Raw genomic sequence first — 57,671 nt, 5'->3', positions numbered from 1 at the left:
AGGTGGTTCGCCTGTTTGAACGCACGGTTCCGACGGGAATTCAACATGGCACGGTGACGGTGCTGATGGAAGGTCAGGCGTTCGAGGTGACGACGTTCCGCAAGGAGTCGGATTACGCGGATCACCGTCGTCCGGCTTCGGTGGAGTTTGTGGATGCGGTTGCCGAGGATTTGCGGCGGCGCGATTTTACGATGAACGCCATCGCCCGTGGGCTGGATGGGGAGCTGGTTGATCCGTTTGACGGCCGATCTGATATTGAGCGTGGGCTGATCCGCTGTGTTGGCGTTGCCGAAGAACGGTTTGAGGAGGATGCTCTGCGGATGATGCGAGCCGTCCGGTTTGCTTCGACGTTTGGCTTCCGCCCAGTCAAGAGCTTGTGGAAGGCGCTCCTTGATGGCAGGGACAAGCTTGGTTATATCGCGACGGAACGCGTGCGTATGGAGCTGGAGAAGATCGTGCTGGGCCCGGACCCGCTCCGCGGGCTGGCCCTGCTTGAACGCAGCGGGCTGCTGCGGCATGCGAAAGCGGCGCAGGGACCGGCCGCGCCGGAGGCGGTGGCGGACGCGGGCGGCGAGGCCCTCGGCGCAGAAGCGGCGCTGGCGCAGCGCCTGCTGCATCGCGAGCCGCCACGCCGCGCGTTGCTGGGCGCGCTGCCGCTGTTGGAGCCCGCGCCGCCGGCGCTGCGCTGGTCGCTGCTGCTGCAAGCCCTAGGCGCCCCGGGCGAGGCGGCTTCCCCGCTGCTCAAAAGCTGGACGTTCCCGAACCAGACCGCCCAGGAGGCGGCTGGGATCGTCCGCTTTGACGAGGCATGGGAAGCCATCCAGACCGGGGCGCCGGGCGAGCACGAGCAGCGGCGCGGCTGGATCGGCCTGCAGGTCGCGTTCGGCCGCGAGACCGCCGGGCTGTGGCTGCGCCGCCAGCAGGCGGTGCTGCAAGCGGCCTCGGGCGACGACGCATGGCGGCAGGCCGGCCAGGCCATGTTGACCAACGCGGCCCGTTGGCACCGCGAGGTGCGCGTGCACACTCTGAAGGAGCTCGCCGTCAGCGGCGGCGAAGTGCTGCAAGCCGCCGGCCGCAAAGGCGGCCCTTGGCTTAGCGAGCTGTTGCGGGAACTGCTGCTTGCGGTTGCCGCAGGTGAGCTGCCCAATGATCGGCAGACCCTTCTTCAACATGTCGAAACGGGGGGGAAGGAAAATGGAAGCAAATCGTTTGATTGACATGCTCCTGGAGCATCCGGGGCAATATATATCCGGCGAGGAGCTCAGTCGCCGACTATCGATCAGCCGGACGGCAGTGTGGAAACAAATTGCCAAGCTGCGCGAGGAAGGTTATGAATTCGAGTCGGCGCCGCGGCGAGGATATCGGCTGATTCGCCAGCCGGACAAGTTGAGCCAAACCGGCTTGCTGCATGCGCTGCAAGGAAACCGCATGTTCGGGCGGAGACTGAAGCTGCTGGAATCAACTCCCTCCACGCAGGAGGAGGTTCGTAAGCTGGCGGAAGAAGGGGCACCGCATGGCACGCTGGTACTTGCCGAAGAGCAGACAGCCGGGCGCGGGCGTCAAGGCCGGCGTTGGTATTCGCCTCCCGGCAAGGGAATTTGGATGAGCCTGCTGCTGCGACCGGAACGGCAGCCTTTATCGATCGCACCGCAATTGACCTTACTTGCGGCGGTGGCGGTGTGCCGCGCCGTGCGCAAAGTTGGCGGCGTAGATGCCGGAATCAAATGGCCCAACGATATCTTGGTGGGCGGACGAAAGCTGTGCGGCATCATCGTTGAATCGGTCGCCGAAGACGAGTTGATCCGTTTTGCTGTTGCCGGCATCGGTATTGACGTAAATTTGGAGGCGAAGGATATTCCACAGGAGCTGACGCCAATCGCCACCTCCTTGTCGCTGGAGAGCGGACGCCGAATCGATCGGACCGCACTTATTGGCGCAGTCCTGACTGAAATGGAGCAGCTTTACGAGCTGTATACGCAGGAAGGGTTTGCGCCAGTGGGGCATTTGTGGGAGGCGCTGTCGGTAACACTCGGCCGCGAGATTGCCGTTCATACCCCGAATGGGGTGCTAAAAGGTACGGCAACCGGCTTGGATCCTAGCGGTGCCTTATTGCTGTTGGATCAAGATGGCAAACATTTCACGATTTTCTCTGGAGAAGTACAACTTGGCGGATGAAAAATAGAACGTAATTTGTTATACTGAGCACAGGAGGCGGTATCGGTAAAGATCCGAACTGCACTCCGGGCGCTCGTCGGAGGTATGTAAAGTGAATGTTCAACTGTCGGATGACGACATGAACAGCCACGATCAAGTTGCGTTGGATTCTGCTCTGAGCCGTAAGAAGGACCGAGACAGAAGAACGAGGAATGAACTCTTCTTTGGACTTCGGACCTTTTTAGTGCCAAACTAAAAGGTTTTTTTGTTGTGCGCGTTTTTTCAAGGTTCGCACACCCCCTAAACCGAAGGAGATGGATCAAATGGCAGGTAAACAGGCTTTAAATATCGTAAAAATGAAAAAGATGAAGCAGGACGGCATCCCGCTGGCCATGATCACCGCATACGACTATCCGTCGGCCCAGTTGGCCGAGGAGGCGGGGGCGGATCTGCTGCTAGTTGGGGACTCGTTGGGCAACGTGGTTTTCGGGTATGACTCGACGATTCCCGTAACGCTGGACGACATGGTTTACCATTCCCGTTCGGTTGCACGCGGAGCGCAGCATACGTTCATTGTCACCGACATGCCGTTTATGACCTATCACGGAAGCATCGACGAAACGCTGCGGAACGTCCGCCGATTGATGCAGGAGGGCCATGCTCACGCCGTCAAAATGGAAGGCGGCGCAGAGATTGCCGGGGCCGTTCAGGCTATCGTGCAAGCAGGTGTTCCGGTACTGGGGCACATCGGTTTGACGCCGCAATCGGTCAATCAGATCGGTGGTTACCGGGTGCAGGGCAAGGACGCTGCGGATGCCAAGCGGCTAATGGACGATGCCAAAGCGCTGGAACGCGCCGGCGCCTTTGGCGTTGTGCTGGAACTGGTTACTGAAGAGGTGGCAACGGCGATTTCCCGGGAGCTATCCATTCCGACGATCGGTATTGGGGCAGGGCGCGGCTGTGACGGCCAAGTGTTGGTCTACCATGACGTCTTGAAATATACCGCGGATTACCGGGACAAACGGTTCGTCAAAACATATGCCGACCTCGGAGCACAGGTGCGTCGCGGCATATCGGAATACGTGGCCGATGTCAAAAATCGTTCGTTCCCGGCGGAAGAGCATGTCTTCCGTGCGGATCAAAGCGTGCAGGAATCCCTGGGTACGTTGTACGGTAAAGGAAAGGTGGAAGTCCGGTCATGATGACCTTTACAAATATACGACCGCTTCGTGAACAGTTGAAGGAAGCGCGGTTCACAGCGGCAAGGAATGGAAAACCAATCAAGATCGCGCTCGTGCCGACGATGGGTTTTTTGCACGAGGGGCATGCCAGCTTGCTGCGCAAAGCGCGGGCGGAGAACGACTTGGTGGTTCTAAGCATTTTCGTTAACCCGATCCAGTTCGGCCCTAATGAGGATTTTGAGCGGTATCCCCGAGATCCCGAGAAAGATCTGGCCTTGGCCGAGCGGGAGGGCGTAGATTTTGTCTTTCTACCCAGCGTTGAAGAGATGTATCCCCAACCGACGCGAACGAATATTAAGGTTGCCGATTTAACGCACGTCTTGTGCGGGGCGTCGCGTCCGGGTCATTTTGACGGCGTTACGACCGTCGTTGGCAAGCTGCTGCATATCGTGCAGCCAGACCGGGCTTATTTCGGGCAAAAAGATGCCCAACAGGTGGCGGTCATCGCGCAGATGGTGTTGGACTTGAATTTTGATGTTGAGATCGTTCCTTGTCCGATTGTGCGTGAGTCCGATGGCCTTGCCCTTAGCTCCCGAAACGTATACCTGAGTGCGGAAGAGCGGCAGGCCGCACTTGTCCTGTCTCGCAGCCTGCTGGCCGTTCAGGCTAAGGCAAATGCGGAAGCCAACGTGACCGCAGGAGAGGTGCTCGCCGAACTGCGCGATTCGATTGGAGCTGAACCGCTGGCCGTGATCGATTATGTGGAGATTGCCGATTTTCCGGGACTGTCCCCGCTGGCGGGCGGAGACCGGCTTGATGTAGCCGGACGACAGAGCGACGTGTTGATCGCGGTTGCCGTGAAATTTGGCAAGACTCGGCTGATCGATAACGTTATCTTAACGAAGAAGGTGAACGACTGATGTATAGAACGATGATGAAATCGAAAATTCACCGCGCGACGGTGACGGAAGCAAATCTGAATTACGTCGGCAGTATCACGATTGATGAGGAATTGATGGAGGCTTCTGATCTGCTAGAGAATGAGAAAGTGCAAATCGTAAACAATAACAATGGTGCCCGCCTGGAGACTTATGTGATTCCGGGGCCTCGCGGAAGCGGCGTCATTTGTTTGAACGGCGCGGCAGCACGTCTTGTGCAGCCGGGCGATAGTGTCATCATCATTTCTTACGCCCAATTGTCGGCGGAAGAGGTACGCAGCCATAAACCAACGGTTGTGTTCGTTGACGAGAACAATAAGCCGGTGGAGAAGGCGCACCAAGAACTTCACGCCATGATCCGCTAAAATAAGGTAGTTCATAAAGTCATCTTCGGACACGAAGTGGACTCAGGGGGAGGGCTCGGCGTCGAATCTTGAATTCAGCCGGGCCCTCCGTGTGCTCACGTAGCCTCCAGCTACGCTACGCACCTGGTCAACGTTGCTCGCTGATTGTATTCGATTTTTCATATACAAATTGCCGCGAATGACCCAAAAACCGTGATGTATTCGGTTTTTCATATAGATTGCGGGTCATTGCCTTCCCAACACGCAATTATGTATGATATTTCGAATACATTCCGTCAGAATCATCGAAAACGCCAAATTGTATTCGATTTTTCATATACAAATTGCCGCGAATGACCCAAAAACCGTGATGTATTCGGCTTTTCATACAGATTGCGGGTCATTGCCTTCCCAACACGCAATTATGTATGAAATTTCGAATACATTCTGTCAGAATCACCGAAGACGCCGAAATGTATTCGATTTTTCATATACAAATTGTCGCGAATGACCCAAAAACCGTGATGTATTCGGTTTTTCATACAGATTGCGGGTCATTGCCTTCCCAACACGCAATTATGTATGATATTTCGAATACATTCCGTCAGAATCATCGAAAACGCCGAAATGTATTCGATTTTTCATATACAAATCATCGCGAATGAACCAAAAACCGTAATGTATTCGGTTTTTCATACAGATTGCGGGTCATTGCCTTCCCAACACGCAATTATGTATGAAATTTCGATACATTCCGTCAGAATCACTGTTAAACGCCAAATTGTATTCGATTTTTCGCATACAATTCGCGTCTTAGTTCTTGCGGAATCGGCCACCTTGGGGAACACTGGAACATACGCCTCCAACCCCCGACCCGCTGAGGACCCCAAGCTTGCGGCATCCGCCACAGTTACCAAAGCCAGAATAAAGCCTTCAAAAAAGTGTAATTCCTCCCTGCGGGAATGAAAACGGTCCTCGAAACAAAAAATGAACGTAAGGCTCGGACTGATTTCATTTTCGTTTGGGGGGATGCGAATGATGTTTCAGCATGTGTTTGCGGAAATGAATGAGATGTTGGACGAAATCACACGGAAATATCCCTTGGCCGGTAACGCTCAAAAGCTGGAGTTGGCTAAGAAATGGAGCCTGCTTCAGCATATGAGCGACGGGATCATCGAGGAGTGGTTATGCTTCGAGGAGAAAATGGGATATTTGCGCCATGCGTTTGGGAGCCTGGCATCCAGGGAGACGCCCGATCTTCCTGAATTGGATGACCCCGTTTTTATCAAAGGGCAAGGGTATTACAAACTGCTGATGTTTCCTCAGGCATTGTCCCAATTTGAGCAGGTCATGCAGCAGTTTCCTGACAGTGTGCTCGCCCAGACCTACATGGGAATGTGCCATCTGCACCTGGAGCAAATCGACAAAGCCGCGAAGCATTTCTGGCTGGTATTGGAGAAGGCGACGAACAAACGGCTTCGTTCCATCATTTACAACGCACTCGGATGCATTGAGGCGCAAAAAGGTGTGTTTACCAAAGCAAAAGAGTACTTCAAGTTGGCTCATCACAGCGATCCGTCCTTGCCCGAGCCACTGGCCAATTTGGAGGCCTGCACGCACAGCACGGGGAAATTGCATTACAGTCCGGAACTGACTTCCTTATTGTAGGTCTCATTCCGATTGAACGCACTTATTTACGGCTTGAATCATGAAGCGATGCGAAATTCCGCTTAAAGCGGCGCATCGCTTGTTTTGTTTTTGTGATTTTTATTACAGATCCCGTTTGTATTAATTTTCAAATCGGTTATCTTCTGTTATGCTGTAAAGAGACTGGAATGAAGGGACAATTAATAGCAATGAAATACGCAGTGCTTGATTTTGAAACGACGGGTAACCAGTCCTCCGATGAAATTATTCAAGTGGGACTTGCCATTATAGAACCGGATAAGACGATATCGCAGGTGTATCGTTCCTTCGTGAAACCAGGTGTTCCGATCCCTCCTTTTATTACGGGATTGACGGGAATTGCAGAGGAAGATGTCAAGGATGCGCCGGAGCTAGACGAAGTGATGGTGGAGATGGTTCCGCTTCTAAACGACGTCGTCTTGGTCGGGCACAATGTTGCATTCGATTTTAATTTCTTGCAGAGCGCTTTGGACAAAACAGGCTATTTGCCGTTTACCGGCCGCATTCTGGATACGATGGATTTCTTGAAAATCCTGTTTCCTTCGCTTACTTCCTATCAGCTCGGGCTGGTGGCGGCGGAGTTTGAAGTGGAGCATGATCGGCCGCATCAGGCGGACAGCGATGCGCTGGCGACGGCGCTCATTTTCCTGAAATGTCTGGAGGAATGCGCGCAGTTGCCGCTGTTGACTTTGCAGCGTCTGGCCGATCTGTTTGCAGGCGAGGACAGCGATTTGGGCTGGTTTTTCGATGCGATGACGCAGGAGAAGGAACGCGAGGCGGTGCCAAGCGAAGATGGTTTCGTGTACTATCGTCAATTCGCCCTGCAGGTGGAGGATTGGCTGGACATCCAAGCGCCAAGGGACAGTTCGGATCGAAATCCGCTGGCGGATGTGACGTTCGAGCAGTTCATGGAACAGGTTCGGGAACGGCTGCGAGAGCGTTTGCCGCAGTATGAGGAGCGAGAAGCCCAGAACATGATGCTGAATGAGGTCATGCGGGCTTTCGAGGAAGACAAGCATCTGCTGGTCGAAGCCGGAACGGGGACCGGTAAATCCTTGGGATATCTCCTGCCGGCCATTTACCACAGTGTAAAGAATGAAGAGAAGGTAATGGTCAGCACTCATACCATCAACCTGCAGGAGCAGCTGCGGGAGCGCGACGTGCCGCTATTGACGGAAGTCGTGCCTTTTCCTTTCCGCGCAGCCGTATTTAAAGGAAGGCAGCATTATTTGTGCTTGCGCAAATTTGAACATAAAATGAATAGAAAAGACTTCGCAACACCTAAAGAAGAGGTGATGACGGCCGCGCAAATGGTTGTGTGGCTGACACAAACGGAAAACGGCGACGATGAAGAGTTGAATCTCGGAAACCGCGGCGGCGACTTCTGGGAGACGGTAGCCAGTGAATCGGAATCCTGCTTAGGCCGATCCTGCCCCTGGTTCCGCAAATGCTTCTATCATCGTGCCAAACACGAAGCCGGAGTAGCTGACGTGGTCATCACGAACCACTCTAAATTGTTTACGGACATTCAGGCCGGGCACCAGCTGCTACCAGGCTATGAGCGGCTGGTCATCGATGAGGCGCATCATTTGGAAGATGTGGCCGGCAAGCATCTTGGCATTCATATGAAATACTTTACGGTGGTCCATACGCTGACCCGGTTGTTTAAAGACAGCAAGACAGGGCAGCTGGCTAATCTTCGGAGCTCGATAGATGCGTCGTCCGCGGAGAAAGCTGCGGAATGGTGCGCAGTGATCGATGGCATCTACCCAGTGTTGGTGGATGTGAAAGAGAGCTGGGACAAGCTCAGCGAGCTGCTGTTCAGCTTGATGCCGGATCGCAGCGATGCGGCCCCCGGCGATCCGGGGCAATTCGTATATCGGCTGCTGCCGACCCGAAAGCCGAAGGATTGGGAGACACTGACCGCGCTCGAAAACCAGATTTACGTGGGTCTGGGCGACGTGCTTCGAAAAGGGGATCGTCTCCTGTCCGAGATTCGGGAGGAGCAGGATGATTATGCTGCGGAAAGCCTGCTTACCGATATCAGCGGCTTGTTTAAGGATTTAGCTGGAGAACGGGAATCACTGCGGTTCTTCATGAAGCTGGAAAGCGAAGACACAGTTTATTGGATGGAAGCCAACGGGAATTACCGCAGCCGCTCGCTGCAAATGTACGCGGTGCCGATTGACGTTAGCGCCCAGTTGAAGGAATTTTTCTTCGATCGGAAAAAAAGCGTCGTTATGACTTCCGCGACATTGTCAGTCGATAAGTCGTTTCAATATATGATCGAGCAGTTGGGTCTGACGGAGGCGGCGGAAGAGGAACGGTTGATTACGTCGATGTTGCCATCTCCGTTTAATTACCGGGACCAGGCACTCTTAGTCATTCCGCGTGATTTTCCGAGCGTAAAGGGCAGCGTGGGAGATGATCACTTCATTAACACGTTGGTGCAGTCGTTGGCAGATTCCGCGGTGGCTACTCAAGGCCGCATGCTGGTGCTGTTTACGTCCTACCGGATGCTGAGACAGGTGTATGACCCGCTGAAAGAGTTGCTCTCGGCGCAGGGGATCACCGTCATCGGGCAAGGGATGGACAGCGGTAGCCGTACCAAGCTGACTCGGCGCTTCCAGGGTCAAAATGCATCGGTATTGCTGGGGACGAGCAGTTTCTGGGAAGGGGTAGATATCCCCGGCGAGGCGCTGACAAGTTTAGCGATCGTGCGGCTGCCTTTTCAACCGCCGAACCATCCGCTGGTGGAAGCCAAGAGTGAGCGACTGCAGCGGGAGAAGAAAAACCCATTTATGAAGTTATCCGTCCCGCAGGCGGTTATCCGCTTCAAGCAAGGATTCGGGCGACTCGTCCGTTCCTCGCAGGATCGTGGCATCGTAATCGTTTATGATACCCGTATCCTGGAGTCTTACTATGGGAAGTATTTTTTATACTCTTTGCCCGGACCGAAGATGGAGCATATGCCGATGAATCAAATGGTACCTCGCATCTCGGAATGGTTGAATCCCGAAGCCTAAACCGCTTTATTGATCGCATTGAAGAATAGGGGGAAACGAAGCATGAAGTCAGAAAAAATTTCGGACGCCGTCGTCCGCAGACTGCCGGTTTACCTGCGTTTCTTGAACGAACTCAGCCGCAGGGAGGTCCCCACGGTCTCCTCGCAGGAGCTGGGCCAGAAGTTGGATCTGAATCCCGCGCAAATCCGCAAGGATTTAGCGTATTTCGGCGATTTTGGTCGGAAGGGGATCGGCTATGACGTGGCTTACCTAATCGAGAAGATTCAACAGATTCTCAACTTGGACCAGCAAATTAACGTGGCGTTAGTCGGTGCCGGTAATCTAGGGCAAGCCCTTTCGAATTATAATGCTTATTTGAAGGATAATATGAAAATCGTCGCCGTGTTCGACGCATCGCCAGCAAAGATCGGTACCCAAATCAACAACATCACGATTCAACCGATTGAGGAGCTGGTAGCTACGGTACGAGCGAATAATATCCGTATTGGGATCATAACGGTACCTGACACAGAAGCCCAGCGCGTGGCAGACGAGCTGGTTGCGGCCGGGATCGGAGCCATCTTGAACTTCGCGCCAACGATTCTCAAGGTGCCGTCGGAAGTGCGGATTCATGCGGCCGATTTCACTACAGACCTGCTTAGCTTGGCATATTATCTGGAGGATGGAAAGGAACAAGCCAACGTATGAGTCGTAAATGGTTAATTAAGAACGGGACGTTTGCCGTACTGGAGACCAATCGCCCCGTGATTCATGGATATATGCTTGTTGAAGGCGATTCGATCACCTATATCGGAGAAGAGCGCCCGGAAGGCGTGGAAGGCGCCGAAACGTTTGACGGCAAAGGCTTGTTATTTTTGCCGGGACTGATTAATACCCATGGTCATGCGGCGATGTCGCTGTTGCGCGGTTATGGGGATGACATGGTACTGCAAACCTGGCTGCAGGAGAAAATGTGGCCGATGGAAGCCAAGTTTACCGCTGCTGACGTTTATGCCGGAACGGCGCTGTCCGTACTGGAAATGCTTAAAGGCGGTACGACCACGTTCTTGGATATGTACGATCAGATGGACGAAGTCGCCAAGGTTGTCGAGGAATCCGGCATTCGCGCCGTGCTGATGCGCGGAGCGATCGGGCTATGCTCGCCGGAAGAGCAGGATCAGAAGCTTAAAGAAGCGATCGCGTTTGCCCAGAATTGGCACGGTAAAGCGGAAGGACGCATCACGACGATGATGTCGCCTCATGCGCCATATACCTGTCCGCCGGCTTTCATCGAGAAGTTCGTACAAGCCGCCCACGATCTCGATCTACCGATGCATACGCATATGTCGGAGACACGCGCCGAGGTGGAGCAGAACGTGAACGATTACGGCGTTCGCCCGGTAGAGCACCTACGGAAGCTGGGCATGTTCTCCCGCCCGACGCTGCTCGCCCATGCCGTACATTTGACGGACGAGGAAATCGAGGTCTTGGCTTCTCATGGCGTTACCGTCTCTCATAATCCGGGTAGCAACTTAAAGTTGGCCAGCGGCGTTGCCAGAGTACCGGAGCTCCTGAAGAAGGGAGTCGTGGTATCGCTGGGTACTGACGGTGCAGCCAGCAACAATAACCTGGACATGCTGGAGGAGATTCGTTTGGCCGCGCTGATTCATAAAGGCGTATCCGGGGATCCGACGGCGATTCCGGCTCTAGAAGCACTCAAGATGGGGACGGAGTACGGCGCGAAGTCGGTCTTCTTGCCGAACACCGGGAAGCTTGCGGCTGGCATGAAGGCGGATTTCATCGCCTTGAACACGGAGCAGGCTCATTTTCTGCCGCGAACGGATTTCATCTCGCACACCGTGTATTCTGCTGGACCAAAAGACGTGGAGCACGTTTGGGTGAATGGCAAACAGGTCGTCAAACACGGGGCTTGCCTGACGCTTGATGAGGAGCGTATTCGGCACGACGCTCAAGCTGCGTTCGAGGGACTGCTGGCACGGTAATACGCTAGGATAGGAAAGGAAGAGAAGGTTGAGGAAGCGAACCCAATGGATTCTGCTGTCCATCGTGATCCTGTTGATCGTGCTCCTTGGTCTCCACCGGTTTTATCTATACATTCATGAGGATACGTGGAGAGCCGAAAGAGAGGCCGTTCAACAGGCGAAGCAGGAGACGGACCTGGTCCAGGGAGACGAGGTGTGGAAGTCGGTATGGGATGAAGTCACCTGGGTCGTGCAGGGGGAAGACGAATCCGGACGTAAAATGATGGTTTGGCTCCGAGAAGGACAGGACCCTGAGGTGCGATTGCTATCGGAAGGGAAGTCCGAGAATCAGGTTCGAGCCATCATCAAACAGACGTTGCCGGGTATCCAGGTAGTCCGTCTGCTGCCGGGCATTTACAATAACCAACTGGTCTGGCAGCTGTTCTACAAACAGAAGGACCACCACTATTATCGGTTCTTCAGTTTTACAACGGGCGAACCGCTACCGGAAGTGTTCACCCTGCCGAATCGCTGACGGGTCGTCGTAAATAGAAATATTCCTAATAAACGGTTTCGAGGTTTAGGCGAAAAGCCTGAATGGCGAGACCGTTTTTTTGTAAGGAGGGAAAGGCATGGAGTTGCTCGATCCTACAGGGCAAGAGAATAAGGTGTGGGAAGACTTGAAACAAGCGTTTAACCATCATTTTTCTAGTCCAATCCGGCAGGCTATTCCTATTAAAAGAGGTTGGTTAAATTATAAATGGAAAATTACCACGGATTTCGGTGAATTTGTGCTTAAGCAATATAATAGGGAGCGGTTTAAGTCCTATCGGCCCGAAACGTTGCAATTGGCCTTATCGCAACAAATGCGATTAAGTGAACTTGGTTTTCCGTGCCCTTCGCTTCTTACCTCGAACGGGAATAGGATGCTTGAGTCGGACAGTGGTGAAAAGTTCATTGTAATGGGGTATTGTCAGGGACTACTTGTTCCGCCGGGACAATCCAACATCCATCAAGTCTATGATTTAGGACGGGTCACAGGCCAAATGCATCGGTTTTTGAATGACGGGACGTTGGGACGGAAGGAATCCGCCTTGTTTTGCCCTCCCGCTCGCGAGGAGCGATTGGAGCATTGGATTACGCTTCAGGAGCAAGCTCTTCGCAGCGGCAACCTCTTATTGTCGAGTGAGATTGAAACGCAACGCATTGCAACGGAAAACGTTGACCTGGGACGATTTGAACAGATTGCATCGGGGTGGGCGCATCGGGATCTTTGGATGGACAATTTGCTGTTTAACGAGAGTTCTGTGGCTGCGGTCCTGGATTTCGATCGCTTCAATTATGATTATCCCCGGCTCGATGTTGCTCGAGCTGTTATGTCATGTGCGTTTAGCGATCACTTGGACCTGACTCTGGCTACTGCATTTATGGAAGGGTATCGACAGGAGGTAGAAGCCCCATTTGAGACGGGGTACTTAACGACATCCCTGCAAATGCTGTGGTACATGGAATGTGTCTGGTGGATTCATGGGCAGATGGATCCACATAGCGCGCCTCCCGCGCGCTTCGCCAGGGAGATGAAGTGGCTGGCGGAAAATATCAACCGCTTGCCAGTGATGCTTGAGAATTTGTAGCATTTCGGGGTAGAACTGCTAGCTTCAAATTTTAAATATCTTCACACTTTCCTTCGATATTTGATATACGATGTGATATACTCATATTTGTAGTTTTGATAGACGGGTTGATATACTACAGAGATGATTATTATAGATAAGGGGGACATCACGTGAAACTGCGTATTGGACCAATTGCTGCAAGCATCGCTATTTCCGTCCTTGTGTTGTTTGGTGGATGGTTCCTGTATCGGCAATGGGCGATTGAACGTCCGCTGGAGAATATCGTAAAAAGTGTGGATGGTGTAAATCAAGTCGAAATGGATATCAAACCTGATGAGTTGGCGCTGAAGCTGAGTTTAAAGCCGGGGACCGATCTTGGCGCGCTAGTTCGGCAGATTGAACAGAACGGGAAAGACCAAATCGGCAACCGTACGTTGAAGCTAGACGTGGAGGATCATTCTTCTCCGACATTGGACCAGTTGTGGGAGAACGCGTTGTTCACCGTCGCGCAAGCGATGGAAAACAAGCAATATACGCAAATTACCGCGGCTCTAAAGCAAATGGAACAGGAAAACGACAAACTGACGGCTACAGCGGAAATGGACGAGAAAAACGTCTATATTACTTTGACGGATGGTCAATACAGTAAATTTGTTATTTTGCCGCGTACACCGGAACGAATGGGGGCATGGCCGAATGCGTAAATGGATGATCGAAGCAGCCATCGGATTTATTCCGGTCCTTATCGTATTCTTGGCAGTGACCGGTGTTAATGTTGTTCCGCTTGTCGTAGCTATGGTGCTGTTTGGCGCGTTGTTTACGGCGATCAAAATGCGCAGCGGCGGGATTACGATCGGAGCAGCCGGGGAACGGAAGCGCAAAAAGCGCGGCCTGGCAAAGCTAACCTTCGAGCAGATCGGCGGACAGGAAAGTGCAAAGCAGGAGCTTCGGGAAGCGCTGGATTTTATGGTGCGACAAGATGAAATCAGCAAGTTCGGCATTCGCCCGATCAAAGGGATTTTGCTGACGGGACCTCCGGGAACCGGGAAAACTTTGCTCGCGAAAGCAGCGGCACAATACACTAATGCCGTGTTTGTCGCGGCTTCGGGCAGTGAATTCGTTGAAATGTATGTCGGCGTTGGGGCGAGTCGGATTCGTGATTTGTTTAAGGAAGCGAGAACCCGCGCGGCTAAGGAAAACAAGGAAAATGCGGTTATTTTCATTGACGAAATCGAAGTGATCGGCGGAAAAAGAGAAGGCGGGCAGCAACGCGAGTACGACCAAACGTTAAACCAGCTGTTGACGGAAATGGATGGCATTTATTCCTCCGATACGCCGCGGATTCTACTGATTGCCGCGACGAACCGTAAGGAAATGCTGGACAGCGCTTTGCTTCGTCCAGGGCGGTTTGACCGGCATATTCAAGTCGATCTGCCGGATAAGAAGGGCCGCCGTCATATCCTCGAACTGCACGCGGCCAACAAACCGCTGCAAGAGGGCGTCAATTTGGACAAAATCGCGGAGGAATCGTATGGCTTCTCCGGCGCGCAGTTGGAAAGCGTGATGAATGAAGCGGCAATTTACGCGATGCGGGATGAGGTCGATCAAATTACCCAAGGTCATTTATCGATGGCTATCGATAAAGTGCTGATGGGCGAGAAGACAGACCGACAGGCCGCCGAGGAAGAGAAACGTCGCGTCGCGATTCATGAGCTGGGCCATGCCATTGCCGCTGAGGTTGTTGCGCCGGGCAGCGTTAGTCAAGTCGCGTTAAGTCCGCGCGGGAGAGCGCTTGGATATGTTCGCCATAACCCGCAGGATGAGAAGTATTTGTATACGAAATCGTATTTGGAAGGCCAAATTATGATTGCCTTGGCTGGGGCGGCCGCGGAGGAAATCTATTACGGTGGCCGCAGTACGGGGTCGAGCAATGACTTCGAGCAGGCTTTGAAGATCGTGCACACGATGATGACGTCTGGCCTGACATCGTTAGGAATCGTCAACATGGACATGGTGACCACCGAGGTGTTGATGAACGAAAATACACGAATTTTGGACGATCTTGCAGCAAAAACAAAAGAAATGCTGCAGCAACATTCTGCAGTCTTCGACAAATCGCTTGATCTCTTATTCAAGGAAGAGCGCCTTTCCGGCGAGCAATTCCGTTGTCAATTTCGTGACAGCGTCGATTTACCGGCATAATTCATGATGCCGGTTATTTTTTTTTACTTTTTCTTCGTGCTAAGATATTATTATATGTTGGATGTTAGAAGATGTATGATTCGACATCTGGGGAACCATATTATGTACAGATAATGAAAGGATGGAGCGAGAGGACCATGAACTACAAACGAATTGGTGTCATCGGCGGCGGCACAATGGGTCAGGGCGTAAGCGAAATGCTAGCGGCTAAAGGACTTGACGTGCTGCTCGTGGAGGAGACAGCCGATAAATTGGAGCATGCCTACAGCATGATCGAAACGAGTCTGGATAAACAGCTCGAGAAATGGGCAATCACGAAAGCGGAGAAGAAACTGATCTTATCCCGTATCCATAAAGTTACGCATTTTGCCGAACTCGGAACCTGCGATATGGTGATCGAGACCATTTCGGAGGATTTGAATGCCAAAAAAGAGGTATTCACACAGCTGGATCAAGTTTGTCCAAGCAACATCATTTTGGCGAGCAACACATCAACGCTCAGTTTAACCGAGATCGCCGGCGGAACGAAATATCCGGAGCGCGTCATCGGCATGCACTTTATTTATCCTGTTGCCAAAATCAATCTGGTTGAAATTATCCGCGGTCTGAAAACATCGGATGCCACGTTTGAAGAAACGAAACGCTTCGTGGAAGAGGTCGTGGAGAAACGCGGCATCATGGTTTACGAATCCCCGGGCTTTGTTACTTCCCGGATTATTTGCGTTATGATCAATGAAGCGCTGCATGTACTAGGTGAAGGTGTCGCATCTGCAGAAGAGATCGACGAGGCGATGCGCATGGGCTACCAGTTCCAATACGGGCCGCTGGAAATGGCCGATCGCTTTGGCCTGGATTCAGTACTGGCCGCATTGGAACGCATGTTCCGCGAATTCGGCGAATTGAAATACCGTCCTTCCTTCGTGCTCAAGAAAATGGTACGCGCCGGCAGTTTGGGCGTAAAAACGGGCGAAGGTTTCTTTAAATACGATAAGGACGGTGACCGGCTGTGAAACTGTTAGTTATTAATGCGGGAAGCTCCTCCCTAAAATACCAGCTCTACGATATGACCGATGAATCGGTTTTGGCTAAAGGACTGGTTGAGCGGATCGGTATGGATTCCTCGATTTTGACACATAAACCGACTGGCAAAGAGGAAGTGACGGAAGTCAGCGAAATTCTGGAGCATACGACGGCGATTCGCAAAGTGCTTGAGAAATTAACGGACAAGGAACATGGCGTTCTAGCGTCGGTTAACGAGATTCAAGCGGTGGGCCACCGCGTCGTGCACGGTGGCGAGGCGTTTAAAGGCTCCGCCCTTGTCACACCGGAAGTCAAAGCCGAAATCCGCCGCCTGTTCGACTTGGCGCCGCTCCATAACCCTCCGGCAATCATGGGGATTAATGCTTCTGAAGCCAATATGCCGGGCGTTCCGAACGTGGTGGCCTTTGATACGGCTTTCCATCAAACCATGGATGAGAAAGTGTATTTATACCCGATTCCGAGAGTTCTGTACAAGAAACACCGCGTCCGTCGTTATGGCGCACACGGTACATCACATCAATATGTCAGCCGAGTGGCAGCGGAATATCTGAACCGTCCGATCGAAGAGTTGAAGATCATCACTTGCCATATCGGTAACGGCGCAAGCTTGACCGCGGTCAAAGGCGGTGTATCGGTGGATACTTCGATGGGTCTGACGCCTTTGGAAGGCTTGATGATGGGGACGCGCAGCGGCGACCTCGATCCGACGGTTGTCACCTTCGTCATGAATAAGGAAGAGCTGTCCATCAGTGAAGTGAACTCGATGTTGAACAAGCACAGCGGTCTGCTTGCCATCTCCGGAAGCAGCAGTGACATGCGGGATATTACCGACGGGTGGGAAGCGGGTAAACCGAATGAGACACTGGCCTTCGAGATGTACGAATACCGTCTGCGGAAATATATTGGATCGTATGCTGCAGCAATGAACGGCGTGGACGTGATCGTCTTTACGGCAGGTGTTGGCGAAAACTCGGCAATCGTCCGCGAGAAAACGTGTGAGAACTTGAGCTACTTGGGCGTCGAGCTGGACAAAGAGCTGAACAAAATCCGTTCCGGGGAACCGCGTCGGATTTCGACTCCGAATTCCAAGGTCGAAGTTCTGGTCATCCCTACGAATGAAGAACTGATGATTGCCCGCGATACGCTGCACATCGTGCAGGAATCGAAGTAAAGCACGGCGAATTTAAACCTTTGTGTTATTAATATCGTTATCGTTAGAGGAGAGATAAAGGCATGGCGGTCAAAACTGTGATTCGTCAAGTGAATGAGTATGTCGGGGAAACCGTAGTCATCGGCAGCTGGCTCAACAATAAACGTTCCAGCGGCAAAATTCAATTTTTGCAGCTTCGCGACGGGACCGGCTATATTCAAGCGGTAGTCGTCAAGAGCGAAGTGTCCGAGGAGACTTGGAACAACGCCAAGAGCTTAACTCAGGAAACGTCCATGTACGTTACGGGCGTGATTCGCGAAGAACCGCGAAGCCAATCCGGTTATGAGATGACGGTAACCGAAGTCGAAATCCTTCATTTGACCGAAAACTATCCGATTACGCCAAAAGAACACGGTGTCGATTTCCTGATGGACCATCGTCATCTGTGGCTTCGTTCCTCGAAGCAGCGGGCCATTATGGTCATCCGGGCCGAAATTATTCGGGCTATTCAGGATTTCTTCGACCAAAACGGGTTTACCTTGGTTGATCCGCCGATCTTGACGCCAACATCTGCGGAAGGGACCACGAACCTGTTCCATACGAAATATTTCGAGGAAGACGCTTATCTGACGCAAAGCGGGCAGCTTTACATGGAAGCGGCCGCGATGGCCTTGGGCAAGGTTTATTCCTTCGGTCCAACGTTCCGCGCCGAGAAATCCAAGACACGTCGCCATCTGATCGAGTTCTGGATGATCGAGCCGGAAATGGCGTTTACCGATCATGAGGAGAGCCTCAAGGTACAGGAGAACTTCATCGCGCATGTGGTGCAATCGGTGTTGAAGAACTGCCGGACCGAGCTTGAAACGGTGGGCCGCGATGTATCCAAGCTAGAAGGGATACAAGCCCCGTTCCCGCGCATCAGTTACGATGAAGCGATCGAATATCTGCATACGCAAGGGTTTGATATTCCTTGGGGCGAGGATTTCGGGGCGCCGCACGAAACGGCGATTGCGGAACGTTACGAGAAGCCGGTATTCATTACGAATTATCCAGCGGGGATCAAGGCGTTTTACATGAAGCCGGATCCGAACCGTCCTGAAGTCGTCCTGTGCGCCGATATGATTGCGCCGGAAGGCTACGGAGAAATTATCGGCGGTTCGCAGCGGATCGACGACCCGGCTTTGATGGAAGAACGTTTCAAGGAGCATAACCTGTCGGAGGAAACGTACCAATGGTACCTGGACCTCCGCAAATACGGCTCGGTGCCGCATTCCGGTTTTGGCCTTGGATTGGAACGAACGGTCGCCTGGATTTGCGGTCTAGATCACGTTCGCGAGACGATTCCGTTCCCACGGACCCTGTACCGGTTATATCCTTAATTGGCGCTGAAAGGTGAGCTTTAATTTATGGCCATGAATGAGGGCAACAATGCTTGGGCGAAGGGAATGGCTTTCGGAATGGAGACAGGGACGGTGAACGTGCCTTTCGCACTGTTGGCCCACTACCGTAAGCTCCGTTTAAGCGATACGGAAGCGATGCTTCTGATCCAGCTGCTTGCCTTCAAACAAGTCGAGCGTAACGATTTCCCATCGTTGGGGCAGCTGGAATCGCGGATGGACACGGCGCCCGGAACGCTGGCCCCGGTCATTCGCGGTTTATTGAAGGAAGGCTGGATCAGTATCGACGAAGCAGTCGACGAAACAACCGGTATCCGTTCAGAACAATATAATTTGAGCGGTATGTATGACCGGTTGGGGAGGTGGCTGGCAGCACAGCAACCGGCTGCCGCCAGCCGCAAAACGGCTGACGCGGCTCCGGAAGCGCGGGAAGAACAGGAACGGAACCTGTTCGTGATTTTTGAGAAGGAATTCGCCCGTCCGCTTTCACCGATGGAATGCGAGACAATATCCGGTTGGGTGGACCAGGACCGGTACCCGGAAGAGCTGATTCTACTGGCGCTGAAGGAAGCGGTATTCGCCGGTAAAGTACATTTCCGGTATATCGACCGTATTTTGCTGGAATGGAGCCGCAATCGCGTACGTACGGCGGAGGACGTCAAAGCCTATGCGCAGCGGTTCCGCGGAGGAATGCGATAAATACGTTCATGTAAATAATACCCAAAACAGTCTGTTTTCCTATGGGAGCAGACTGTTTTTTTATATTGTCACATTATGGTTTGAAAATTTATAGTAGTCTATAGAAGAGAGGGTAATGGTCAAATCATCTTTGTAAGGGCTTTCAATTGATGATTATATTGAATAAGCAGGTGAGAGGATTGGAAAATGGGAGTAGAGCTAAAATACTGGAAAATCTCCATTCCCAAATTAAAAGGGGGAGTCATATTATCGGTGTAGCTGCAGGCTCCGGAATGACGGCGAAGTTTGCCAAACAGGGCGGGGCCGATTTTATTTTAGTATTAAATTCAGGCCGGTTCCGGCAGATGGGGAGAAGCTCGCTAGCCGGTTATTTACCGTTTGAAAACAGCAATGATTTAGTGATGGATTTTGCTTCGAAAGAGATCATTCCTTTGGTTAAAGACATTCCTATTATTTTCGGTATCAATGCTACGGACCCAACCAAGGATTTGGATGTTTATATCGATAAAATTAAAGAGAAGGGCTTCTCGGGAATCAATAACTATCCCACGGTTGGATTAATCGACGGACAATTCAGAGATGCACTGGAAATGGAAGGAAGCACTTATCTTAATGAGTTGGCCGCGATCCGCACGGCTCACCGGAAAGATATGTTCACTATAGCTTTTGTGTTTAATGAAATACAGGCCGAGCAGATGCTTGAGGCGGGTGCGGATGTCATTTGTGTTCATTTAGGCTTAACAGGTGGAGGCCTATTGGGAGCAAAGAAGGTTTTTTCCCTGGAAGCGGCTAAAGTGATGGCAAACCAGATCTTTAATAAATGTAATGAAATAAGACCCGATGTCATTAAGTTGATCTACGGCGGTCCTGTAAAAACGCCTATCGATGTCCAATATATGTACGGTAACAATGCTAACTTAATGGGGTATATCGGAGGTTCTGCCTTTGAGAGAATACCTACTGAAAAATTCATTACGAATATTACCAAAGCGTTTAAAGTATCTGGTAAGCTCGATGAGGATGAGTTACTCACCAAAATGCTAGATGGCATTACAAAGCATTATGATTACGTTGAGTTTGTGAAAAAGTATGTCTCCCAACACTATATGAACGAAATATTGTTCATGGATCTGGCGAAGGTGGCGCATGTGTCCAGAAGTTACTTGAGCAGCCTCTTTAAAAGAGAGGTTGGCTGCAGCTTTCCCGAATATCTCGTCAAATTTCGAATGGACAAGGCCACAGAAATTCTTGACCGTGAAAGTATTCAGTTATCAGAGGTTAGCGCTTTGGTGGGTTATCAGGACTATGCACAGTTCAGTAAGATGTTTAAAAAATATAAGGGCTGCACACCAAAGCAATACAAGCAAAAAAAACAGAGAAAGTGAACATAAGCACAAAAACACAAGACGTGATAACGTTTTCATAATAAGGCGAGAGCAGTATGATTAGCTTGTAGTTAATCGTACTGCTTTCTTCATGAGGGCGCGCTCAGAAGAGTTATCCGGTATGTACAGACTGGATAAACAATGTAAGCTAAGGAGGAGAGTGAACAAGTGCCAACGATTGCGATTGCCGGAACATTTGATACAAAGGGCGCTGAATTTTTTTATGTAAAGGAATTGCTGGAAAGCTTGGGACTCAAAACATTCACGATCCATACTGGTGCATATGAGCCGACTTTTCAACCTGATGTATCCAATGAAGAGGTAGCTAAGGCAGCTGGAACAGACATTCAAACGGTCGCGAAAAGCGATCGGGCCTACGCCACAGAAGTGTTGTGTCAAGGGATGAAGAAGCTGGTGCCCGAGCTGTTCAAACAGGGTAAATTTGATGGAATTCTTTCATTTGGCGGTTCAGGCGGAACTTCATTGGTAACCCCGGCCATGCAGGCGTTGCCGATTGGTGTGCCGAAGGTGATGGTATCCACGGTTGCTTCAGGGAATACCGCTCCTTATGTGGGAACCAGCGATATTGTGATGATTCCGTCGATCGTCGATGTTTCAGGACTAAACAGCCTTTCGGTAAAAATATTCTCTAATGCTGCATTTGCGATTGCCGGGATGGTTAAGTTTGAAAACAAACAAGTGATGGAGAAAAAGCCGTTAGTAGCCGCAACCATGTTTGGTGTAACAACTCCTTGCGTAACGGCAGCAAGAGAGTACTTGGAGGATCGCGGGTACGAGGTATTAGTATTCCATGCCACGGGTACCGGCGGCAAAACGATGGAAGCACTTGTTGATGCCGGATTTATTGAAGGCGTTCTCGACCTTACCACCACAGAATGGGTGGATGAACTGGTTGGCGGCGTGTTGAATGCTGGCCCACACCGGCTCGAAGCGGCTTCGAAACACCGCATTCCGCAGGTCGTTTCCGTGGGCGCACTCGATATGTGTAACTTCGGTCCTTACGATACGGTACCCAAGCAATTTGCAAACCGCAATTTGTATAAACACAATCCGACGGTTACGCTGATGAGAACCTCTGTAGAAGAAAATGAAATCATCGGCAACAAGCTTGTGGAAAAACTCAAGTTGGCCAAGGAAAGAACCGCGCTCTATTTACCGCTGAAGGGCGTCTCTGCCATCGATGTGGAAGGCCAACCCTTCTATGGACCGGAGGAAGACAAAAAGTTGTTTGATGTTCTGAGAAATGGCGTGAATCGCGACGTAGTCGAAGTCGTAGAAATGGATTGCGACATCAATGATGTGAAATTTGCCGAAGCAGCAGCTCAAAAATTGATTGATCTGATGAACCAGGAATAGGCTTGTATAAGAACGGGAGGAGAAATATGAAACTCACTAAGTTGGATTTTTCCGTCGCTATTTTAGCAGGCTTAACTTGCTTGACAATGTATTTCGATTTACCGGTCTGGGCGTTGTTCATCGGTTGGGCGTGGTACTTTGCATTAGGCGCTAAGCCGGGTGCTTTCAAAGAGGCTATTCCCGCCATGCTGCTTGGCTACATATTAGCTGCGGTCGCAGTTGTCGTCTATGCGGCATCCGGACACCAAATGATCGCTTTGGTTTTGGTCGTAGCCGTGACGGTATTTCTGATTATGTTGTCGCTAAAAACTTCGGTGTTCAGCTGCTCACTCGCTTCATTTAATGCCTATTCCTGCATGTTTGCAGGGTATTATGCCGGGAACTTTCCGAAAGTGGAGTCCATCTCTCTTGACCTGAACAATGTTTTGATCTGTGTGTTATGGCTTGTGCTGGCTAACGTTATAGGTCTTCTGTGCGGCTACATTAGCGTAACCGTTGGAAACTTGGGGAACAAAAACAAGTAACAGAGATTTTACTAAAATTTATGAATGATATAGGAGGTTTTATCCATGCTTACGAAATCCAGAAAAGAAATTGTCGACGGTTTCCGGGAGCAAATCAAACAAGGCAAGATTCTGCTAGGGGTTGGTGCCGGTACAGGGATTACGGCAAAAAGCAGTGAAGCTGGCGGAGCCGATATGCTTATCATCTACAACTCTGGTCGGTACAGAATGGCAGGACGTGGATCTTTGGCTGGCCTGCTCTCTTATGGAGATGCGAACCAAATTGTCGTAGAAATGGGCTCAGAAGTTCTGCCGGTCGTGAAGCATACTCCAGTGCTCGCCGGGGTTTGTGGTACGGACCCCTTCAGAGTGATGGATGTCTATTTGAAACAATTGAAGGATCAAGGATTTAATGGGGTGCAAAACTTCCCGACAGTCGGTTTAATCGACGGTACGTTCAGACAAAATCTTGAAGAAACTGGCATGGGATACGGCCTAGAAGTCGAAATGGTCCGGAAAGCGCATGAATTAGATATGCTGACCACACCTTATGTATTTGATCCAGAGCAGGCTAAAGCGATGGCCGAAGCCGGTGCTGACCTTCTCGTAGCCCATATGGGCTTGACGACCAAGGGGACAATCGGTGCTAAAACAGCATTGACCCTTGATGATTGCGTGAAGAAAATATCCGACATTGTGAAGGCAGGGAAATCTGTCAATCCGGACATTTTGGTCATTTGCCATGGCGGCCCAATTGCCGAACCTGAAGATGCTGAATACATTATTCAAAGAACAGAAGGTATTGTTGGGTTCTTCGGGGCATCCAGTATTGAACGGCTTGCGGCTGAAAAGGGAATCAAAGCGCAAACGGAAGCGTTTAAATCGATTAAGAAATAGGTTTAGCTAATAAAAGGTTAAGCGTGAGTTGCGGAACTTGGGACTGACCCTTTACGTGAGACAAATGAAAACACCTTCAAGAGAATGCAACCATGTCGTAAGATATGGAGACAACCTTGGAGGTGTTTTTGCGTGGAGGGGGCCTTGTCTTTTTACTGGCCGGGGGCAGGCTGATGGACCGCTTCGGACGGAAGAAAGAAATGTTGGCGATGTTGGTGATGCTGAACGTCTGGATGCTGGTGTTGCTGCTGTCCGTGCTGTCGGACAACTTTTACGCCATATTAATCGGAATGTTTATGGCGGTGGGCGATTCCACCTTACCGAGCACGACGGTTAAATTTCTATTCGATTTTTCGCATACAATTCGTCACTAACGACAAAAAGCGCGAATTCTATTTGATTTTTCGTATAGATTCTTGGCTTCTGTCATCCTGAGGCCAGATTAAGTATGAAATTTCATATACATTCCGCCGAGTCCGGCTGGAAACAATGAATTGTATTCGATTTTTTGCATACATTTCCCTCGTCCCATAAAATCGGCTATACGATATGCTGCGAATTTTACAGTAATCTCGATTTGAAATCATACTCGAAACAAAATGGTTTCGTACACTGTGGGAAGAGTCACTTTGATCTTCTCCTGGGAGGACGATACCGATGCAAGGTTGGATTATTTATAAGAACTCCGCAACTGATGTAAAGCCGGAAACCTATGAAATCAAACGGTTGATGGAAGAAGCGAATAAGCAGGGGATCGATGTGAGGGTATTCGCCCCCGAGCAGTTTGAGCTGATCGTCACACGCGATGATCGAAAGAGCGTGATGGTCGGCGGCGAAGTGCTGCCGCTCCCCGATTTTGTGCTTCCGCGCATGGGTGCGGGGACGAATTACTTCGGTTTAGCCCTGATTCGCCATTTAGAGCGGTTAGGCGTACTTACTCTGAATACGGCGCAAAGCATTGACACGGTCAAGGACAAGTTATTCACGCTGCAGATTTTGGCTCAATACAATCTGCCTGTCCCCAAAACGATGTTGATTCGTTCCAAAGTGGATGTCGAACTGGTGGACAAGCATCTGGGGTTTCCGGTTGTCGTCAAAACGATCTCCGGTTCTCAGGGCAGTGGGGTCTTCTTGGCGGAAAATCGTTCGAATTTCATCGATATGCTGGAGATGATCAACGCCTATAAGGAGAATGCCACCATGATCCTGCAGGAATTCGTAGCCTCCAGTCGTGGCGTGGATTTACGGGTACTGACCATCGGCGGCCGCGCCATTGCAGCGATGAAGCGTAGCTCCGGTAATGACAGCTTTAAAGCGAACTATTCGCGTGGCGGCTACGTGGAACCGTACGAAATGACTCCGGAGATCGAATGGCTCGCACTGGAGGCTGCCCGATTGTTAAACTTAGATATTGCCGGTATCGACCTGCTATTCGACGGGGAGCATTTTAAAATTTGTGAAGCTAACTCCTCTCCTGGTTTTGAGGGGCTAGAGTCCTGCTGCCAGGCGAACATCGCGGAAGAAATCTATCATTTTTTGCGGGTGAGGTTGAACGCGTTTGAGTAGAGAGCGCTGTCGGGGTACGCGAATCCGTCCGCGGAAGCAATTTGTCCGTGATCCATGATCGAACGTGCCTCGATTCATTCCATCGTAAGAAAAATTTGCGGTAAAGGCGAGCCCTTCCTGCGCAACGAAGCGATCCCGGCAAATACCTGCAAAAGTGCAGGTATTTGCCCAGGAACGGCTAAATTCTCATGAATATCTGCAAAAATGCAGTTATTTAGGAGAGAAAGCGCGATTATCGCGAGTATTAAGAAAAATACCTGTATTTTTGCATCTATTTCGCCGAAATCATAAAAATCGACCGAAATAACTGCACTTTTGCAGGTATTTTTTACATTTGGCACGTCATGAAATGGGTTCGGAACTAGTTGCCTAGTTCTTTACCGCAGATAACCGGGCATTCAACGTTTCCGCCAGCTCCAGCAGCTCCAGCGGTTCGCTGATGATGTAGTCGGGCTCTTCTTCGGGGCTGGCTGGCGTATGCGGATAACGCGAGGTCCATTTCAGGAACACGCTCGTGATCCCCAAAGCATTTGCTCCTTTAATATCCCGGCCCAGGTTATTGCCAACCATAGCAATCCGCGGGATATCGGCTTCGCTTAAATCCAACGCACCGATCGCCGCTTTGAACATTCGGGGGCTGGGTTTTTCCGCTTTGATCGTTTCCGAATAGATCATGGTCGCAAAAATATCGTAGAGTCCGTGCTGACGGTATACATTTTTGAACGATTGAGCGTTTCCGTCAGCGACCAGTGCAACGGTGAAGCCCCGTTTAACCAGTTGCCGAAGCATGTCCTCCGCACCGGGGATCAGATCCGCCTTTAACACGATCCCTTCGTCATCGCGGACTTCCGTCGCTTCGTCAACGAGCGTATCGCCGCTATCCAAAAAGAGAATCAACCTTTTCTCCGCCATAGAGTTTCTTCCTCTCCCTCTCGTTGAATCCTTCGCTAATTCTTGGTCGATCATGAGCCTTGAACCGCTGCGATGACGAAGAGCACCCATCCTGTCAGAAAGCAAACGCCGCCAAGCGGTGTAATCGCCCCAAGCTTTCGGATTCCCGTTAAGCTTAAGGCATACAGACTACCGGAGAACAGGACGATCCCGGCAAACAGGAACCAGCCAGCGAGTACGACTAGCCCTTTGCTCGTTAGCTGCGTTGCGGCTAGACCCAGTAGAATCAACCCTAATCCGTGGGCGATATGGTACTGAACCCCGGTTTGATAGGTTTTTTGCCGGTCTTCGGTCAACCGGTTCTTGAGTGCATGCGCGCCGAAGGCGCCAAGAGCGACAGCGAGGAACATCAGGATCCCGCCTAAAGTAAGCAGTAACGTCATCGTTGGATAACACCTCCCCCCAAATCTTACCGATTCCCGCTAGGCACGTCAATCGGACAAACCACAAAGCAGCGCGTTCGCTATGAACGCGCTGCTTTGCATGTGGAGTCATGCTCCTTATTTGGCTGGAAGCTCGATTTGGCCGTAGCCAACCGTAGTGAACCAATTTTGAACCGTATCGAAGTCTTTAGAGAAGGACAAGCACAGCAGCAAGAGAATTCGGGCATGCGCCGCATTTAGGTTGTCGCCGGCGATAATACCGTCGCCGCTGGAGTAGTTGCTGCCCGAGCCGGTCCGAGTGGTCGTGACGAACACGACGCCTTTCTCGATTGCGGCTTTGCGCTCTTCACTCATCGCTTTGGAAATACCGCCCGCTCCAGTGCCGGCAGTAACGATCCCTTTGGCTCCATTTGCGACGAATCCGCTGATCGCTCCTGCGCCTGCCTCTTGATAGGAATAGGCGATTTCGACCTTAACCAAATCCTTCTTGGTGATTTTGTTCAAGTCGAACGGGGTAGCCCAGGTCGCGGCCGATTTCAAAGCGCGGAATGGGGCGCGGTATACGCGGATCGTTTTTTCGTCGATATAACCCAAAGCGCCGATTTCTGGAGTGATAAACGTATCGGTCCGGTAAGAGTTGGTTTTGGTGACTTCGCGTGCGGCATGGAATTCATCATTTAACATCAGCACGGTACCGAAATATTTCGTTTTCCCACTGGCCGCCAGTTTAATCGCGTTATACAGGTTAGCTGGAGCGTCCGTACCGATGACCGTCCAAGGCCGCATCGAACCTGTAATGACAACCGGTTTCGGACTGCGTACGGTCAGATCGAGGAAATACGCGATTTCCTCCATGGTATCCGTACCGGTGGTCACCACGACCCCATCCTGGGTTTTGAGCGCTTCATCTACCTTCAAGGAAAGATCATATAATTGCTCGATCGTATAGGCGCTGGAACCGGAGTTGCCGAATTGAACCGTGGAGACCTCGGCGATTTGATCTTTATTCGGGAGGGAAGCCACGAGATCAGCGATCGGCAGCGAACCGGCCCGATAAGTTTGGAAACTCGTTTCATCCGTGGATTGCCCAGCCAGGGTACCGCCGGTAGCGATAACCTGCACTTTCGGCAACTTCTTTACGGCTTCAGTCGAGTTCACGGTACCCGTAACGGTTTCGGCTGCGGAAGCCGGAGAGAGATATAGATTGGGGAGCAGCGCGGTCACGGCGAGGCCGGTGACCAATAAGGCTTTCAAACTTCGAGATGTCCACTTCTTCATTCCATCAACCTCCAAGATGTTATTTTAGTTAACGATATGTAATCTAACTTAATGTGAAATTCGTTAACTTGAGTGAAATTATAGTTTGATGTCATGTATATTGACAAACGCGTTAATGACTTAATAAAGCGCTTAAATCCAGTGGAATCAACGGAATTCAACCTTATCGTCGAAAATGGGGGCAGTTTCAGAATCATTAAATATTCAAATTTGATGTTATGTTAGGTGACATATAATGATTTTTCGAGAGATTGTAGAACTTTTGTCGATTCAAACGTTTTAAGAAATAGTGCAGGGGTTGGACGGACAACCGACGTCTATATCTTGGGAGGAGGGGAGAGTCATTGATGAAACGACGTTTATTCTAAGATTTCAGCGGGGAGACCGCAGCGTTTTTCCTTGGTTAGTCCGGGAATATGGGACCTATGTGTACCGGGTAGCCCATTCGGTGCTGCATGACGCCAAGGAAGCAGAGGACGCCGCACAAGAAACCTTTCTGCAAATCTTTAAATCTCTCCCGGAGTATCGCTCCCAAGGGCTTAAGACCTGGATTACCCGGATCGCCGTCAATAAGTCGATCGACATCAAGCGGAAGCGGGATCGGCGCAAGGAAGAGCAATGGGATCCCGTAGATTTGGACTTGCAGCTATCCGATTCGGAAGAGGACCATTTGTTTGGGCTAATCGATGCGGAACGGAGTACGGAAGTACGCCGACGTATCGCCGGGCTTCCAGCGGGACATCGTCAGATCGTTACGGAATTTTACCTGGAGGGCAAAAGTCATGAGCAAATTGCCGCAGAGCTTAGCGTGGCGGTGAAAACGGTCGAATCGAGGTTGTACCGGGCAAGAGCCTATATTCGCGAGCATTGGTCAAGGGAGGAATGGGGATGAGTCATCAACCGCAAGATGAACTGGAGCTATGGCCTATATTCGCGAGCATTGGTCAAGGGAGGAATGGGGATGAGTCATCAACCGCAAGATGAACTGGAGCTATGGCGGAGCTATATCCGCGGCAGCCTGGATTCCATCACAGAGGCGCGATTAGATGCGCTGCTGCAAGGGGATGAGGCAGCCTTTGCCGCTTATACCGCAGCTCTATCCTCTTTGGAAAGCGAGCTTCCTGGTTTGGAGGATGAAGCCGCCTATATGCTGGCGATCATGGAGATACTTCCGCAAGCGAAGCTGAGCAAGGAGCGCGGCGGCAGCCGTAAGTCTTGGACCAGGCATCCGCTGCTGCATTATGCGATCGCGGCAACCTTAACGGCATTGCTGTTGGGTAGCGGATTATTCGATTTGATTGCCGCGGAGACCGATCATTTGATGAATCAGGCGGATGCGTCGTCCTTGAGCGAACGAATGATGGAGGCGACGGCCGGTTGGCTGGATAGTTGGAAACGATAAGGGGTCATTTTGATAGAAAAAGTTGGAGGAAAGGAAGATGGATATGCCGTTTGAGCGCAACCGACTGCTCGCTTTACTGTTGAATTTCATCCCCGGAGTGGGGCATCTGTACTGGGGCAAAAAAGGGAGGGGGATTACCTACCCGATTCTGTTCTTTGGCGGTATTCTGTTTGGCATTGTTGTTGCGATGGCCGCGGATAGCGGGGAGCTCGCGATGGTGACCTTGATTGCAGCCATTATCTTATGGTTGATTTCGATGTTCGACCTGCTCATTACGATGCTTCGCGAATCGCCGGAGGAACGGGCTTACCGGGAGCATGTCCGGCAGATGTCCGGCGAAGGGAGAGAATCGGAAAAATTCTTTACGATCCTGCTGTCGTTCGTTCCTGGCTTGGGCCATTTTCAACTGGGCTTGATGCAGCGGGGATTATCCTTTTTGATCGCCTTTTTTGGCTTGATCACGATGATGTTCTTCGTCACAGGCATTACGCATGAATCGGTATTTTTGCTGTTCCTCGGTTTGCTGCCGATCATTTGGCTGTACAGTATGTTTGATGCGGTGCAGCTCGTACACCGGAAGTTGGCGGGGGAACCGCTGGTGGATCGGACCCCGTTTGACGATTGGGAGGCCGGTAGAATCGAAGGTCGGCGCAGCAAAGTATTGGCGACGCTCCTGTCTGCCTTTCCCGGGGCGGGTCAAATGTATCTGGGCCTCCAAAAGCGGGGCCTGCAAATGATGGCTTTGTTCCTGGGCAGCTTCTATGTGATCGACGTGCTGCGGCTTTCCGTGTTTCTGTTCGTCATCCCGATCATCTGGTTTTATTGCTTCTTTGACGGTCTGCAGCAGACGAGCCGTTACGGGATCCTACCGATGGAGGATCATCCGCTGATTCAAACTCGCGGCGAATACCAGCACTGGCTGGGTATCGTGCTTATTGTGTTAGGGGTGTATTTCGTCGGGATGGAATTGATCGTTCCGGTGCTGGATGCGAACTTCCCCGATTTGCGCTTGCACCTTCGGATTGAGAAATACCTTCGGCCGACGATTGTGGCCGTGCTGCTGATCGGCGGGGGCATCAAGCTGCTCGCCCGGCCGAAGCGGCGGGATGTGTTCTGGAGCGACGGGGATATTTAATATTTACTAGATGACTAGAGGGGTATCAGCTTCGCGGCTGAAGCCTCTCTATTTTATTTCCACGGTCAGAGTTTGTTACAATGCTAGGAGTAGGACGGGTGAAAAGGAGAAACGGACATGTTCAAAATCTTTATCGTCGAAGACGACAAGCTGCTCGTTGAGCTGCTGGAACAATACTTGCACCGGTTTGGTTACGATACACTGGCGGTCGCCGATTTTGGCGAGGTCAAAGCCGAGTTTGAGCGATACGCTCCACATCTCGTACTGCTGGACGTGAACCTGCCTAAATACGACGGATATTATTGGTGCCGCCAGATCCGCAACTTGTCGACCTGTCCAATCGTATTCTTGTCGGCGCGCGAAGGGAAAATGGACCAGGTGATGGCGCTGGAAAACGGGGCGGACGACTATATCACCAAACCGTTCGATTACGATATCGTGATTGCCAAAATCAAAAGTCAGCTTCGCCGAGCCTACGGGACCTATGCCGGGAGCGGGGACGACCGCACGGTTACGGTCGCAGGGCTGCGTTTGGATCGGGATCGGCTGTCCCTTAGCCTTCGGGATGAACGGATCGAATTGAGCTTAACCGAGGTTAAAATTCTGGATGAATTATTGGGCAAAATCGAGCAAGTGGTCAGCCGGGATCGGTTGCTGGAGAAAATTTGGGACGATCAGGTCTTTGTAGACGACAACACCCTGAACGTCTATGTAACTCGTGTTCGGAAAAAGTTGTCCGCCCTCGGGATCGACGATGCGCTGCAAACCGTCCGAGGCCAGGGTTATCGGCTCGTCCCGCATTGGGGGGAGTGAGCCTATGCGTTTGTTCTGGAAAGATCAACTGCCGTTCATTTTCGCTTATTTGCTGCAGCTGGCATTGAACACTCTGGTGTATTGGCTGGATGGTTACCATCACGCGGCGATCAGTATCTATGCCGCATTGCTCAGCACCTGCATTTTGGCGGTGTTTCTGCTGATCCGCTATTGGACGAATCGGTCATTTTACCGCCGATTAGAGGAAATCCCGGATTCGCTGCGCGCTTTTGCCGACGTTAAACCGGGCTCGCCGTTGGCCGACTCCCTGCAGCGGCTGTTGAAAGCGCAGTACCGCCTTTATTTGCAGGAAATTGGCGAGCAGCAGAGCAAGATCGACGGTCATCGCCATTTCATGAATCAATGGGTACATCAAATGAAGACGCCTTTGTCCGTGATTCATCTGATGGTGCAGCATGAAGACGATCCTCGATCCGTGGCGATCGACGACGAACTGGAACGGCTGCGCAAGGGGCTGGAAATGGTGTTGTATGCGGCTCGTTTAGATACGTTCGAGCATGACTTCGTGGTCGAGTCGCTGGATTTGGAAAACCTGGTACGTTCGGTGAGTTCGTCGCAAAAACGGTTATTCATTCGGCGCAAAGTGTATCCGGTGATCGAGATACCGGAAGGGCTGGCGATTGCCACGGATGAGAAGTGGCTGTCCTTTGTATTGACTCAGTTGATCACCAATGCCGTGAAGTATACCGTGAAGGAACGGGCCAATCTTCGTTTCCGCGGCTTCACACGAGGTCGGGAGACTGTGCTGGAAATAGAGGATGAAGGCGTCGGCATTCCCGCCAGCGATCTCCCCCGGGTGTTCGACGCTTATTTTACCGGGGATAACGGTCGCAACTTTCAGGAATCTACCGGCATGGGGTTGTATTTGGCGAAGGAAATCTGCGCGAAGTTGGGACACCGGATTGAATTGGATTCACAAGAAGGGGGAGGTGCGACCGCACGGATCGTATTTCAACCGGGGCGCTAAAGCTTACAACGGAGTAAGGTAACTGTAAGATTGAGCCATGGAGCGCAAGCTGGCGGCTTTACTATAATCAAAAGTGTTCAGGCAGCATGCCGGGACGTAGACGGACTGAATAGAAGGGGCGACACGGACGGCATGGCGATATTGGAAGTGAAGGCATTAACGAAGATCTATGAAGGGAAAATCGCCACCAAAGCCTTGGATGGGGTAAGCTTCACGATCGCTGAAGGGGAGTTCGTCGGTATTATGGGACCGTCGGGTAGCGGTAAAACAACGCTGCTTAACGTCATCGCCACGATCGACGAGCCGACTTCGGGGGCGGTTACCCTGAGCGGGCAGGATCCGCATCGAATGACCCGGGAACAGACGGCGTTGTTCCGGCGGCGGGAATTGGGGTTCATTTTTCAACATTTCAACCTGCTGGATACGCTGACGGCGGAGGAAAATATCGTACTCCCGTTAACGCTCGACGGTGTTTCGGTCCCGGTGATGAAAGCCCGGGCGCTGGAAATGGCGCGGCGGCTTGGGATCGAGGGAGTCTTGTCCAAGTATGCTTATGAGTTGTCGGGCGGACAAATGCAGCGGACCGCGATCGCTCGCGCGATGATCCACGAACCTTCGCTCATCTTAGCCGATGAGCCGACGGGGAATCTGGATTCCAAAGCGTCCCGGGACGTGATGGAGGCGTTCGCAGCAATGAATGAGTCCCATCAGGCGACGATCATGATGGTGACCCACGATGCGCTCGCCGCCAGCTTTTGCCATCGGGTGATTTTTATCAAGGACGGCAAGTTGTATAACGAAATCTATCGCGGGGACAACCGACAGACCTTTTTCCAGAAAATCATCGACATGATGTCGCTGCTGGGAGGGGACAGCCATGACCTTTCGTCAATTCGCCTCTAACAACGTCCTGCGGAACAAACGAACCTATGCCGCCTATTTTCTCAGCAGCTCGTTTTCGGTCATGATTTTTTTCGTTTGCGCGCTATTTTTGTTTCATCCCGGCCTGCAGGCTGAGGTCGTGTATCGTTCGGCGGTGCTGGTGCTGTGGGCGGCCGAAACGATCATGTATGTGTTTGCTTTCTTCTTTGTGATTTACTCAGTAGGCTCCTTTCTGCGCTCGCGAAAACGCGAGTTTGGGATATTGCTGCTGCACGGGATGACCGAACAACAACTGCGTAAGCTGGTTTTCCTGGAAAATGTGCTGATCGGCGTGGGATCACTGGTTTGCGGCATCGGTGGAGGGCTATTGCTGGCGAAGCTGTTTCTGATGGCAGGCTCCAATCTGCTGGGTGCACCGCAGCTTGCGTTTCATGTGCCTTGGCAAGGTCTGCTGCTGACGGTGGGGGCGTTCTCGCTGCTGTTTCTGTTGATTTCGCTTTGCACGTCGCTTCTGCTGGGTTCACACCGACTGATCGAGCTGTTTCAGGCCGAGATGAAACCCGCCCGGCCGCCACAGGCTTCCTTGGTTTTATCGCTGTTGGCGGCGGTCCTGCTGAGTGCAAGCTACTTGTTGGCGGCCACGGCCACGGCTTCGAACGTGTTGCTTCGTATGCTGCCAGTCACGGCGATGACGATAGGGGGCACCTATTTCTTCTACACACAGCTCAGTGTTTTTCTGATTCAACGGGCCAAGCGGCATTTGACTTATTATTGGAAAAAAACCAATTTGGTCACCGTATCGAATCTCGCTTCCCGGATGAAAGAGAATGCGCGGATGTTTTTCCTCGTGACGATCATCTCGACGGTCACGTTCTGCGCGGTAGGGGCTTTTGCGTCGGTGAATCGTCTGGCAGGCGAATTTGATCTAGACTATCCGGTGGAGATTGCTTATGTGGCCAAAGGGGACGGTGCAACCGCGGACGTTCATTTGCGCGCGATTCGCGCCGAGCTCGCCTCGCATGGAATCGCACATCGCACGGTGAGCGTGCCGATTTCCCTTGTGGAGGTGGCCTCTTCCAGGCCTTTCTCGGCACTGGAACGCTTGCCGCTGATCTCGTTCACGGACTACAAGCGGCTTCTGACGGCGGCAGGAATCGAGGTTACCGAGATTGCGCCTGAGGACGGTGAGGCGCTGCTGCTGCTCGGCTCGGAGCGGGAGAAACCGCTGCTCGTACATCGGAGGCCGGTAACTTATACCTTTAGGGGGGCGCCGGAGCTGTCCGTCCGTGAGATTGGCGTTACTCAGCATGTGGCTATCCCCGAGAACCTGACGCTAACCGCTGGCGACGATCGGGAGGGTTCGTTCTCCGGCCTCGTCGTCAGCGATTCCTTCCTGGAACGATTAATGACGGCATCGGCGAAGGAGATCGACCGGGTATATATGGATCGATTCACCGGATTTTATGTAGAGGATCCAAAGCTTACCCTCGGTTTGGCAGCGGAGCTGACCGATAACGGGCGAATGAGCTATGAGATGGACCAACCCTACGCCATGACCGTTAGCGGTACTTTGTATGAGGTGCAGAGGACAACGTACCGGGCATTGCTGTTTTTCGCTTTGCTGGTGGGTACCGTCTTCTTTATCGCGGCGGGAAGCTTTCTCTATTTCCGGCTGTACAGCGACTTGGCCTATGACCGGCGCCAGTACGGGGCATTGGCGAAGCTGGGCCTCACGGAATGTGAACTGGCCAAGGTCGTCACTCGTCAGGTTGGCCTGCTGTTCTTCGTACCGATCGCGTTGGCGATCGTGCATAGTTTGTTCGCATTCAAGGCGATGCAAAGCTTATTTAACTTCTCCGTCGCTTGGCAGACGGTGATGATACTAACCAGCTTCCTGCTGGCGCAAGTGGCCTATTTCTTCTTTATCCGGGCTCGTTACTTGCGTAACATAAAGAAAGCGATTCGCTAAAAATACTGGAGGTACAACGTGGAGAACTGGATTACGGACTTTATGGAACAGTTCGGCTATTTTGGCGTCTTTCTGCTCATTGCTTTAGAAAACGTGTTTCCTCCGATTCCGTCGGAAGTGATCTTAACGTTTGGCGGATTCATGACCACCTATACGAGCATGACGCCGGTAGGGGTGATCGTGTTCTCGACACTGGGTTCGGTGCTAGGTGCCGTGATTCTGTACGGGATCGGATATTTGGTTAACGTCGACCGATTGGAAGGCTGGATCGAGCGTTACGGACGGTTCCTGCGTCTGAAAAAAGAAGACATCCGCCGCGCAGATGCCTGGTTCGATCGGTACGGTTATTGGACGGTGTTGTTCTGCCGGATGATTCCGTTAATCCGCAGCCTGATATCCATCCCGGCCGGCATGTCCAAAATGAAATTCGGCCTGTTCCTGCTGTTCACAACCATCGGGACGCTGATTTGGAACGTGGCACTCGTCTTGCTTGGCGCGGCAGTAGGGGGATCTTGGGAAGAAATCGTAGCCTTTATGGACGTCTATTCGAACATCGCTTATGCCGTGATTGCTTTAGGTATACTGTTCGTGGGCGTACTTTGGCTGCGTCGAAGAAAAAGCGGAGCGCGGGAACATCAAAACTGAGGAATAAAATACGGAACAACCTTTTAAAGGAGCAAGCATATAATGAATTTGTTGGAACTGATAAAAGCAATTATTCTTGGCCTGGTGGAGGGACTCACGGAGTTTGCTCCGGTGTCTTCCACGGGGCATATGATCATCGTTGACGATATGTGGCTGAAAACCGGGGAATTGCTTGGTTCAAAATACGTGGCGAATACGTTTAAAGTCGTGATTCAACTCGGTTCGATCCTGGCCGTCCTGGTCGTGTTCCGGAATCGATTTATCGATTTGCTGGGGCTGTCCCGATGGATGCCGGGGAAGGCTGGGCGAGCATCGGCAGCTGGTGGACAAGCGGGGCCGCGGCTAAAGTTGATGCAGGTGATCGTTGGCTTAATTCCAGCCGGAATTCTGGGGGTATTGTTCGAGGATTATATCGATGAGTATCTATTCTCAACGGCGACTGTACTGATCGGTTTGGTTGTGGGGGCGTTGCTGATGATTGCCGCCGATCGGTTCGCGCCGAAGCGGGCGAGTGTGGAGACTGTCGATCAGATTTCGTACAAGCAGGCGTTTAGCATCGGCTTGTTCCAATGCCTGTCGATCTGGCCGGGTTTCTCGCGTTCAGGCTCGACGATTTCCGGCGGGGTACTGCTAGGCTTAAGTCACCGCGCGGCGGCTGACTTCACCTTTATCATGGCCGTTCCGATCATGGCCGGGGCTAGCTTGATTTCGCTGGTGAAGAATTTGGAGTATTTCACGGTCGATGCGCTGCCGTTCTTCGTGGTTGGCTTTATCAGCGCCTTCGTGTTTGCGCTGTTGTCGATCCGTTTTTTCCTGAAGCTGATCGATCGCATTAAGCTGGTTCCGTTTGCGGTGTACCGAATCGTGCTGGCAATCGTGATTTGGATGGTTTATTTCTAAGTCGACGAATCGTCTTGCTTTTTGAACCCTAGTACGAGCGTGCTCTCCGTTAGCCTTATTCACCCATGTTCATACAGTTAATGGCCCACAGATGGCCGTCCAAGTCCACGAAACCCCAATGATACATGGATCCATGATATTCTGGTTCGGCATGCAATTTCCCGCCTAAGGAGAGCGCAGTGTTCACGATTTCATCGACTTTTCCCCGGCTCTCAAAGGCTAAGGCGATCGTCATCTGCGCATACTTGCTCGTATCGACGGACTCCTTCTCCGTGAGCGTATTAAAGAATGATTGATGGATCAGCATGATCTGCAGGTTGTCGCCGATCACGATGGCTGCCGAACTCTCGTTCTCGGGGAATTGCGGGTTGAGCTCGAATCCGAGTCCGATGAAGAACGCTTTCGATTGTTCTACGTTTCTTACGGGCAGGTTAAAGCTCGTGAATGCGGAAGTTAATGCCATTTTCAAAACACCTCTTCATCAAATTAGTTTGTGTTCATTTATGCCTTCGTTTATATAGACGACAGCCGATCCGGGAAATCATCGGTCTCATGGATGCGGAAACGTTCATTCTGAAGAATAGCTTGGCATTGAATTCGGATATCCACCATTTTATCCAACACAAAAGAGATGCTGCGAAATTACAGCATCTCTTTTGTGTGTTATTTGGGTTCACCCGCAGGCGCAATTCAATACCGGCTTCCGGGCAGCGCCGGTTTCGTCCAGACGCGTAACCGACGTCGTGTGAGGAGCGTTCCGCAGCAGATCCGGATTCGTCTCGGCCTCCTGAGCGATAGCGATCATCGTATCAATAAAACCGTCCAACGTTTCCTTGCTTTCCGTTTCCGTCGGTTCGATCATGATGCATTCCTCCACATTTAACGGGAAGTAAATGGTTGGCGGATGATAGCCAAAGTCCAGCAGTCGCTTGGCGACGTCCAGCGTGCGGATACCGTATTTCGCCAGCCCGCTGCCGGACATGACGAATTCGTGTTTGCAGGGTTGATCTGGGTACGGCAGGTCGTAATAAGGCGCCAAGCGTCTCATCATATAGTTGGCGTTCAATACGGCGTTTTCCGAGACCTGACGGAGTCCTTCCGGACCGAGACTGCGGATGTAGGCATACGCGCGGACCAGGATGCCGAAGTTGCCGTAAAAAGCTTTCACCCGACCGATCGAGCTGGCCGATCCGGAGGTTCCACCATCAGCTAAATCATTCGCAGCCCCTTCAGTACGCGCGCCGCGGATGGCGTACCGCCCAGATTCGTCTTGGACGATCCGTGGCTCGGGAAGAAACGGAACCAGCCGCTGCTTGACGCCGACGGGACCGGCGCCGGGGCCTCCGCCGCCATGCGGGGTGCTCATCGTTTTGTGCAGATTAAGGTGCACAACGTCAAAGCCCATGTCGCCGGGGCGGGCGATGCCCATGATCGCGTTGGAGTTCGCGCCGTCATAATACAACAGACCGCCGGCTTCATGCACAATCTCGGCGATCTCTACGATTTGTTCCTCGAACAAGCCCAGCGTGTTCGGGTTGGTGAGCATCAGCGCAGCCGTGTCTTCGCCGACAGCCGCTCTCAACGCGTCCAGGTCCACCATGCCGCGCGCGGTGGACGGGATGGTCACCGTCTCGAACCCGGCGACCGAGGCGCTGGCGGGGTTCGTGCCGTGCGAGGAGTCCGGCACGATTACCTTGGTGCGTTTCTCGCCGCGGCTTTCGTGGTAGGCGCGGATCATCATCAGGCCGGTCCATTCGCCATGGGCCCCGGCCGCGGGCTGCAGCGTCACCTCGTCCATGCCGGTGAGTCCGGCCAGGTCCAACTGCAGGAGATACATCAGCTCTAGCGCCCCTTGCACGCTTTCCTCCGGCTGATACGGATGGATTTTGGCTAAGCCGGGGTAACGAGCCACATCCTCATTAACCTTCGGATTGTATTTCATCGTACAGGAGCCAAGCGGATAAAATCCGTTATCTACCCCGAAATTACGGCGGGATAATGCGGTATAATGGCGAATCACGTCCACCTCGTACACTTCGGGAAAAGCCAAGCCCTCGCTCCGCAGCATGCCTTGCGGCACCAACTCTTCCTTCGGGACGGCCGGAACGTCACATTCCGGCAAGGAGTAGCCGATCCGTCCGGGACGGCTGCGCTCAAATATCAATAATTCATCGGATTGTGCCGTCTCTTTTACTTCGAGCATATCGATTCCTCCAGTACGCGGGCGAATTGGTCGATTTCGGCTTTGCTGCGCTTTTCCGTTACGGCGATCAACAGGTGGCCGCTCAGCTCGGGGTAGCTGCGGCCCAGGTCATAGCCGCCAATAAAGCCGGCGTTGAGAAAATCCTTCTGCAGCCGAACTGGATCGGCCTCCTTCGGCAGTCGAAGAACAAACTCGTTGAAGAACGGCGATTCAAAAGCTGCGCTGATGCCGGGGATAGCGGTCAATGCATTTTTTGCATAATGGCTTTTCTGCAAATTCAGCTCCGCAACCTCGGCCATTCCTTGCTTGCCCAATATAGACAGATAGACGGAGGCGGCCAGGGCGAGCAGCGCCTGATTGGAGCAAATGTTCGAGGTTGCTTTCTCGCGACGGATATGCTGCTCGCGGGCTTGCAGCGTTAGCACGAACCCGCGTTTACCGTTCCGGTCGGTCGTCTGCCCGACGATTCGGCCGGGCATCCGGCGCATGTGCGCCTCCGATACGGCGAAGAAGCCGCAGGTCGGGCCGCCGAAGGAGGGGGCCAACCCCAGCGGCTGGGCATCGCCAACGACGATGTCGGCACCGAGCTTCCCCGGCGCTTCCAACAAGCCAAGCGCGAGCGGATTGCTGCTGACGATCAACAGGCTCCCATGCGCATGAGCCATTTCGCCGATGGCGCGGAGGTCCTCCAGGGAACCGAAGAAATTCGGGTTCTGAATCAGCACGGCGGCGGTGTCTTTCGTGATGGCCGCGGCGAGCGCTTCGCGATCGGTAACGCCTTGCGTCCAGCCGACCTCGACGATCTCAAGGTTTAAGCCATGGGCGTAGGTAGCGAGCACTTCACGGGCCTCCGGATGGACGGCGCGGGAGACGAGAAGCTGCTTACGCTTGGTAGCGGCAGCGGCCAGGTTGCCGGCCTCGGCCAAGGCGGTAGCTCCGTCGTACATGCTGGCGTTGGCGACCTTTAGACCGGTTAACTCGCAGATGTAGGATTGGAACTCAAAAATCGCCTGCAGCTCGCCTTGGCTGATTTCCGGCTGGTACGGGGTGTAGGCCGTATAAAATTCCGAACGGGAAATGACATGCTGAATGACGGAAGGGATGTGGTGGTCATAAAGGCCGGCACCGAGAAAGCTGGCGAAACGATCGGTATCGGCATTTCGTCCGGCCAGTTCGGAGAAGTGCCGGGTCAATGCGTATTCGTCCAAACGCGGGGATACCGGGAGCTCGCCGTGAAAACGAATGCCCTCCGGGATGTCGCTGAACAGCTCCTGTATGGAGCTTGCTCCGATGGTCGCCAACATTTCTGATTCGTCTTGTTCAGTTAATGGCAGGTAACGGTGTTTTAACATCTGATTGCTACTCTCCTTTCACCGCTTAGCGGATAGGTTTCGGCGATAGAACGGCAACGGGACGACCTTGGCCTTCAGCCGTTTGCCACGGATGTCGATCTCGAGGATCGTGTCCGATTCGGCATAACGGCTTGCGAGGATCGCCATCCCGAGGTTCTTTTTCAAAGTCGGCGATTGCGTACCGGTAGTTACCTCTCCAATCGGTTCTTCCGAGCCTTCGGCGAACACCGGATAATGCGTACGGGGGATGCCGCGATCGATCATTTCGAGGCCGACCAAGCGGCGAGGGATGCCGTCTCCCCGCTGATTAACCAGCGCATCGCGACCGATAAAATCACCTTGTTCCAGCTTCACGAACCGATTCAGGCCTGCTTCAAGCGGGGAGATATCCGGTCCTAGCTCCTGCCCGTAGAGCGGCAGGCAAGCTTCGAAGCGTAACGTATCTCTGGCGCCAAGCCCGGCAGGGAGAAGGCCGCGCGCTTCTCCGGTTTCCATCAGCACATCCCAAAGCGCTTCCGCATGTTCAGCAGCCACGTACAACTCGAAACCGTCTTCACCGGTATATCCGGTGCGCGACAGCAGCACGGGAATACCGGCAATCCGCGTGTCCCGAATAAAGGTGAACGGACGCAAGGCTGAGGGGTCCATCCCTTCGCAAAGCGGGGATAGAAGAGCGGAGGAGAAGGGCCCTTGTACGGCGAGTAAAGCCGTCTCGTCGGACGCATTGCGCATCGTTACGCCTTCAGCGGGAAGGTGTCGCTGCAGCCAATCCCAGTCTTTTTCGATATTGGAGGCGTTAACCACCAACATGTACTTTGTCTGCTCTAGCTTGTAGATCAACAAATCGTCCACCACACCGCCATCAGGATAGCAGAGCAGGGTGTACTGAGCTTTTTCCGGCACGAGTAGGTCCACGTCGTTGGTCGTCATGCCTTGCAAAAAGCGTTCCGCCCCAGGCCCCTCCACGTAAAATTCGCCCATATGCGATACGTCGAATAACCCGGCGCGCTCGCGCACGGCTTCGTGTTCTTTCTGGATGCCGCTGAACTGCACCGGCAGCTCCCAGCCGCCAAAATCGATGCAGCGAACTCCTTCATATTTTGCATACCTGGAGTAGAGCGGCGTACGTCGCAAAGCGGATTCGGACATTACCATCACCTCGAAAGGGCCGGATCGGCCAATTTTGGGAAACCAAAAAAGGACAGGCCAAAGAAAATCCCGTCAGTCTACCTAACGGATCTTCCTGGCTCTGTCCCTTGTACCTGAGAGTTACCCTGCTAAGGCTCTAAGACTTGCGCAGGTTTCCCCTTGGGTGATTCGCATGAGAGTTGTAAATGAACTACCTCTTAGCGAATGCTCTCCAGAGTTGCGTCCGGCAGAAGTCCTTTTGCCTGAGAGATTCACCGCATGGCGGCTTGCTCCTTCGGCGTTACAATATGGCCTATTGTAATCTCTCCCCCTGCCATCAATCGCAGCTTACACATCTCATTAATACTCAAAACCAGCCTCTATGTCAATAAAGTTATCATAATAATTTTAATATATTTCGTTTGTTGGAAAAGGTTGCGCTTACATTTTGATAGACTCTATCATTTGTGTTAATAATATTGACATGAGAGCTAGGTTTGGAATAATCTGAACGAAGAAACATCAAGATCGAGAATCGGCAAGTTCAGATGTGGGACGATAGATCATCCGGAAAGAGGAGGAGCTAGTCTTGGCCAATGAGATCAGGGAAAACATGTGGTACAGCGATGAACATGAATGGGTGCTTGATTTGGGGGACGGTACGGTAAAAATCGGCATTTCCGACGTAGCTCAACATCGATTGGGGGATATTGTGTTCGTGGAGCTACCCGACCCCGGGCAGGAGATCGAAGCGCAGGACGGTATCGGTACCATTGAATCCGTCAAGACGGTCGCCGATTTGTTTACGCCGGTCAGCGGTACCGTGGTGGCAGTGAACGGAGAGCTGGATACCGCTCCCGAACTAGTGAATGAAGAGCCGTACGACGGGGGGTGGATGGTACACATTCGTCTGAAGGAGGATCCGAACCTCGCGCTAGCAAACTTGATGGATGCCAAGGCGTACGCGGAATTTATCGAGAGATAAGTTGATATTTCATTCGCACGAATCAAAACTCGCGGCCAGCAATAAAGCGGAAGAACCGGATCTTCGATCGGCTTCGCTGCTTATCGCATGCCGCGAGTTGTTGTCATCAAACCTGGCGCCCTTTGGAGGGCAAGAGTAGGGAACGGTACATTACCTCAAACATAAACTCCATCGCCTCCAAATGACGTTTTGCCTCCCTGAGGCCGGAGCCCCAGGCATAAATCCCGTGGTTTTGCAGCAAAAACGCGGGAACGCGGGAATCCAGTCCGCCCGCAATTCGCTTCAGAATTGTTGAGAGTTCAGCGGCGTTTGGCAGGATCGGCACTCGAATCTCCGTGCTCGTCTCCCAGATTCCTATTCTTTTTAACAGCTCATTGCCCTTGAGTGGTACTCCGCCATCGGCGTTGAAATATTCACTAAGCAAATTGTTATATGCCGTATGTACGTGAACAATCGCGCCGCAGCCGGTCAACCGGTAAATTCTCGCGTGAATTGGCGTATCGGGGCTTGGTTTCAAACGGGTCGGCTCGCAGGGCTCACCCGCGGCATCCACGAAAAGGACGCCTGCCCGTAGGGAAGACTCCTCTAACAGCTCCGGCCGTTCCGTCTCGTCGACCGTGACCGCAAACGTATACCGGTCCGGCGCCCAGCCGCCAATCCGCACCGACAAGCTTCCGCTGGAAGCGGGGAACCAGCCGCGGGCCAAGAATTCCTCCCGCAAGCGATTTACCGCGTCCAGTGCCGTTACTTTTTCTTCCCATGGGATGTCGCCGTTACTCATGCTGCCGTCCCCCTTTCGAACAAACCTTAAGCGAGACTCCGGCCTTCGGCTATCGTGATGCCTTTCCTATAGCAATGCCTGCTTCACGGCTTCGCCCATTTCCTTTGAACGTTCGGCAGCCCGGTGGACCGCAGCTCGTACGTTCGGCTGGAAGCTGCCGGATTCCAGCACGCCGATCGCCGCTTGCGTCGAACCGTTAGGCGAGGTGATGTCCGCACGCAACTTGGTAGGCGCTTCACCGGTTTCCGCCATCATCAAGGCGGCGCCCAACACCGTTTGCACCGTCAGCTCGCGAGCTTGTTCGGACGTTAAGCCGCCCTCGATACCGGCTTCAATCATCGCTTCCATCAGGTAATATACATATGCGGGTCCGCTCCCGGATACGCCAGTCAAAATTTCCATTTGTTCTTCGGGGATAACACTTACCATTCCGACCGCCTCGAACATCGACAGCACCTGGGCGCGGTGCTCCTCAGTCGCTTCCGTTGAGAAGGAGATCCCGGTCGCTCCATGCCCAATGGAGGAGGAGGTGTTTGGCATCGTGCGAGCTACGGCAGCCTTCGTGCCGAGCAGGGCTTGAATCGTGGCGATGGACAAGCCGGCGATCAGGGAGACAATCAACTGACCCTCTCGTAAAAGCGGCCCAAGACCGGCCAGAGCTTCGCCGGCGTCTTTAGGTTTCATCGCCAGGACGATAATCGATGCATCCCGCAGATATACCCGCTTGGCGTCTTCTTCGATCGCCGTTTGGACTTGATAGGTTTGCGATAAATAATCGAGCCGTTCTCGGTTCGAGCGGTTCAGCATGACAATTTGGCCCGCGCTGGCAACTTGCTTATGGAGCAAGCCGCGCACGATGGCTTCGGCCATCGATCCCGCTCCATAAAAACAGATGGCGGAGGCGGCTAAAGTAGGATTTGTTTTCATAGGGAATGACCTCCTAAAGAATATTGGGATAAAGGGGAGTATAGCTTGTTATTGCCGAATTTGCCCGTTCCCCTGAACGATATATTTGCTCGACGTGAGCGCGGTTAAACCCATGGGCCCCCGAGCATGTAACTTCTGGGTGCTAATCCCGATCTCTGCGCCGAACCCAAATTCAAAGCCGTCGGTGAAGCGGGTGGAGGCGTTATGATAGACCGCGGCCGCATCCACTTCCTGTTGAAACCGCTCGGCATTGGCGGGGTCTTGGGTGACGATGCATTCGGAGTGTTTCGTACCGTAGCGGGCGATATGCGCCATCGCTTCGTCGAGGCTGCGAACGATTTTAACGTTAAGAATATAGTCGTTGTATTCCGTAGCGAAATCCTGATCTGTGGCAGGCACAGCCCATGAGATCAGTCCTCTGGCTGCCTCACTGCCTCGTAGCTCAACGCCGGCTTCCTTGAAACGTTCCGCCAGCTCCGCCAAGTGGCGTTTGGCAAAATCTTCATGAACCAGCAGCGTTTCCATCGAGTTGCAGACCGAAGGGCGCTGGACTTTGGCATTCAACGCGATATCCTTTGCCATTACGGGATCGGCTGAGGCATCTACATACGTATGGCAGATGCCCGCACCCGTCTCGATCACCGGCACCGTGGCGTTTTGCACGACCGTTTGAATCAGCGAGCTGCCGCCGCGTGGGATCACGACGTCAAGGAGCCCGTTCAGCTTGAGCATTTCGTCGACGGAGGATCGACTCGGATCTTCGATCAGCTGTACAGCTTCAACCGGAACCCGGGTGCCCGCGAGCGCGACATGGATGACCTCCACGATTTTGCGGTTGGAAGACAATGCGGAGGAACCCCCGCGCAGCACTACGGCGTTCCCAGTCTTCAGGCATAATCCCATCGCGTCAACCGTGACGTTTGGCCGGGCTTCATAGACGATCCCGATGACGCCAAGCGGGACGCGGCGTTTAACGATATGCAGCCCGTTTGGGCGGTCGAGGGTCTCCAGCACGTCTCCAACCGGATCCGGGAGCTCGGCAATTTGCCGCAGCCCCTCGGCGATGCCTTCAATACGTTCCGGCGTTAAAGCCAGGCGGTCCAGCATCGAGGAAGACGTTCCGTTGTCGCGTCCCCGTTGCAGATCTTCCTCATTTGCTGCGAGAATGGCATCGGTACCGCGCACCAGGGCTTCGGCCGCCGCCAATAGGGCTTCGTTTTTATGTGCCGTCGTTAATCGGTTCAGTACGGCTGCAGCCTTGCCAGCTTGTTCGGCTTTTTGTCTCACTTCACTCATGGGTATACCTCCTTGATATCCGCTGGGGATGAGAATATTTAGGCTTTAAGCGAAATCCATTCGTCCCGGTGGATGACCTCCAGGCGATGGACGGTGTCCATCTTTTTAACGACCTCGGTGCTGGGAAGCCCGAGAATGCCGTGGAGCTGTTCCACGTCATAATTGACAATGCCGCGTCCCAGTACCTCACCATCGGTACTAACGACCTCCACAACATCGCCGGTATGAAAATGTCCGCTCGCGGCTTTAACACCGACCGGAAGCAGGCTGCGCCCGCCACGGATCAACGCTTCTTCAGCGCCAGCGTCTACCGTCAGCGTCCCGATCGGGGTGGAGAAGAAGCCCAGCCACTGTTTCTTCCGCGGCAGCGCCGCGCCATGGGCCTCAAAGTAGGTGCCGCGGCCGTCACCGCGCAAGGCGGTCAGTAGATCTCCGGGATCGGCAACTTTGCCGACAAAGACGGGAACACCGCCAATTGAAGCGATTTTGGCGGCGTCGATTTTTGAACGCATGCCGCCAGTGCCTACGGCCGAACCGGCCCCCCCGGCGATTGCATAGATCTCGCCGGTAATTTCCGTTACGCGACTGAGCCGTGTCGCTGCGGGATCCAGGCGCGGATCTTTGGTATACAGACCGTCCATATCGGTCAGGATCAGCAGGTGATCGGCCCGAATGAGGTTAGCAACGAGGGCAGACAACGTATCGTTGTCACCGAATTTCAATTCGTCCAGCGATACGGTGTCGTTCTCATTAATGATCGGCAGCACGTTATGCTTAAGCAGCTCTTCGATCGCCATGCTGGCGTTGCCCGTCCGCTTGCGGTTCTGAAAATCAGATCGGGTCAGCAGCACCTGAGCGGCGGAAACCCCGTGCCGTGCCAGTTCTTCACGATAGGTTTGCATCAGCAGGGCCTGACCGACGGCGGCTGAGGCCTGCTTCTCATGCAGCAGCTTCGGCCGTTCGGGATATCCGATCTCGCGGAATCCGGCGGCAACCGCGCCGGAGGTGACGAGCAGCGGCTGGTATCCAGCCTGAATCAACCCAGCCAGTTCGGTCGCGAAATAGGCGACCGCCTCCCGGTTTAATCCTCCTTCCGACGATGTCAGCGAACTGCTGCCGATTTTGACGACGATGCGTCGCAGCATAGGGATCACTCCTCGAACTTTAGATAAAATAAAAAAAACTTCCGCCTTTGCACGCAAAGGACGAAAGTTTTGACTTCCGCGGTACCACCTTTATTGATGAGGGATCTCATCCAACTTATATGCCCGGTAACAGGGGCGCTGTCCGGCTTTGGCGGCCGGCCGCTCAGGGATAGGATTCGGAAAGGGCTAGCCTGTAAATTCTTTCAGCCGGTGGAATTTACTCTCTTTAGCGCCGCGTTCTTTCGTACTGGTCCCGTCTACGCGTTTCGATCATGTCCGTCATGGATCTCATTTACGATAGCATAACACGCGTTTCGCGCTAATGCAAAGGAAACACGCCTCGAAGTCGCAGATACCTGCATACGCCCATCGAGCCAGTTCGTCTTGCGTAACCGCAGGGCCGCCGTTATGATGAGACACAAGAAGCTAACGTCAAACGAAAGGCGGTGTCCAAGAGATGAATCAAGTGTCGACTCAAACGCTTCACCTTCAGGACTGTTGGCGAATCGCCTTGATCCAGTGCGATATCGTTTTAGGGAAACCCAAGGTCAATCGAGCTAACCTGGAACTAGCTATGGAACAGGCGGCCACGGCTGCGGAGAAGCCGGACATCATCCTGCTCCCGGAGCTATGGAATACGGGGTATGCCTTGACGGAAATCGGTGCACTGGCTGATCCGGAGGGGCGAGATAGCCGGAAATGGCTGTCCTCTTTTGCCCGCCGCCATGCCATTCATGTGGTGGGCGGCTCGATTGCCGAAATCCGCGAAGGTCAGGTATATAACACGATGCCGGTTATTAACCGCAGCGGCGAGGAAGTCGCCTCTTACTCCAAAATTCATCTATTTCGCCTGATGGAGGAGGAGAAGTATTTGCAGCCCGGGGAGCGGAGTGTGACGTTCGAACTGGATGGTCTGCAAGCTGGAGCGGCGATTTGTTACGACATCCGTTTCCCGGAGCTGGCCCGCCGTTTGGCTCTGCAGGGTGCGAAGCTGCTGTTCGTGGCGGCGGAATGGCCGCATCCGAGGCTCAACCACTGGCGCATGCTGCTCGCTGCACGAGCTATTGAGAATCAGATGTACGTTGTCGCCTGCAACCGGACGGGGAAGAGTGGAAGCGATGCCTTTTTCGGCCATTCTCTGATCATTGATCCTTGGGGCGAAATCGTAGCCGAAGGCGGTGAAGGGGAGGAAATCGTCACCGGCAGCATCGACCTGTCGCTGGTGGATCAAGTCCGCCGCCAAATTCCCGTTTTCGCCGACCGACGACCGCGGTGTTATGAATGATAAAGCGTTTGACGATGCTCCATCGTCGCTTTAAACGTTTCAATGAATGCCTCAGCCGCCTTGGACAAATAACGGCCTTTGCGATATGCGATAACCAGCGTCCGGCTTGGGGCCGGAGCGGCGAGAGGTAAATAAACCGGGATCAATTCGCTGCGCTTGGCCCTGGCAATAAACCGCGGTACGAGCGTGATTCCCATACCGGCAGCAACTAGCGACTGAACGGTCTCAATGTTGTTGCTCTCAAATACGACGTTAGGCTCGAATCCGGCGCCGCGGCACAGATCGACGGTCAGTTTACGGAAGCCTTGGCCTTTTTTGAGGACGATAAACGGTTCGTCTTGAAGCTGCGTCAGCTCGACGCCCTGCTCCTGCACCCCGGGTATTCTCGTCAACGGATGGTCCGGGGGAACCGCCAAATCGATGATCTCCTCGCCGATCGGTACGTAGGAGAGGGTGGGCTCCTGCAGCGGCAGGGAGAGCAGGCTAAGATCGGTCCCGCCGCCAGCCGTGAGCTTCTCCAGGTTCAAGGATGTGTCTTCCCGCAAGGTGATTTGAATGTTTGGATAATTTTCCTTAAACGCTGGAAGCACGTAGGGCAACAGGTGGGAGCCGGTAATCGGCATACTGCCGACCACGACGCGACCGGCCCTTAGCTGGGAGATGTCGTCCATTTCTTGCCGGAGCTCGGCGACGGCGTCCATAATCTTCTGCGCATGCGTGATAAAGCTGGCTCCGGCGTAGGTCAACTCGACCGTACTCGTATTCCGTTGAAACAGCTTCACCCCCAGCTCCTGCTCCAGCTTGGACAACTGCTGGCTTAGCGACGGTTGGGCAATGTGGAGCTTGTCGGCGGCGCGGGAGAAGTTTTTTTCCTCAGCAATTTGCAAGGTGTATTGAAGTTGGCGAAGTTCCATGCGATTACCCCTTTGTATCTTATAAGTAGAACCTATAAGTCCACTATATCATATAGATGTTTGTCATGGCATATCCGTTGCCTTTATAATAGAGACAAACATCAAGTGGGTGGAGGTTTTCGCTTGAAACGAAAGAGATGGTGGAAGGAACTTGGCGGATGGGGCTTCTCGATCGCCCTTGGGTTTGTGCTTAGCATGATCATCGGCATTTTTATCATTCAGCCCTATAAAGTGGATGGACATTCGATGGAACCTACTTTGAACGACAACCAACGGATTTACGCCTGGAAGTTTACGCATGTGTTGGAGAAGCTGCCGGCTTACGGCGACATCGTCATTATCGACAGCCGCGTGGACCGTAGCCGCACGTTCTGGGATGATGTGAAGGAGCATCCGATTATCACCTGGTTGTCCGGTGGAGAAGAGGATGATGTATTCTATGTGAAACGCGTCATCGGCTTGCCCGGGGATACGATCGAAGTGAAAGACGGACATGTGTTCCGCAACGGACAGCAGCTGCAGGAGTCTTACATTAAAGAACAGATGGATGCCGGTGCAGCACAGGTATGGGAAGTGCCGGAAAACCACGTGTTCGTGATGGGAGATAACCGGAATAACAGCAATGACAGCCGCAGTATCGGACCTGTACCGCTGGATCATGTGATGGGAATCGATACGTTTTAAATCAGATTACGATAGGGAGCAATCCGAATTCCGAGATGTAACTCGGCCGGATTGCTCTTTTTTATTGCGGAATCCATTTGGGGATGGGGTATAGGCGTTAACTATTAACGATATTGGTTTCTGGTCTTGGACGATGGCTTCATCCGGACGTTAAAATAGGTGGCAATTCAAAGTAGGGGGTGCCGTCATGCTCCAAACGGTTGGTTCGACGCTGCTTGGCGTTATCGTGCCACTGTCGGTTCCGGTTGCCTTCGGGGCGCTGCTGGCCCGGTTCCGCGCCTGGGACACGAAACATTTGTTAACGTTATATTTGTACGTGCTTAGTCCGGCTATCATCTTCGACACGCTGCGGAACGCCCGAATATCGATGGATGAACTGTACAACACGATCGGTTTCGCCCTCGTAAATCTGCTGCTGATGTGGGGGGTAGCTAAAGTTGCGGGGATGATCACCCGAATGGATTCGGCGGAGACGGCCGGTTTGACTTTGATCTCCACTCTCACGAATAGCGCGAACTATGGGTTGCCGCTCGTGCTTCTGGCATTCGGTCAATTGGGCCTGGATAAGGCCTCGGTGTATGTGATCACGCAAATGATCATTGTGAATACAGTTGGGGTCTATTTCGCGGCACGATCCCAGTTTTCCGTCAAAAGTGCGGTGAAATCCGTGTTTGCTCTCCCGGCGGTCTATGCGGCGGCTCTGGCTGTATTTCTGAAAATATTCGGGTTTCACCTCTCCATCGGTTTGGAGCAGGGGATCTCGATGGTAGCTGACGCGTACTCGCCTGTGGTGCTAACGATATTGGGTGCACAAATGGTGAAGGTAGGGCGACCGGAGGCGACGCGGGTGAGGCCAGCCGCATTTTGGACAGGTACGGTAATCCGCCTGCTTCTGGCTCCGTTGTTGGCCTTCACGGCTTTGAAGCTGCTTGGGATCTCCGGCGTCCTGTTCTCGGTCCTGTTTATTCAAGCCTCGATGCCGGTCGCGGTAAATGCCGCTGTGCTGGCTGAACGGTTTGACGCCGCCCCCGGGCTGGTGTCGAAGTGCATCGTATGGACAACGCTCGCTTCCTTTCTGACGCTTCCGGTGCTGATCGTAATCGTTCAGGCAATGAACTAAACGGTGTTCAGCTCGACGTGTTTGCGTTTTCTAGTCAGCAGAGAGATATTATAAACGATATAATACACGAACATAATTAACATGAGGCCTGACAGCCACGGGGATGGCGAGCTGCCGATCGAAGTCAGTGCCTCCATGCTTTTCACGTGGTCGCCGTTAACAAAGAAGAGCATGTAGAATCGATAGGCTAATCTACCAAAAAATAAAGCCATAACCGTAAAACTGATCCAAAGACTGCTATTGTAATAGAGGGTTCCATCACGCTGTTGAAACCGAGTTGTGGCAGAGCTATAATACGCGAGCAAGCCGCCGATGCATGCGCCTGCGAGATCCGAAAGCACACTCGCGACGCTGAGGCCGCCTGCAAACAAGAATAAGAACCCGATAATTGTAAGAAATACGGTGGAGTACAAGAGCTTTCGGGGCTTCAACTGCTGCCAGCCGATACTGCGGCGGACGCGAAGATAGATGCGGTAAACGATAAACAAAGCGATCAATGTAGTGACGATTTGTCCCAAGATGAAGAACCTCCTTCGTTGTGATGGACTTATCGTACCGCGTATCGCCCTCATCAGACGACTGCCTCGAGGTTGAATTGTCGCCGTCGAATCTCTATCCCGAGATAGAGAGGGGTTATGCTAAAGTTGAGGCAGCCAACGTTTGGAGGTCATGCATTTATGTCCATGGGAAAATACGCTTCGAATCTCCGTCCTGCCGTCATTGGAATAGTAATCCTGTATTCCATGTATTCGGTGGGTCTGTTTGCAGGCTCCACATCTCAAGTTGCTTTAAATGGGCTCATTTGGCTCTTTTATATCTGCATTCTGTTCATTCCAAAATCAAAGTGGGACCCAAAACATGCATGGGTGGCTTTCGGTCTGCTCCTGGGCATAACCGGTGTCAATCTTTATTGGTATCATGACCGAGAGCTTGTTTATTTCTTCATCTTCATCGCTTTTTATGCGCTGCTGCGTTTGATTTTGCCAAAACCATTATGGCCGGCACTCTTGACGCTGCTGATTACGGCTGTCCTTTTCATTCGCTTCGGTGCTTTGAACCTTACCGGTATCGTCACCTACATTTCGTTAGCGATCGTGCTGTACTCCGTCATTCGCAGGCGCATGATGCGTAAAGAGATGCATGAGCAAAACCTCCGCCATTTGGCAGAGTTGCGGAAGGCCTACGATGAACTTCAGGAGGCGTCCGCGATGTCCATGCGTTTTGCGGTTCTGGAGGAACGCACGCGCATTGCGAGGGATATTCATGATTCTGTAGGACATAGCCTCACGTCCTTGATCGTCCAGCTCCAGGCGCTGCGGTACATGGTCCGGCAAGATCCCGGCCTGACGGAGCATACCATTGATGAGATGTTGGCCGTAGCGAGGCAGGGCCTCCAGGACATCCGTAACTCTGTGCACGAGTTGGCGGACGATCCCTCGATATCGGGTAAAGCGGCTTTGAATGCCCTGCTATCTCGAATGGAAGCATCGACGGGCATTCGTTACGTCGTGCATGACGAGTTGCCGGACGGGGAACTGGGGGACGGCATATACGGAATACTGTTTAAAATATTGCAGGAGGCCATTACCAACGTCGTGCGCCATGCGCAAGCAACCGGGGTGGAGGTAAACCTGAGGCGGGATAACCGCAATATCGTAATGAACATTCGGGATAACGGCAAGTTGCAAGCCGGCAAGGCCATCTCCGAAGGATTTGGGCTCAAAACGATGAGGACCCGCGTGGAAGAGAAGGGCGGAAGTTTACAGTTCATGGCGCGGGAATTAAACGGCTTGGAGATTGTCACCAAGCTCCCGGAGTCTCTTGGACAGTTAGACAGGAGTATTAGCAAAACGGAAGATAAGGAGGGTTCCCGTGCCAGAGTCGAACCGAATTAATGTAATGCTCGTAGACGATCAGAACCTGATTCGTCAGGGCTTCGGCTATATTCTTGGTTTACAGTCCGATATGCAGTTGGTAGGTGAAGCCGGAAACGGAGGGGATGCGGTTAAGCTGGCAGAGGGGCTGCATCCGGACGTCATTCTGATGGACGTGCAGATGCCTTTCATGAACGGTATCGAAGCAACGAGGCGTATTATGGAGCGGCAAACGGGAGTTAAAATCGTCATTTTGACGACTTTTGACGATCAGGACTACGTATTGGAAGGAATTCGTGCTGGCGCTGTCGGCTATCTATTGAAGGATGCGGAAGCACACGACATGATCGAAGCGATTCGTTCCGCTCATCGCGGAGAAGCTATCTACAGAACGAAATTGGCCTCCGGGGCCCTGCAGGAAGCTATTGCTTCCGCACCGCCGCTAGCTCCTGTCAACGCACAGACTCTAAAGTTGCTGGAACCGCTGACCGAACGCGAGCAAGAGATTCTGCAGGAGTTGGCTTACGGCCTTCGCAACGAGCAAATTGCGGCGAAGTTGTTTATTACTGAAGGAACGGTGAAATCCCATGTTCATCGGATCTTGCAGAAGTTCGGGTGCGAGGATCGAACGAAGGTCGTCGTGATGGCCCTGCGGGGAGGATTGGTAAAATGACCGGTCCCCCTTGTTTTTTGCACTGCTTATAAGTTAAACCTATTACATTTATAGATATTATATCTTGGAACAATTAACGCGATCATGTTATATTGATTTCAACATTCAAGGCGGCAGGGGCGGTCAACGCGACGTGCTTACGTCTTGATCATTGGTACGAATCCTTGTGTGGGGTGAATGAACATGAGCAGCAAAAAGACAATGTATGAGAAAATTTGGGATAACCACGTAATTCATCAAGAGGAAGGCAAACCTAGCATTCTTTATATCGACTTGCACCTCGTACACGAGGTAACTTCTCCGCAGGCATTTGAAGGACTTCGTCTCAGCGGCCGCAAGGTACGCCGTCCGGAATTGACTTTCGCTACGATGGACCATAACGTTCCAACCAAAGATCGCTTTAACATTTCCGATCCGATTTCCAAACAGCAAATTGACACGCTGTCCCAGAACTGTCGTGATTTCGGCGTTACTTTGTATGATCTTGACACGATCGATCAAGGCGTTGTCCACGTCATGGGTCCGGAGTTAGGGCTGACACATCCCGGCAAAACAATCGTTTGCGGTGACAGCCATACGTCCACGCACGGCGCATTCGGCGCGCTTGCTTTCGGGATTGGTACGAGTGAAGTGGAGCACGTATTGGCCACGCAATGTCTCCAACAAGCCAAAGCGAAAACGCTGGAAGTTCGTTTTGTCGGCAAACGCAAACCGGGCGTGACCGCGAAGGATATGATTCTCGGCGTAATTGCGAAATATGGCACGGACTTCGCTACGGGTTATGTCATCGAGTATACGGGTGAAGCAATCCGCGAATTGTCGATGGAAGAGCGGATGACGGTTTGTAACATGTCGATTGAAGCTGGGGCAAGAGCAGGCTTGATCGCACCGGACGATACAACGTTTAACTATTTGCGCGGCCGCGAGCACGTTCCTCAAGGCGCGGCGTTCGAACAGGCGGTAGCCGAATGGAAGAACCTTGCTTCCGATGAAGGAGCGGTTTATGACCGCGTCGCAGAATTTGACGTCGATTCGCTGATTCCGCAAGTCACCTGGGGAACGAGCCCGGGGATGGGGACGGGGATTAACGGTACAGTGCCGAACCCGGCTGACTTCGCGACAGACAATGAACGGAAGGCCGCTGAGAAAGCGGTAGAATATATGGGCTTGACGCCAGGTACGCCGATGACGGATATCGCCATTGACTATGTCTTTATCGGTTCCTGTACGAACGGCCGGATCGAAGACCTGCGTGCGGCGGCGGAAGTCGCTAAAGGCTACAAGGTCTCGGATAAGGTAACGGCGATTGTCGTTCCAGGTTCGGGCCGCGTGAAGCTGCAAGCCGAACAAGAAGGCCTCGACAAGGTGTTCGTAGAAGCGGGCTTCGAATGGCGTGATGCAGGCTGCAGCATGTGCCTCGCGATGAATCCCGACGTCCTGCAGCCGGGACAACGGTGCGCCTCCACCTCCAACCGTAACTTTGAAGGACGGCAAGGGCGCGGCGGCAGAACGCATCTGGTTTCTCCAGCCATGGCGGCTGCGGCGGCGATCAAAGGTCATTTCGTTGACGTACGTGACTGGGAAATCAAAAGCGAAGTCCTGAGCTAATCAAGGAAAAGGGGAGAATCGACGATGGAAGCATTTGTGAAACATACCGGTGTCGTAGGTCCGGTGGATCGCGTGAACGTGGATACCGATGCAATTATACCGAAGCAATTTTTGAAACGGATTGAACGGTCTGGATTTGGCCAATTTCTCTTCTACGAATGGCGTTTCGACACGGAAGGGAACGTCAATCCCGAGTTCGAATTGAACAAACCGCGTTACGAAGGCGCATCCGTGCTCATCTCGCGTGTCAACTTCGGGTGCGGCTCCTCGCGGGAGCATGCCCCGTGGGCGATCCTGGACTATGGGTTCCGCTGCGTGATCGCGCCGTCCTTTGCGGATATTTTCTACAACAACTGCTTTAAGAACGGCATTTTGCCCATCAAGTTGTCGGAAGAACAGGTTGAGGAATTGTTTCAGCGCACGGCAACTCATGAAGGCTACAAGTTAACGGTCGATCTGGAGCAAAAAACGATCCTTGATGAGTACGGCTTGAAATTGAGTTTTGATCTGGATGAGCATCGCCGCCAATTTTTGCTGCAGGGCTTGGATGACATCGGTTTAACGCTCCAGCATGAGGATTTGATTGCGGCATACGAGAAGAAAAAGTTTGCGAACATGGCTTAAACCGTCTGAGTTTGGCGAGAAGTCCCGGCTGCGATGAGCAGTTGGGGCTTTTTTTTGTCATTCTATGAAAATATGAGTCTATCAGGGCCGCGGTTTTTCTGATATTATGGAAGTAATTAGCAACGTTCTGGGAATGTTGGCGTTTACATAAGAGTCGCTGGACTGCTATAAGGGACGCATCCGCCAATGAAGTTCTAGATTCGGCAAAATACGAGGGTGGGGTAGGGATTAACGAATGAAGAAACTCGGCTTGATCATGTTTATGTTGGTTGGCTTACTGGTTTTCCCGGGTTTGGCGAAAGACGCCTACGCGGCCTCATCGGGAACCTCCGAGACGCATATTGTATTGGACGGCCAAGAATTGCAGCAGCCTGTAGGCGCTCAGGCCGGCATCGTGGGAGGCAATGTGATGGTGCCGCTGCGAGTGGTTGCTGAGGGGTTGGGTTACCAAGTCGCCTGGGAGAAGAAGAGCGGGACGATTACCATCTCGCAGGAGGGGACGGAACTCAAGCTCACATTAGGCAAAAATGCGGCTTCCGTCGACGGCCAGACGGTTAAGCTGAATAGTGCCCCCTATCTGCAGGGGGACTCTACGCTCGTACCGCTGCGCTTTGTCGGAGAGCAGATGGGCATGCAGGTCAGTTGGGACAATGCAACCAAGTCCGCTTACTTAACCAGTCCGGCAGGAGGTTCTGCAGGTGGTGTTGTTCCTGGCACGGGAAGTCAGTCTCCTGATCAGGAAACCACAGTCTCCGTTCCGTCAGGGCAGCCGGCGGCTGGGGATGACGATACATACGTTCCAGGGACACCAACCGGGAACCAGGCTGAGGTCCCAAATGCGTTGATCCAGGGCATCAGCTTTAGCGAAAACCGCTTGATGTTTGCCGTATCCGGCAGCGTAACTCCTAACGTATTTAAAATGAGCGGTCCTGATCGGATCGTTGTCGACATTCCAAACGCTGATTTTGCTCCTACTTTTGGGGAAGTTCAACCGCTCGACGTCAGTCGGAAAGGTCAAATTGCGGTTAGCGATTATCCGGACGTATCTCAAATCCGTTACTCCCTGTTCAGTACGGCACCGTCTACGATACGGATCGTGATTGACTTGAACCGGAACGTAGAGTTCAAGGTAACCAATCTGGACGATGGTCTTGTAACCGTTGACTTGACGTCAGGGGTCACTGTTCCAGGCATCGGGATAGGCGGGACCGGCAAACCGGTTGTCGTGATCGACGCGGGTCATGGCGGGAGCCAGCCTGGAGCCATCAGCGTGACCAAGAAACAGGAGAAGGAATTCACCCTTGGCGTAGCGTTAAAAGTCGAGGCACTGCTTCGGCAGGAAGCGAATCTGGATGTGGTGATGACTCGTACGACGGATGTTACGATGTCGCTGCAGGATCGAGTAAAGGTCGCCAATGACATCGGGGCCTCGGTGTTCGTCTCTATCCATGGAAACAGCATTGATCCCCCAAGTAACCCGAGCGGTTCGGAAACGTATTATACCCGGGACGAGAGCATTCCGCTTGCCAACGTCATGCATCGGCATTTGGTAAACGCGACGGGCCTATCCGACCGGGGCGTCAGAAAGAGCAGTCTGCATGTCACCCGAGAAACAAAAATGCCGGCGGTCCTGCTTGAGGTTGGATATCTTAGCAACAAGACCGACGCAGGCCTGATGTATACCGAGGAATTCCAACAACGCGTTGCAGAGGGCGTCGTCGCGGGTATTAAAGAATATCTGGGCCTATGACAGACGAAAGAGGCCGAATCGACAAGGGGGCAAGCGGCATGAGAAAAATAGCGATTTTACTGGTGATGGTCGCCATGTTGGGGGTTGCCGCAGGATGCGGGAACAAGCCGGTGGCTTCGCCTCCGGATAACGGGAATGAAGTGGACGCTGCACTGAGCAGCGGTGCGCAGGGAACCGAGCTACAGGAGGTTCAACAGAGTGGAAGCGGTGCTGATGAGACGAGTGCTGCAAACGCCGATGCGCCAGAGGCGGAGGTGGAGAAGTTGACCATACAGGTTTATTATACCGACGATAACCTAATGGACTTGAAGCCAAAATCTCGCGAGATCGAATTTACGGCGGATCGGAGCAAATACGAAAGCGCCTTTGAAGCGCTGCAGAAGGCGGACGACGGCCTTCTGTCTCTCTGGGAGAAGGTGGTCCTGAACACGGTGAAGTTTGATGAAACGAGTGGACAATTAAATCTCGATATCAGCCTGCCGGACGAAGCTCGCCTCGGCGCAGGCGGGGAATCTCTGGCCCTCGAAGCGCTGAAGAATACGATGTTCCAGTTTGACGAAGTCAAGCAAATCGAGTTGACTTTGGACGGGGCGCAGGTCGACTCGTTGATGGGCCACGTCGATCTGGAGCATCCGATGAGCCGGTAGAAAGCTGTGTTGCTGCCGAGTAACTGAATAGAAGAGCGCGGGAAGGCCGCCGTGTGAAATGTTCTTACGATCGCTGTTGCTCGCGGATTTCTTGATTCTGTAGAATTAGGAGTTGTAGAAGCCCGTTCGCAAAGGCGACCACTATCTTTTCTTCAGAATCATTTCACCCTCTGGCCTTTAGCGCTCTTTTTTTGCGTTGGGGCACT

Annotated in this window: 55 protein-coding genes and 1 riboswitch (1 of these 56 only partly in view); of the genes, 42 read left to right on the top strand and 13 right to left on the bottom strand. The window is 52.6% G+C overall.

Annotation, left to right across the window (positions count from 1 at the left end):
* The 23 genes from MKZ15_RS13705 to MKZ15_RS13595 form a co-directional block, all read left to right on the top strand.
* Window positions 1–1,217: the 3' portion of a CCA tRNA nucleotidyltransferase gene (locus tag MKZ15_RS13705; RefSeq protein WP_339816558.1), read on the top strand. Its footprint begins 235 nt before the window's first position; 1,217 of the gene's 1,452 nt are visible here — the last part of the coding sequence; its start codon lies off the left edge, out of view; it ends in the stop codon at window positions 1,215–1,217.
* A complete protein-coding gene (locus MKZ15_RS13700) occupies window positions 1,195–2,175 on the top strand; it encodes a biotin--[acetyl-CoA-carboxylase] ligase (protein WP_339816557.1) in 981 nt (326 codons plus the stop codon). Before MKZ15_RS13705 ends, MKZ15_RS13700 begins: the two co-directional genes overlap by 23 nt.
* A gap of 302 nt (window positions 2,176–2,477) precedes the next feature.
* Window positions 2,478–3,356, top strand: a complete 879-nt coding sequence (gene panB / locus MKZ15_RS13695) for a 3-methyl-2-oxobutanoate hydroxymethyltransferase (RefSeq protein WP_155605322.1) — start codon at window positions 2,478–2,480, stop codon at window positions 3,354–3,356.
* Entirely contained in the window at window positions 3,353–4,255 is a 903-nt protein-coding gene (gene panC, locus MKZ15_RS13690) for a pantoate--beta-alanine ligase (RefSeq protein WP_339816553.1), read from the top strand. The genes panB and panC overlap by 4 nt, the downstream gene beginning before the upstream one ends.
* Window positions 4,255–4,638 carry an aspartate 1-decarboxylase gene (panD, locus tag MKZ15_RS13685; RefSeq protein ID WP_155605320.1) on the top strand — a complete coding sequence of 128 codons (384 nt, stop codon included), beginning with the start codon at window positions 4,255–4,257 and terminating at the stop codon, window positions 4,636–4,638. Before panC ends, panD begins: the two co-directional genes overlap by 1 nt.
* Before the next feature lie 1,014 nt (window positions 4,639–5,652).
* Window positions 5,653–6,285 (top strand): tetratricopeptide repeat protein, encoded by a 633-nt coding sequence (locus MKZ15_RS13680; protein WP_306433133.1) that lies wholly within the window; start codon window positions 5,653–5,655, stop codon window positions 6,283–6,285.
* A gap of 188 nt (window positions 6,286–6,473) precedes the next feature.
* On the top strand, window positions 6,474–9,329 hold the full coding sequence (dinG, locus tag MKZ15_RS13675; RefSeq protein ID WP_339816550.1) for an ATP-dependent DNA helicase DinG: 2,856 nt from the start codon (window positions 6,474–6,476) through the stop codon (window positions 9,327–9,329).
* Between the two features lie 18 nt (window positions 9,330–9,347).
* Window positions 9,348–10,016, top strand: coding sequence for a redox-sensing transcriptional repressor Rex (locus MKZ15_RS13670; RefSeq protein ID WP_272491425.1), 669 nt, complete (start codon window positions 9,348–9,350; stop codon window positions 10,014–10,016).
* Window positions 10,013–11,311 carry an amidohydrolase gene (locus MKZ15_RS13665; RefSeq protein WP_155605318.1) on the top strand — a complete coding sequence of 433 codons (1,299 nt, stop codon included), beginning with the start codon at window positions 10,013–10,015 and terminating at the stop codon, window positions 11,309–11,311. The genes MKZ15_RS13670 and MKZ15_RS13665 overlap by 4 nt, the downstream gene beginning before the upstream one ends.
* A gap of 28 nt (window positions 11,312–11,339) precedes the next feature.
* On the top strand, window positions 11,340–11,825 hold the full coding sequence (locus MKZ15_RS13660) for a DUF5590 domain-containing protein (protein ID WP_155605317.1): 486 nt from the start codon (window positions 11,340–11,342) through the stop codon (window positions 11,823–11,825).
* A gap of 97 nt (window positions 11,826–11,922) precedes the next feature.
* Window positions 11,923–12,924: a phosphotransferase gene (locus MKZ15_RS13655; RefSeq protein ID WP_339816547.1), complete on the top strand. Its 1,002-nt coding sequence runs from the start codon at window positions 11,923–11,925 to the stop codon at window positions 12,922–12,924.
* A gap of 152 nt (window positions 12,925–13,076) precedes the next feature.
* A complete protein-coding gene (locus tag MKZ15_RS13650) occupies window positions 13,077–13,610 on the top strand; it encodes a hypothetical protein (RefSeq protein ID WP_339816545.1) in 534 nt (177 codons plus the stop codon).
* Window positions 13,603–15,108, top strand: coding sequence for an AAA family ATPase (locus MKZ15_RS13645; protein WP_193416012.1), 1,506 nt, complete (start codon window positions 13,603–13,605; stop codon window positions 15,106–15,108). Before MKZ15_RS13650 ends, MKZ15_RS13645 begins: the two co-directional genes overlap by 8 nt.
* A gap of 137 nt (window positions 15,109–15,245) precedes the next feature.
* Window positions 15,246–16,118, top strand: a complete 873-nt coding sequence (locus MKZ15_RS13640) for a 3-hydroxyacyl-CoA dehydrogenase NAD-binding domain-containing protein (protein WP_193416013.1) — start codon at window positions 15,246–15,248, stop codon at window positions 16,116–16,118.
* Window positions 16,115–17,320, top strand: a complete 1,206-nt coding sequence (locus MKZ15_RS13635) for an acetate kinase (protein WP_339816539.1) — start codon at window positions 16,115–16,117, stop codon at window positions 17,318–17,320. Before MKZ15_RS13640 ends, MKZ15_RS13635 begins: the two co-directional genes overlap by 4 nt.
* Window positions 17,321–17,382: 62 nt before the next feature.
* A complete protein-coding gene (gene asnS / locus MKZ15_RS13630; protein ID WP_339816537.1) occupies window positions 17,383–18,678 on the top strand; it encodes an asparagine--tRNA ligase in 1,296 nt (431 codons plus the stop codon).
* 27 nt (window positions 18,679–18,705) lie between these two features.
* Window positions 18,706–19,395 carry a DnaD domain-containing protein gene (locus MKZ15_RS13625; RefSeq protein WP_339816535.1) on the top strand — a complete coding sequence of 230 codons (690 nt, stop codon included), beginning with the start codon at window positions 18,706–18,708 and terminating at the stop codon, window positions 19,393–19,395.
* Between the two features lie 179 nt (window positions 19,396–19,574).
* The gene (locus MKZ15_RS13620) at window positions 19,575–20,780 is read left to right on the top strand and encodes a phosphoenolpyruvate hydrolase family protein (protein ID WP_339816532.1); all 1,206 of its coding nucleotides are present in this window, start codon (window positions 19,575–19,577) and stop codon (window positions 20,778–20,780) included.
* Between the two features lie 168 nt (window positions 20,781–20,948).
* On the top strand, window positions 20,949–22,157 hold the full coding sequence (locus MKZ15_RS13615) for a Tm-1-like ATP-binding domain-containing protein (RefSeq protein ID WP_339816530.1): 1,209 nt from the start codon (window positions 20,949–20,951) through the stop codon (window positions 22,155–22,157).
* A 26-nt stretch (window positions 22,158–22,183) separates the two neighbouring features.
* Window positions 22,184–22,681, top strand: a complete 498-nt coding sequence (locus MKZ15_RS13610; RefSeq protein WP_339816528.1) for a DUF1097 domain-containing protein — start codon at window positions 22,184–22,186, stop codon at window positions 22,679–22,681.
* 45 nt (window positions 22,682–22,726) lie between these two features.
* On the top strand, window positions 22,727–23,557 hold the full coding sequence (locus MKZ15_RS13605; protein WP_339816526.1) for a phosphoenolpyruvate hydrolase family protein: 831 nt from the start codon (window positions 22,727–22,729) through the stop codon (window positions 23,555–23,557).
* A 122-nt stretch (window positions 23,558–23,679) separates the two neighbouring features.
* Complete coding sequence (locus MKZ15_RS13600; RefSeq protein WP_339816524.1) at window positions 23,680–23,931, top strand: hypothetical protein; 252 nt, start codon at window positions 23,680–23,682, stop codon at window positions 23,929–23,931.
* A gap of 283 nt (window positions 23,932–24,214) precedes the next feature.
* On the top strand, window positions 24,215–25,123 hold the full coding sequence (locus tag MKZ15_RS13595; RefSeq protein WP_213622850.1) for a RimK family alpha-L-glutamate ligase: 909 nt from the start codon (window positions 24,215–24,217) through the stop codon (window positions 25,121–25,123).
* A gap of 369 nt (window positions 25,124–25,492) precedes the next feature.
* Here the strand turns inward: MKZ15_RS13595 and MKZ15_RS13590 are convergent, their stop codons facing one another.
* The 3 genes from MKZ15_RS13590 to MKZ15_RS13580 all read right to left on the bottom strand — a co-directional run bounded on the left by MKZ15_RS13590 (window position 25,493) and on the right by MKZ15_RS13580 (window position 27,735).
* Complete coding sequence (locus MKZ15_RS13590; protein WP_213622851.1) at window positions 25,493–26,035, bottom strand: HAD family hydrolase; 543 nt, start codon at window positions 26,033–26,035, stop codon at window positions 25,493–25,495.
* 50 nt (window positions 26,036–26,085) lie between these two features.
* Window positions 26,086–26,457 (bottom strand): DUF423 domain-containing protein, encoded by a 372-nt coding sequence (locus MKZ15_RS13585; RefSeq protein WP_339816522.1) that lies wholly within the window; start codon window positions 26,455–26,457, stop codon window positions 26,086–26,088.
* Window positions 26,458–26,574: 117 nt separating this feature from the next.
* Window positions 26,575–27,735, bottom strand: a complete 1,161-nt coding sequence (locus MKZ15_RS13580) for an asparaginase (RefSeq protein WP_193416020.1) — start codon at window positions 27,733–27,735, stop codon at window positions 26,575–26,577.
* A 289-nt stretch (window positions 27,736–28,024) separates the two neighbouring features.
* Between MKZ15_RS13580 and MKZ15_RS13575 the strand changes: the two genes are divergently transcribed.
* From MKZ15_RS13575 to MKZ15_RS13535, 9 genes are all read left to right on the top strand, one after another.
* The gene (locus tag MKZ15_RS13575) at window positions 28,025–28,627 is read left to right on the top strand and encodes an RNA polymerase sigma factor (RefSeq protein ID WP_339816520.1); all 603 of its coding nucleotides are present in this window, start codon (window positions 28,025–28,027) and stop codon (window positions 28,625–28,627) included.
* A 69-nt stretch (window positions 28,628–28,696) separates the two neighbouring features.
* Entirely contained in the window at window positions 28,697–29,137 is a 441-nt protein-coding gene (locus tag MKZ15_RS13570) for a hypothetical protein (RefSeq protein ID WP_193416022.1), read from the top strand.
* Between the two features lie 43 nt (window positions 29,138–29,180).
* Complete coding sequence (locus MKZ15_RS13565) at window positions 29,181–30,272, top strand: hypothetical protein (protein WP_339822421.1); 1,092 nt, start codon at window positions 29,181–29,183, stop codon at window positions 30,270–30,272.
* A gap of 117 nt (window positions 30,273–30,389) precedes the next feature.
* Window positions 30,390–31,085 carry a response regulator transcription factor gene (locus MKZ15_RS13560; RefSeq protein ID WP_193416023.1) on the top strand — a complete coding sequence of 232 codons (696 nt, stop codon included), beginning with the start codon at window positions 30,390–30,392 and terminating at the stop codon, window positions 31,083–31,085.
* Window positions 31,086–31,089: 4 nt separating this feature from the next.
* Window positions 31,090–32,073: a sensor histidine kinase gene (locus tag MKZ15_RS13555; RefSeq protein WP_339816519.1), complete on the top strand. Its 984-nt coding sequence runs from the start codon at window positions 31,090–31,092 to the stop codon at window positions 32,071–32,073.
* Between the two features lie 132 nt (window positions 32,074–32,205).
* Window positions 32,206–32,976 (top strand): ABC transporter ATP-binding protein, encoded by a 771-nt coding sequence (locus MKZ15_RS13550; protein ID WP_193416025.1) that lies wholly within the window; start codon window positions 32,206–32,208, stop codon window positions 32,974–32,976.
* Complete coding sequence (locus MKZ15_RS13545; RefSeq protein WP_339816517.1) at window positions 32,951–34,924, top strand: ABC transporter permease; 1,974 nt, start codon at window positions 32,951–32,953, stop codon at window positions 34,922–34,924. Before MKZ15_RS13550 ends, MKZ15_RS13545 begins: the two co-directional genes overlap by 26 nt.
* 18 nt (window positions 34,925–34,942) lie before the next feature.
* Complete coding sequence (locus tag MKZ15_RS13540) at window positions 34,943–35,569, top strand: DedA family protein (RefSeq protein ID WP_193416027.1); 627 nt, start codon at window positions 34,943–34,945, stop codon at window positions 35,567–35,569.
* A 42-nt stretch (window positions 35,570–35,611) separates the two neighbouring features.
* The gene (locus tag MKZ15_RS13535) at window positions 35,612–36,469 is read left to right on the top strand and encodes an undecaprenyl-diphosphate phosphatase (RefSeq protein ID WP_339816516.1); all 858 of its coding nucleotides are present in this window, start codon (window positions 35,612–35,614) and stop codon (window positions 36,467–36,469) included.
* A 55-nt stretch (window positions 36,470–36,524) separates the two neighbouring features.
* On the opposite strand, the gene MKZ15_RS13530 is transcribed toward MKZ15_RS13535, so the two are convergent.
* From MKZ15_RS13530 to gcvT, 4 genes are all read right to left on the bottom strand, one after another.
* Window positions 36,525–36,932, bottom strand: a complete 408-nt coding sequence (locus MKZ15_RS13530) for a VOC family protein (RefSeq protein WP_339816515.1) — start codon at window positions 36,930–36,932, stop codon at window positions 36,525–36,527.
* A gap of 210 nt (window positions 36,933–37,142) precedes the next feature.
* Window positions 37,143–38,672, bottom strand: coding sequence for an aminomethyl-transferring glycine dehydrogenase subunit GcvPB (gene gcvPB, locus MKZ15_RS13525; protein ID WP_339816514.1), 1,530 nt, complete (start codon window positions 38,670–38,672; stop codon window positions 37,143–37,145).
* The gene (gene gcvPA / locus MKZ15_RS13520) at window positions 38,660–40,024 is read right to left on the bottom strand and encodes an aminomethyl-transferring glycine dehydrogenase subunit GcvPA (protein ID WP_213622859.1); all 1,365 of its coding nucleotides are present in this window, start codon (window positions 40,022–40,024) and stop codon (window positions 38,660–38,662) included. The genes gcvPB and gcvPA overlap by 13 nt, the downstream gene beginning before the upstream one ends.
* A gap of 18 nt (window positions 40,025–40,042) precedes the next feature.
* On the bottom strand, window positions 40,043–41,173 hold the full coding sequence (gene gcvT, locus MKZ15_RS13515) for a glycine cleavage system aminomethyltransferase GcvT (RefSeq protein WP_339816513.1): 1,131 nt from the start codon (window positions 41,171–41,173) through the stop codon (window positions 40,043–40,045).
* 220 nt (window positions 41,174–41,393) lie between these two features.
* Window positions 41,394–41,493: riboswitch (glycine riboswitch) on the bottom strand.
* Window positions 41,494–41,741: 248 nt separating this feature from the next.
* On the opposite strand from gcvT, the gene gcvH reads away from it, so the two are divergent.
* A complete protein-coding gene (gcvH, locus tag MKZ15_RS13510; RefSeq protein WP_240908628.1) occupies window positions 41,742–42,137 on the top strand; it encodes a glycine cleavage system protein GcvH in 396 nt (131 codons plus the stop codon).
* A 106-nt stretch (window positions 42,138–42,243) separates the two neighbouring features.
* Here gcvH and mtnB read toward each other — a convergent pair whose 3' ends face one another.
* From mtnB to proB, 4 genes are all read right to left on the bottom strand, one after another.
* A complete protein-coding gene (gene mtnB / locus MKZ15_RS13505) occupies window positions 42,244–42,918 on the bottom strand; it encodes a methylthioribulose 1-phosphate dehydratase (protein WP_339816512.1) in 675 nt (224 codons plus the stop codon).
* Between the two features lie 66 nt (window positions 42,919–42,984).
* Window positions 42,985–43,845, bottom strand: coding sequence for a pyrroline-5-carboxylate reductase (gene proC, locus MKZ15_RS13500; protein ID WP_339816511.1), 861 nt, complete (start codon window positions 43,843–43,845; stop codon window positions 42,985–42,987).
* A gap of 48 nt (window positions 43,846–43,893) precedes the next feature.
* Window positions 43,894–45,141, bottom strand: a complete 1,248-nt coding sequence (locus MKZ15_RS13495; protein ID WP_339816510.1) for a glutamate-5-semialdehyde dehydrogenase — start codon at window positions 45,139–45,141, stop codon at window positions 43,894–43,896.
* Window positions 45,142–45,179: 38 nt separating this feature from the next.
* Window positions 45,180–46,286, bottom strand: coding sequence for a glutamate 5-kinase (gene proB / locus MKZ15_RS13490; RefSeq protein ID WP_239483689.1), 1,107 nt, complete (start codon window positions 46,284–46,286; stop codon window positions 45,180–45,182).
* A 457-nt stretch (window positions 46,287–46,743) separates the two neighbouring features.
* On the opposite strand from proB, the gene MKZ15_RS13485 reads away from it, so the two are divergent.
* The gene (locus MKZ15_RS13485; RefSeq protein WP_193416036.1) at window positions 46,744–47,571 is read left to right on the top strand and encodes a carbon-nitrogen family hydrolase; all 828 of its coding nucleotides are present in this window, start codon (window positions 46,744–46,746) and stop codon (window positions 47,569–47,571) included.
* On the opposite strand, the gene MKZ15_RS13480 is transcribed toward MKZ15_RS13485, so the two are convergent.
* Entirely contained in the window at window positions 47,562–48,485 is a 924-nt protein-coding gene (locus MKZ15_RS13480; protein ID WP_155605285.1) for a LysR family transcriptional regulator, read from the bottom strand. The genes MKZ15_RS13485 and MKZ15_RS13480 overlap by 10 nt on opposite strands.
* A gap of 123 nt (window positions 48,486–48,608) precedes the next feature.
* Here MKZ15_RS13480 and lepB point away from each other — a divergent pair, with 123 nt between their 5' ends.
* A complete protein-coding gene (gene lepB, locus MKZ15_RS13475) occupies window positions 48,609–49,169 on the top strand; it encodes a signal peptidase I (RefSeq protein ID WP_213622865.1) in 561 nt (186 codons plus the stop codon).
* Between the two features lie 187 nt (window positions 49,170–49,356).
* Window positions 49,357–50,289 (top strand): AEC family transporter, encoded by a 933-nt coding sequence (locus MKZ15_RS13470; RefSeq protein WP_339816509.1) that lies wholly within the window; start codon window positions 49,357–49,359, stop codon window positions 50,287–50,289.
* On the opposite strand, the gene MKZ15_RS13465 is transcribed toward MKZ15_RS13470, so the two are convergent.
* The gene (locus MKZ15_RS13465) at window positions 50,286–50,807 is read right to left on the bottom strand and encodes a CcdC protein domain-containing protein (RefSeq protein ID WP_213622867.1); all 522 of its coding nucleotides are present in this window, start codon (window positions 50,805–50,807) and stop codon (window positions 50,286–50,288) included. The genes MKZ15_RS13470 and MKZ15_RS13465 overlap by 4 nt on opposite strands.
* A gap of 159 nt (window positions 50,808–50,966) precedes the next feature.
* On the opposite strand from MKZ15_RS13465, the gene MKZ15_RS13460 reads away from it, so the two are divergent.
* From MKZ15_RS13460 to MKZ15_RS13435, 6 genes are all read left to right on the top strand, one after another.
* A complete protein-coding gene (locus tag MKZ15_RS13460) occupies window positions 50,967–52,184 on the top strand; it encodes a sensor histidine kinase (RefSeq protein ID WP_339816508.1) in 1,218 nt (405 codons plus the stop codon).
* 4 nt (window positions 52,185–52,188) lie between these two features.
* Window positions 52,189–52,836 carry a response regulator transcription factor gene (locus tag MKZ15_RS13455; RefSeq protein ID WP_339822417.1) on the top strand — a complete coding sequence of 216 codons (648 nt, stop codon included), beginning with the start codon at window positions 52,189–52,191 and terminating at the stop codon, window positions 52,834–52,836.
* A gap of 183 nt (window positions 52,837–53,019) precedes the next feature.
* The gene (gene leuC, locus MKZ15_RS13450; RefSeq protein WP_213622868.1) at window positions 53,020–54,444 is read left to right on the top strand and encodes a 3-isopropylmalate dehydratase large subunit; all 1,425 of its coding nucleotides are present in this window, start codon (window positions 53,020–53,022) and stop codon (window positions 54,442–54,444) included.
* Window positions 54,445–54,468: 24 nt separating this feature from the next.
* Window positions 54,469–55,068 carry a 3-isopropylmalate dehydratase small subunit gene (gene leuD, locus MKZ15_RS13445; RefSeq protein ID WP_193416041.1) on the top strand — a complete coding sequence of 200 codons (600 nt, stop codon included), beginning with the start codon at window positions 54,469–54,471 and terminating at the stop codon, window positions 55,066–55,068.
* A gap of 235 nt (window positions 55,069–55,303) precedes the next feature.
* On the top strand, window positions 55,304–56,818 hold the full coding sequence (locus MKZ15_RS13440) for an N-acetylmuramoyl-L-alanine amidase family protein (RefSeq protein WP_339816507.1): 1,515 nt from the start codon (window positions 55,304–55,306) through the stop codon (window positions 56,816–56,818).
* Window positions 56,819–56,856: 38 nt separating this feature from the next.
* Window positions 56,857–57,465 carry a GerMN domain-containing protein gene (locus tag MKZ15_RS13435; protein WP_339816506.1) on the top strand — a complete coding sequence of 203 codons (609 nt, stop codon included), beginning with the start codon at window positions 56,857–56,859 and terminating at the stop codon, window positions 57,463–57,465.
* The last annotated feature ends 206 nt before the right edge of the window (window positions 57,466–57,671 follow it).

Source organism: Paenibacillus sp. FSL R7-0216 (genome assembly GCF_037969915.1).
Classification (GTDB): Bacteria; Bacillota; Bacilli; order Paenibacillales; family Paenibacillaceae; genus Fontibacillus; species Fontibacillus rhizolycopersici.
The sequence above is the reverse complement of the archived record's forward strand: the minus strand, read 5'-3'. Positions and strand labels throughout refer to the sequence as shown.

Coding starts and splice junctions, on each gene's coding strand:
- MKZ15_RS13700 (WP_339816557.1), top strand. CDS start 1,195: ATGGAAGCAAATCGTTTGATTGACATGCTCCTGGAGCATCCGGGGCAA.
- panB (WP_155605322.1), top strand. CDS start 2,478: ATGGCAGGTAAACAGGCTTTAAATATCGTAAAAATGAAAAAGATGAAG.
- panC (WP_339816553.1), top strand. CDS start 3,353: ATGATGACCTTTACAAATATACGACCGCTTCGTGAACAGTTGAAGGAA.
- panD (WP_155605320.1), top strand. CDS start 4,255: ATGTATAGAACGATGATGAAATCGAAAATTCACCGCGCGACGGTGACG.
- MKZ15_RS13680 (WP_306433133.1), top strand. CDS start 5,653: ATGATGTTTCAGCATGTGTTTGCGGAAATGAATGAGATGTTGGACGAA.
- dinG (WP_339816550.1), top strand. CDS start 6,474: ATGAAATACGCAGTGCTTGATTTTGAAACGACGGGTAACCAGTCCTCC.
- MKZ15_RS13665 (WP_155605318.1), top strand. CDS start 10,013: ATGAGTCGTAAATGGTTAATTAAGAACGGGACGTTTGCCGTACTGGAG.
- MKZ15_RS13655 (WP_339816547.1), top strand. CDS start 11,923: ATGGAGTTGCTCGATCCTACAGGGCAAGAGAATAAGGTGTGGGAAGAC.
- MKZ15_RS13645 (WP_193416012.1), top strand. CDS start 13,603: ATGCGTAAATGGATGATCGAAGCAGCCATCGGATTTATTCCGGTCCTT.
- MKZ15_RS13640 (WP_193416013.1), top strand. CDS start 15,246: ATGAACTACAAACGAATTGGTGTCATCGGCGGCGGCACAATGGGTCAG.
- asnS (WP_339816537.1), top strand. CDS start 17,383: ATGGCGGTCAAAACTGTGATTCGTCAAGTGAATGAGTATGTCGGGGAA.
- MKZ15_RS13625 (WP_339816535.1), top strand. CDS start 18,706: ATGGCCATGAATGAGGGCAACAATGCTTGGGCGAAGGGAATGGCTTTC.
- MKZ15_RS13610 (WP_339816528.1), top strand. CDS start 22,184: ATGAAACTCACTAAGTTGGATTTTTCCGTCGCTATTTTAGCAGGCTTA.
- MKZ15_RS13605 (WP_339816526.1), top strand. CDS start 22,727: ATGCTTACGAAATCCAGAAAAGAAATTGTCGACGGTTTCCGGGAGCAA.
- MKZ15_RS13595 (WP_213622850.1), top strand. CDS start 24,215: ATGCAAGGTTGGATTATTTATAAGAACTCCGCAACTGATGTAAAGCCG.
- MKZ15_RS13590 (WP_213622851.1), bottom strand. CDS start 26,035: ATGGCGGAGAAAAGGTTGATTCTCTTTTTGGATAGCGGCGATACGCTC.
- MKZ15_RS13585 (WP_339816522.1), bottom strand. CDS start 26,457: ATGACGTTACTGCTTACTTTAGGCGGGATCCTGATGTTCCTCGCTGTC.
- MKZ15_RS13580 (WP_193416020.1), bottom strand. CDS start 27,735: ATGAAGAAGTGGACATCTCGAAGTTTGAAAGCCTTATTGGTCACCGGC.
- MKZ15_RS13570 (WP_193416022.1), top strand. CDS start 28,697: ATGAGTCATCAACCGCAAGATGAACTGGAGCTATGGCGGAGCTATATC.
- MKZ15_RS13565 (WP_339822421.1), top strand. CDS start 29,181: ATGCCGTTTGAGCGCAACCGACTGCTCGCTTTACTGTTGAATTTCATC.
- MKZ15_RS13560 (WP_193416023.1), top strand. CDS start 30,390: ATGTTCAAAATCTTTATCGTCGAAGACGACAAGCTGCTCGTTGAGCTG.
- MKZ15_RS13555 (WP_339816519.1), top strand. CDS start 31,090: ATGCGTTTGTTCTGGAAAGATCAACTGCCGTTCATTTTCGCTTATTTG.
- MKZ15_RS13550 (WP_193416025.1), top strand. CDS start 32,206: ATGGCGATATTGGAAGTGAAGGCATTAACGAAGATCTATGAAGGGAAA.
- MKZ15_RS13545 (WP_339816517.1), top strand. CDS start 32,951: ATGACCTTTCGTCAATTCGCCTCTAACAACGTCCTGCGGAACAAACGA.
- MKZ15_RS13535 (WP_339816516.1), top strand. CDS start 35,612: ATGAATTTGTTGGAACTGATAAAAGCAATTATTCTTGGCCTGGTGGAG.
- MKZ15_RS13530 (WP_339816515.1), bottom strand. CDS start 36,932: ATGGCATTAACTTCCGCATTCACGAGCTTTAACCTGCCCGTAAGAAAC.
- gcvPB (WP_339816514.1), bottom strand. CDS start 38,672: ATGCTCGAAGTAAAAGAGACGGCACAATCCGATGAATTATTGATATTT.
- gcvPA (WP_213622859.1), bottom strand. CDS start 40,024: ATGTTAAAACACCGTTACCTGCCATTAACTGAACAAGACGAATCAGAA.
- gcvT (WP_339816513.1), bottom strand. CDS start 41,173: ATGTCCGAATCCGCTTTGCGACGTACGCCGCTCTACTCCAGGTATGCA.
- mtnB (WP_339816512.1), bottom strand. CDS start 42,918: ATGAGTAACGGCGACATCCCATGGGAAGAAAAAGTAACGGCACTGGAC.
- proC (WP_339816511.1), bottom strand. CDS start 43,845: ATGAAAACAAATCCTACTTTAGCCGCCTCCGCCATCTGTTTTTATGGA.
- MKZ15_RS13495 (WP_339816510.1), bottom strand. CDS start 45,141: ATGAGTGAAGTGAGACAAAAAGCCGAACAAGCTGGCAAGGCTGCAGCC.
- proB (WP_239483689.1), bottom strand. CDS start 46,286: ATGCTGCGACGCATCGTCGTCAAAATCGGCAGCAGTTCGCTGACATCG.
- MKZ15_RS13485 (WP_193416036.1), top strand. CDS start 46,744: ATGAATCAAGTGTCGACTCAAACGCTTCACCTTCAGGACTGTTGGCGA.
- MKZ15_RS13480 (WP_155605285.1), bottom strand. CDS start 48,485: ATGGAACTTCGCCAACTTCAATACACCTTGCAAATTGCTGAGGAAAAA.
- MKZ15_RS13470 (WP_339816509.1), top strand. CDS start 49,357: ATGCTCCAAACGGTTGGTTCGACGCTGCTTGGCGTTATCGTGCCACTG.
- MKZ15_RS13460 (WP_339816508.1), top strand. CDS start 50,967: ATGTCCATGGGAAAATACGCTTCGAATCTCCGTCCTGCCGTCATTGGA.
- MKZ15_RS13455 (WP_339822417.1), top strand. CDS start 52,189: ATGCTCGTAGACGATCAGAACCTGATTCGTCAGGGCTTCGGCTATATT.
- leuC (WP_213622868.1), top strand. CDS start 53,020: ATGAGCAGCAAAAAGACAATGTATGAGAAAATTTGGGATAACCACGTA.
- leuD (WP_193416041.1), top strand. CDS start 54,469: ATGGAAGCATTTGTGAAACATACCGGTGTCGTAGGTCCGGTGGATCGC.
- MKZ15_RS13440 (WP_339816507.1), top strand. CDS start 55,304: ATGAAGAAACTCGGCTTGATCATGTTTATGTTGGTTGGCTTACTGGTT.
- MKZ15_RS13435 (WP_339816506.1), top strand. CDS start 56,857: ATGAGAAAAATAGCGATTTTACTGGTGATGGTCGCCATGTTGGGGGTT.